Source organism: Streptomyces sp. NPDC004752 (assembly GCF_053601275.1).
The window spans coordinates 1-57,268 of the sequence record NZ_JBSGBN010000051.1 but is presented as its reverse complement, the minus strand read 5'-3'; the positions used below and the strand labels follow the sequence as shown (position 1 = coordinate 57,268).

Here is a 57,268-nt window from a genome sequence, read left to right as displayed (position 1 = left end):
TCGACGCCTGCGCCGAACTGCCCTGCGCGGGTCCGACGAGCCCGTTCGACCGTCACATCGAAGAGCACCGTCAATGGGCGGACGGCCATCCCGCCCCGTCGGCGGCCCTCCACCGGGCCCTGACCTTCTGGACCCGGCTGCACGGCCTGTTGTCCCTGGAACTCGCCGACCACTTCACCGGCATGCGCTTCGACCCCGCGCAACTCTTCGCCGCGGAACTGGACGATCTGCTGGCGCACTGACCCCACGGGCCCCCGGCGGCACCGGCCCCCGGTTCGTGAACTTGGTTGGCCCGCGAATGGACCGACAGGTCCCACGGGTCGGCTCCAGCATGCGGTGGGGCACGCTGCGGCTGAGGTCAGAGTGTCTTTCGCAGGGTTGTGAGCAGCGCCTCGGTCTGGCGCGCCGAGGCGGCCTGCGCGCCGAGGCGGTCCAGGGCCTCACGGTGGGCGACCACGTCCTCGGGCCGGTCGAGGCTGGCGGATCCGGTCAGACCGAAGCGCCAGACGATGTCCGGCAGTTCCCTGGCCTCGAACCGGAACAGATGAAAGGCACCGGCGTGCATCGCGGGATGCGGCCCGTTCTGGAACGGCATGATCTGCACGGTCACATGCGGCAGCCGGTTCACCTCGATCAGGCGGTCGACCTGGTCGCGCATGACGGCCGGCCCGCCCACCGGCCAACGGAAGACCGTCTCGTCCATGATCACCCACAGCCGCGGGGGTGCCTCGCGCGACAGGATCTCCTGTCGGCGCAGACACATCGCGACCTTCCGCTCGTTCGTCTGCTCCGACGCGTGTGGCGCGTCGGAGTGGGCGAGTGACCGGGCGTATTCCGCGGTCTGGAACAGCGGATGGACGAACTGCGCTTCATAGCCGCGGATTTGCTGGGCCGCCTGCTCCAGACTCAAGTACGAGGGCAGCCACTCCGGAAGGACGTCCCGGAACTCGTGCCACCAGCCGTGCCCATTGGCCTGGCGCACCGAAACCAGGAACTCGTCGATCTCCTGCTGGTCCGTCACACCGTAGGTGCGCAGCAGTTTCTCGGTCTCCGCGAGACGCAGCCGGGCCACCTTCGCCGCCTCCATGCGGCGAATCGTCGAGTGGCTCACCCCGATCGCGGCGCCGGCCTCCTCGAAACTCAGGCCGGCCCGGCAGCGCAACTCTTCCAACTGTTTTCCGAGGATCATCCGCAGCACGGAGGGCGCTCCGCCCCAGTCGGTTGCCGAGGTCATGCGATTCCCCTCACCAGGGACGTACTCCAAGAAATTCGATCACTCCATCTCCAGTAAAGCACGCCGTGTCATTTTGAAATGTGCAGATTGCTGGTTGCACAAATGATCCTGCGATGCGACGCTGGTGTGGTCACACATGACCGCCGACGGTCGGACCCGGCGAGAAACATCGCCGGCTTCGCGTCGAACCGACGCGATACCGATCCACCCGACCACGGCGCAGCCAGGCGAAGGGCGTACCGCGATGGCCTTGCTCCCTCTCCCGCATCCGGCCATGGGATGTGCGGCTCATGGGCCGGCCCCCCGTTCCGAGGAGTTCGGTCTGCCGTCCGGAGCGGCCTGCGTCGCGCAGGCCCGCTGTCTGGTCGGCACCCTGCTGGCCGGGTGGGGTCTGGTGGACGAGCCGGCCGACGACGCGATCCTGGTCCTGTCGGAACTCGTCACCAACGCCATCGCCCACTCCGGCGGCAGCCGGATCACCTGCCGGGTGCAGGTGCGCGGTGACCGGGTGCGGATCGAGGTGGAGGACGAGCGGCGCGGCGTGGGCGTTCCGGCGGTGCGCGAACCGGACGAGGACGACCAGGGCGGGCGCGGGCTGCTGCTGGTGAGCAGGCTCAGCGACGCCTGGGGGGTGGGGGAGGCGGCGGACGGCAAGGGCCGTGTCGTCTGGGCGGATCTGGGATGCGACGGGAACGGGGCACGGGGCTGAGCGGCGGCCGGAGCCCGCTCGGCGGCCCGTCGGTGCAACTCCGCCCGGTCCATAGGGCATCGGCCATGAGGAAGGCATCGGCTATGAGGACCGACGTCATCTTCCCGGCGTCGGCCCGGAGATCGCGGGTCGCCTTCGCACACCCGGGTGCGAGCGGTGGGCCGGACGTACGGTCGCGCTGCGCGCCGCGACCGCGCCCGCGATCCGGACGAGGCCGGGGCCGGGGCGGACCGGGCCCGTGCGTTCCTGCATGTGCGGCGGTGTGCCAGACTTCGGTGATCGCCAGTGATCACTGGTCCACCTGAGCGACGGAGTCCGTGATGACAACCGGCACCCCCGGCCCCCGCAAGATCGACACCAGCAAGGCGCACCCCGCGAGGGTCTACGACTGGCTGCTGGGCGGCAAGGACAACTACCCCGTGGACGAGGCGGTGGGGGAGAAGCTGCCGCCCGAGGCCCATGACGCCGCCCGGCAGAACCGTGAGTTCATGCACCGCGCGTCGGCCTGGCTCGCCGAGCAGGGTATCGACCAGTTCCTCGACATAGGCACCGGCATCCCCACGGAACCCAACCTGCACCAGATCGTCCAGCGGATCCTGCCGACTGCGAAGATCGTGTACACGGACAACGACCCGATCGTGCTGGCGCACGCCGAGGCATTGCTGGTCAGCCGTCCCGAGGGCGCCACCGACTACATCGAGGCGGACGTGCGCAGGCCCGAGGAGATCGTCGAACACGCGCGGGGCGTGCTCGACTTCGAGCGGCCCATCGCCATGTCACTGATCGCGCTGATGCATTTCGTCCCGGACGACCAGGACCCGTACGGCATCGTGCGCAATCTGCTCGACGCGCTCCCCTCGGGCAGTTACCTGGTCCTTTCGCATGCCGCCTCGGACCTCTTCGTGGAACAGGCCCGGCAGGTGACCGCCGAGTACGCCAAGGGCGGCATACGGCTCGGTTTCCGCACCCGCGCGGAGGTCGGCCGCTTCTTCGACGGCCTGGACCTCGTGGAGCCGGGCGTGGTGACGGCTCCGGAGTGGTTCAAGTCGACGCCGCCCGCCCCCGAGGGCAGCGGCATCTACACGGCCGTGGCGCGCATCCCCTGACCGGGGCGGCCGACCGAGAGGCGTAGCGAGCGATCAAGCGGGACCTGCGGACCGCCGGGGCATGACACCGGTGGTCCGCAGATCAGGAACGCGGCGCCTTCGCATATCTCAATCCCCGCGCATTCCCCAATCCCCGCGTTCCCCAGTCCCCGCTACCTTCCGACCGCGTACCCCTGCATCATGCGCGGATTCGCGGCCGCCGACAGGACGCCGGTCTCCGGATCCCGGGCCACCGCGCACAGCCGCCCCTCCGACCAGGCGTCACCGACCGTGACCCGGTGTCCGCGGCGTCGCAGCCCGGCCAACACGCGGTCACCGACCCGGGATTCCACGGTGATCGACCCCGGCTCCATGGTGCGTGGATAAAAGGAGGACGGAAAGGCGTCCGTGTGCCAATTCGGAGCGTCGATCGCACCCTGCAAGTCATAACCGCCGCGCACCTTTTCGCGCAGCGCCACGGCCAGGAAGAAATGCAGGCTCCACTGATCCTGTTGATCGCCGCCCGGAGTTCCGAAGGCGAGCACCGGCTCGCCGTCGCGCAGGGCGAGCGAGGGAGTCAGCGTGGTCCGCGGCCGGCGGCCGGGCGTCAGCGAGTTGGGCAGCCCGGGCGTCAGCCAGGTCATCTGCAGCCGGGTGCCCAGCGGGAAGCCCAGGCCCGGCACCACCGGATTGGACTGGAGCCAGCCGCCGCTCGGGGTGGCGGAGATCATGTTGCCCCAGCGGTCGACCACGTCGACATGACAGGTGTCGCCGCGGGTGGCGCCGTCCCGTCCCACGGTCGGCTCGCCCGCGCCCGCGCCCGCGCCCGCGCCCGCACCCGCGCCCGCGCCCGCACCCGCGCCCGCCGGGGTCCGGGGACCGGCGGCAGGCTCCGGCAGGCGAGGCATCCGGCCGTCGGGGCTGCCGGGGCGCAGCTCGTACGACGCTCGGCCGGTGTCGATCAGCGTCCGGCGGGCCGCGTTGTAGCCCGGGGACAGCAGTGTCCGCAGCGGCACGTCCGCCGTGCCCGCGGCGTCGCCGTACCACGCCTCCCGGTCGGCCATCGCCAGCTTGGTGCCTTCGACGAGGGTGTGGATGTACTCCGCCGTGCCGTGCTCCGGCTGACCGGCTCCGCTGCCGAATCCCTCGGGCAGCAGGGCGAGTTGCTGGAGGAGGACCGGACCCTGGCTCCACGGGCCCACCTTGGCCACCGTCCAGCCCTGCCAGTCGTGGGTGACCGGTTCCTCATAGGCGGCGGCGTAGTCGGCCAGGTCGTCACCCGACAGGGTTCCGGCGTGCCGCTCGCCCGAGGTGTCCATGACCGGGCGGGCGGCGAACTCGGCGAGCGACTCGGCGACGAAGCCCTCTCGCCACACCCGGCGCGCCGCCTCGATCTCGGCGTCCCTGCGGCCCGCCCCGGCACCGGCCGCGGCCCCCGCCTCCGCGATCAGCCGCCGCCAGGTCGCGGCGAGCGCGGGATTGCGCAACAGGGCGCCCGCGGCGGGGGACCTGCCGCCGGGCAGGTACAGCTCGGCGGAGGTCGGCCACTCGGTCTCGAACAGCGCGCGGACCGTCTCGACCGTCTCCCCGATGCGCTCCACCGCCGGGTGGCCGTGCTCGGCGTAGCCGATCGCGTACTTCAGGACATCGGCGAGCGACTTGGTCCCGTGGTCGCGCAGCAGCAGCATCCAGGCGTCGAACGCCCCCGGCACCGCGGCGGCGAGCGGCCCGGTGCCGGGTACCAGATCGAGGCCGAGCGAGCGGTAGTGGTCGAGGGTGGCGCCGGCCGGCGCCGGACCCTGCCCGCACAGGACCAACGGCGCGCGGCCCGCCGGTGCGAACACGATGGGCACCTCGCCCCCGGGGCCGTTGAGATGGGGCTCCACCACGTGCAGCACGAAGCCGGCCGCGACGGCGGCGTCGAACGCGTTGCCGTCGTCCTCCAGCACGGCCATGGCGGCGGCGGAGGCCAGCCAGTGGGTGGCGGACACCATGCCGTGTGTGCCCTGGAGCGTGGGGCGGGTGGTGAACATACCGCGAGTAAACCGGGTGGGCCGCGGGGTGTCCAAGACATCCCAGGACACAGGACACCCTCCCGATGGCGACGGCCATGGGCGGCGCGGTGGTTCGCCGCGCGCCGGAGAAGACCGAACGCGCCGGGTTCTCCGACGCCCTCAACCGCGCCGCCGACACTCCTCGGCCTATGGCCAGGAGCCGATCGTGAGCCTCGTCGCCGGGCCGCGGGAGCGGCACCCGAGAGTCACGGTCAGCGTCTCCTGCGCGGGTGCCGCCACCGAGGCGGTGGCGACGATGTCGCACGGGTGATGCACCCCGTACCGCACGCCGAGTACGGCTTCTCCGCCAGGCCGGCCGACGCCCTCGGCTCAGTCGAGGACCGCGACGGCCTCCACCTCGACCAGGTGCTCGGGCACGTCGAGCGCCGCCACGCCCAGCAGCGTGGCGGGCGGTACGGGGGTGACGCCGAGGCGCGCCGCCGCCCGGTCGATCCCCGCCAGCAGCAGCGGCATCTTGTCGGGGGTCCAGTCCACGACGTGCACGGTCAGCTTCGCCACGTCGTCGAAGGAGCCGCCGACCGCGGACAGGGCGGTGCCCACGTTGAGATAGCACTGCTCGACCTGGGCGGTGAGGTCGTCCTTGCCGACCGTGACGCCGTCCGCGTCCCAGGCGACCTGCCCGGCGACGAAGACCAGCTTCGAGCCCGACGCCACCGACACCTGCCGGTAGACGTCGATGTCCGGCAGCCCGCCGGGGTTGACGAGGGTGATGGCCATGCCGGCTGTCTCCTTGCGTCCTCGGAGCCCAAGGGCCCGCTTCCGTCGATCCAAGAGGCTCTCGCTCTCTTGTGGTTACTCGGAAACCGTAGGAGAGTGTTCGCTGACATGGAAGAACGCACTTTTCGGTGACTGGGGAACCTCATGGTGACCAAGCGGCCCACGGGCTCCGTCGACGACGCGGACCTCACCCGCGCCGACTCCCTGGCGCGGGAGATCTTCTCGGACGTCGCCAACAAGTGGGCGTTCCTGATCATCGAGTCCCTCGGTGAACGCACCCTGCGCTTCAGTGAGTTGCGGAACGAGATCGAGGGCATCAGCCACAAGATGCTCACCCAGAACCTGCGCATGCTGGAGCGCAACGGCCTGGTCGAGCGGACCGTACACCCCACCGTGCCGCCACGGGTCGAGTACACCCTCACCGGGCCGGGCCGGGGCCTCAGAGCGACGGTCGACGGCATGTGCGCCTGGACCCACCGGTACCTCGGCCACATCGAGGCATCCCGCGCCCGCTTCGACACCTGACGGCCCCCTCCGCACGGGCCGACCGTGATCGACCGGCGCCCAGCGTGACGGGCACGCACACCAGACAGCCCTCAAGTGGAGGATCACCGGTTTTGAGAGTCGCCAGATGACAGCCGCCCCCCATGTCGTCATCGGTCACGGGTGGCCGCGATGACGCGCCCGCACCGTCTCCCCGCGGCAGGCCCCGGCACCTCCGGCTCGCCCGAGGCGCTGGCCTTCACCGACCTGCACGCACGAGCCCTGGCCCTCGCCGGGGCCGGACGGCGGGCGATGCTGGGGATCGTCGGCGCACCGGGTTCCGGAAAGTCCACGCTGGCCTCCCGCTTGGCCGCCGCGCTCGGCCCGGACACGGCCGTCGTGGTGCCCATGGACGGGTTCCACCTGGCCAACAGCGAACTGGACCGGCTCGGCCGTCGGCAGCGCAAGGGCGCACCGGACACCTTCGACGCCGCGGGGTACGCGGCGCTGCTTCGCCGGCTGCGTGAGCCGACGGCGGAGTGCGTGTACGCCCCGCGGTTCCACCGTGAGTTGGAGGAGGCCGTCGCCGGCGCCGTCCCGGTCCCGGCCGAGACACCGCTGGTCATCACGGAGGGCAACTACCTGCTGCTCGACGACGGCCCCTGGGCGGGCGTCAGGGCGCTGCTCGACGAAGTGTGGTACGTCGCCATCGACGAGGAGACACGGCTGAACCGGCTCATCCAGCGGCATGTGGCGTACGGCAAACCCCTTGCGGAGGCCCGCGCGTGGTCGCTCGGCACCGACCAGCGCAACGCCGACCTCATCGCGGCCACGCTGAGCCGGGCCGACCTGGTCTTCTCGCCGCCGCCAGGCGAACCGGCCTCGAACGGCACCGGCCGGGACACCACCGTCGGGGCACCGCCCCCCGGCACCGGGCCCACGGCTGACTGAGCGTTGACTCGGTCGGCGGGCCGTCGGTACGGAGGACCACTGAACGGAGCGTCGAGCGGCCGGGGTTGTGCCACCGTGGGCCCTCGGCGCCGGCCCGGCCGCACCGCCCGCCCGGCCGGCCACGAGAGGAAGGTCAGCCGAGGCGGGTGCGGTCTTGGCCGGGCACGCGCCACGCGGTACGGTCTCTGCGATATCGACGACGGTACGACGGAAGCCGGTGGGAATCCGGCACGGTCGCGCCACTGTATGCGAGCGCCCCTGGCCGCTCGTGAGTCAGACCCGTGACCGTCGTCCTGTGCACCACCGAGATGGGACGCGAACTCCCAGAGGAGGTCCTGCCATGGCGCAGCATGTCGCCCGGCCGACAGCCACCACCCCCGTAGTTCCCGCCAAGTTGCCGCTGAAGGCGATAGCCCCCTGGGCGGTCTTCTTCGGCGTCCTGATGCTGGTCCTGCTCTACTTCGTCGGCGCCGAGCAGGGCGCCACCTCCGTGTTCAGCGGCACGGACGTCCACGAATGGGTGCACGACGCCCGACACCTGCTCGGCTTCCCCTGCCACTGACGCGAGGGGACACCGCACACCCATGAACTCCGCAACCGTACGCGGCCTTCTCGTCCGGGGCATGCTCGCCGGTCTCACGGCCGGCCTGCTCGCCCTGATCGTGGCCTACTTCCTCGGCGAGCCGAGCGTCGACAAGGCGATCGGCTTGGAGGACGCCCACGCCCACGCCCACGAACACGAGGTGGAGGTCGTCGCCCGCTCCTTGCAGTCCACCGCCGGCCTCGCCACCGGAGTCCTCGTCTACGGGGTCGCCTTCGGCGGCATCGCCGCGCTCGCCTACTGTTTCGCCCTCGGGCGCGTCGGCCGGTTCGGCCCTCGGGCGACCGCGCTGCTGCTGTCCGGCTGCGCGCTGCTCGCCGTGTATGTCGTGCCGTTCCTGAAGTACCCCGCCAACCCGCCGTCGGTCGGCGCAGCCGACACGATCGGCAAGCGGACCGCCCTGTACTTCCTGATGATGCTGCTCAGCGTGCTCCTCACGATCGCCGCCACCCTCCTCGGCAAGCGGCTCGCGTCCCGGCTGGGCACGTGGTACGCCACCGTCGTGGCGGTGGCCGCGTTCGTCGTCGTGATCGGCCTGGCGTACGCGTTCCTGCCGGTCGTCAATGAGGTGCCGACGGGCTTCCCGGCCGCCCTGCTGTGGCGGTTCCGGTTGTCCACCCTGGCCGTCCAGGCCGTCCTGTGGGCCGGATTCGGCCTGCTCTTCGGAGAGTTGGCCGAGCGGCTGCTGAACCCGAAGCCCGGGGCGGCCGCTACGGCGAAGGCGGTTCCGGCCGCGCGCTGAGGATCGCGCCCGCGCCGTGCGCTCGGCCCGCCAGGGCCTCGGAACCGTCCGGGGCCCTCCGGCGTCGGCAGCCGGCACGCAGCGGTGTCAGGCTGAGGCGCGCAGGTGCTGCCGCGCCCACTGCTCGAAGCCGGTGAGCGGGATACCGAGGGCCCGCGCGTATTCCGGGCGAGCCGGCTGACCGGTCTCGTTCATCCGGTCGTGCCCGGTGCCCATGGCGGGCATCCCTGCGGCGGTGGCCTCCTCCAGGGTCATGTCGGGGGCGGTCAGCTCCGTTCCCAGGACGCGGGAGAGCGTCTCGGCGATGTCGCTCATCGTCAGGTAGTCGCTGGCCAGTTCCAGTTCCACGCCGTCGAACCGCTCGGGTGCGGCGACGGCGGCGGCCGCCGCCCTGCCGATGTCGTCGACCGCCACGAGCGACAGCCACGTGCCCGGCTTCAGCAGGCTGACCAGACCGCCCTCGACGCCCCGGGGGAACAGGAACGCCTCGGAGGGCAGGAAGTTCTCCATGAAGAAGCCCGGCTTGATGAGCGTCCAGTGCTCGAAGCCCGCCGTACGGACGCGGTCCTGGATCCCGGCCTTCGTGGAGTAGTAGGGCTCCATCGCGGCCCAGCGGCCCTCCGCCCAGCCGGGGCTCTGCGTGTGCTGCCCGGCGCCCGACACGGACGTGTGTATGAACTGCGGCACGCCGGCGGCCAGCGCGCCCTCGATCAGATGGACGGCCTGCGCGAACTCGCCCTCGAAACCACGTCCGTTCAGGTCGGGCATCTGCACCGAGAAGACGGCGCGGGCCCCTTCGGCGGCCCGGATCACGGAGTCGCGGTCGTCGAGGTCACCGGTGACCAGCTCGGCGCCGAGCGCTTCGACGGCCTTCGCCCGGCCGGTTGCGGGGTCGCGGACCAGCGCGCGGACGGGAACGCCCGCCGCGAGCAGGGCCCGGGCGGTGGCGCCGCCCTGCCGGCCGGTGGCGCCGGCGACCAGGACGGGTGCGGGATCTGTAGGCACGATGCTTCTCCCATGCTGCCCATGAGTTAAACGGCGGGGCCCGCCGTTTCTTCTCGGCTAAGATACGGAGGGCCCCGCCACTTAGCAAACTCCGAGGTGACACCATGCCCGTCCAGCGTGCGGACGCCCGGCGCAACTACGCGCGCATCCTCGTGGTGGCCGAGGAGGAGGTTGCCGCGCACGGCGCCGACGCGTCCCTGGAGCAGATCGCCCGTACGGCCGGAGTCGGCTCGGCCACCGTCCGCCGGCACTTCCCCAATCGCAGCGCCCTCTTGCAGGCGGTCTTCCGGGAACGGATCGAGCACCTGTGCGCCCGCGCCCGTGACCTGGCCGGTGCCGTCGACAGCCGGGCCGCGCTGCTGGAGTGGCTGGCCGCCCTCACCGCGTACGCCGCATCCGCCCGGGGGATGGCGGCCGTACTCACCCAGGAGCCGGCGGGCGACTCGGACGCGGGGCACGTCGACGCCTGCTCGGCCAGGCTTACCGAGGCCGTCGACCCGCTGCTGCGCCGCGCCGCCCGAGACGGTGCCGTGGCACCGGGCGTGACCGTCGCCGACCTGGTCACGCTGGTCACCGGGATTGCCCTGGCCACGGAGCACCATCCGGACCCCGTCGGCGAGGCGGACCGGCTGCTGGCGCTGACCGTGGCGGGAGTCAGCCCGCAGCGGTGACGACAGGGGAAGCGGAAGCCATGGCGGACTGGAACCTGCGGGCGGCGTCGGTGTCGGACGTCGAGGCGGCGGCGGAGTTGCGCGCGGTCGTGCTGCGGGCGGACCTGGAACGGCTCGGACGCTACGACGCGCGGCGGGTACGGCAGCGGCTGCGCGACGCGTTCGACCCGGGGCACACCTGGGTCATCGAGGCGGGCGGCGCGTTCGCCGGCTGCGTGGCGCTGCGACCGGCCGCGGACGCCCACTGGCTTGAGCACTTCTACCTGGCCCCGCGCCTTCAGGGCCTCGGCATCGGCTCGGGCGTGCTGCGTGAACTCCTTGAGCGGTGCGACCGCGACGGTCTCCCGGCCCGGCTGAACGTCCTTCAGGGCAGCCCGGCCCGGCGGCTGTACGAGCGGCACGGGTTCACCGTCGAGACCGAGGACCCGGTGGACGTGTACATGGTGCGCAAGCCGCGCTGAGCAGGTCCGATGAAGCACGCTGCGGTTCGACAGCACCCCGAAGGGGCGCGGGGCTGTATCGATATGCCGCGGCATTTCCAGCGGAGCGCTCAGTCGGTGTCCGGCGCGGTCGGCGGGTGGCCAAGCCGCAGGTTCCAGCGGTCGGCCCGTCCGGTCAGTTCGGTCACCGTCAGCGGGGGCACGTCGAGGCGCCAGAACGCCGTTGCCGGCAGGCCCAGCGCATGGACGACGGCCGCCCGCACGACCTCCGGCTCGACCACGGCGAGCGTACGGCCGTCCGTGCCCGCCGCGGCGGCCAGCCAGCGCCCGATCCGTCCGCACAGGTCCCGGACCGACTCGCCCCCGTGCGGCGCGGCGTCCGGGTCGCCGAGCCATCGGCCCACCGCCTCCGGCGCGGCGGCGGCCACCTCGTCCAAGGAACGGCCTCGCCAGTGCCCCATGTCGAGACCGGCCAACTCCGGTGCCACCTGGCCCCTCAGACCGAGCGCCACGGCCGTCTCCCGGCAGCGCACGCTCGGCGAGGTGAGCACACATGCCGCCCGGGGCAGCGAGCCGGCTGCCGCACGGGCCCGTCGCGCGCCGCCGTCGTCGATCGAACCGCCGTCGTCGAAGCGGGACTGCCGCAGCGACGCGCTCATGGCGGGAGAGAGAAGGAACACCCGGCTGGTCACGACATCGCTCCTGCCGCTGAGAAGGGGGCCGCCGCTTTCGTGCGCCCGCGAACGTAGCATCCGTACGAAGCCGCACGGTGCGGCGGCAGGCGACGGCGACTGCCGCGAGCGGGACAGTCGGCCGTCGTCGGCCCACGGACCGTGTCGGTGGTCGTCGCGGTCGGTGCCGGTCAGCGGGCGGCGAGGAGTTCGAGCGTGTCGATCACCCGGTTCGAGAAACCCCATTCGTTGTCGTACCAGGCGACCACCTTGATGTGTCGGCCGTCGACGCGGGTGAGCGCCGAGTCGAAGATCGACGAGGCCGGGTTGCCCGTGATGTCGGACGAGACGAGCGCGTCGTCCGAGTATTCGAGGATGCCGGCCAGCGGCCCCTGCGCCGCGGCCCGGTACGCCGCCAGCACGTCGTCGCGCGTCACATCCCGGGCGACGGTCGTGTTGAGTTCGACGATCGAGCCCACCGGCACCGGCACCCGGATCGAGTCGCCCGACAGCCTGCCGTCGAGGTTCGGCAGCACGAGACCGATCGCCTTGGCCGCGCCCGTCGTGGTCGGCACGATGTTCACGGCCGCGGCGCGGGCCCGGCGGGCGTCGCGGTGCGGGCCGTCCTGGAGATTCTGTTCCTGCGTGTAGGCGTGCACGGTCGTCATGAAACCGTGTTCGATGCCGGCGAGTTCGTCGAGCACCGCGGCCAGCGGCGCGAGCGCGTTGGTCGTGCACGAGGCGTTCGAGACGATGGTGTGCGCGGCCGGATCGTATGCGTCGGTGTTCACGCCGAACGCGAGCGTCACGTCCGCGCCGTCCGACGGCGCACTGACGAGTACCTTCCTCGCACCCGCGGCGAGATGCGCGCCTGCGGCCTTCGCCGAGGTGAAGCGGCCGGTCGCCTCCAGCACGATGTCCACGCCGAGTTCCGCCCAGGGCAGTCGCTCGGGCTCGCGTTCCGCGAGCACCCGGAGGCGTCGGCCGTCGACGACGAGGGTGTCCCCGTCGACGGTCACGGGCCGGCCGAGCCGGCCCGCCGTCGTGTCGTAGGCGAGCAGCCGCGCGAGGGCCGCGGGTTCCGTGAGGTCGTTGACGGCGACGACGTCGAGATCGCTGTCGCGCTCCAGCAGCGCGCGCAGCACATTGCGTCCGATACGACCGAATCCGTTGACGGCGATGCGAGTCATGAATGGTGTCCCTTCGGTTCGCCATCAGCCTCGCGTGCGGCGTCCGCCGTCGGCAGCGGCGTGAGTGCCATGGTTCGCAAGGATCACGCCATACGGCGGCGAGGCCGGCGGGGCTATGCGCCCCGGGTGAAGGTGCGCCGGTACTCGCTCGGCGTGGTGCCGAGGATGCGCTGGAAGTGCAGCCGCAGATTGGCGCCGGTGCCCAGACCGACGTCGGCGGCGATCCGCTCGACGCTCCGCTGCGAACGTTCGAGAAGTTCACGGGCCAGGTCGACGCGGGCGCGCATGACCCACTGCATCGGTGTGTATCCGGTGTCCTCGACGAAGCGCCGCGAGAAGGTGCGCGGCGACACCGCCGCATGCCGGGCGAGCACATCGAGGGTCAGGGGCTCGCCCAGGCGGTGCAGTGCCCACTCACGGGTCGCGGCGAACCGCTCGCCGAGCGGCTCGGGCACGCTGCGCGGCACATACTGCGCCTGACCGCCGCTGCGATAGGGGGCCGTGACCAGCCGCCGGGCCGCGTGATGGGACGCGGCCACCCCGAGGTCGCGGCGCAGGATGTGCAGGCACAGATCGATGCCGGAGGCGGCGCCCGCCGACGTCAGCACCTCACCCTCGTCGACGAACAGCACATTCTCGTCGACCCGGACCAGCGGATGCCGCGCCGCCAGCGCCCGCGTGTAGTGCCAGTGCGTCGTGGCGCGTTTGCCGTCGAGCAGACCGGTGGCGGCGAGCGCGAAGGCGCCGGTGGAGATCGCGGCGAGCCGCGCCCCCCGGTCATGGGCGGCGATCAGCGCGTCGACGACGGCCCGCGGTGGGTCGTCCCGGTCCGGGAACCGGTAGCCGGGGACGAACACGATGTCCGCCCACGCGAGCGCGTCGAGACCGTGGGCGACGTGGTACGACAGGCCGTCACCGCCGGACACCAGCCCGGGCACGGCGCCACACACCCGCACCTCGTACGGCATGCTCGCGCGGGTCGTGAACACCTGCGCGGGAATGCCCACGTCGAGCGGTTTCGCACCGTCGAGCACCACGACGGCGACGCGCTGCAAACGGGAGGGCGACACCCGCACAGGGTACGCGGAGAAGCGGCGGCGGCCTCGGCACGGCGGTCGCGCGACGCCGGGCCCTGGACCCGAGCCCGCACCGGCGCCGGAGATCCGGTGGACATCGCGGTGGGGGAGCGCGAATGCCGGCGAAATGCAGGAGGAGACGAGCGGAACGCAGCAGCAGAGGATCTGGGACGCCGACACCGCTCAGCGGTACGACACCCCCGGCATCGGCATGTTCGCGCCCCAGGTGCTGGCGCCGACCGTGGCACGGCTCGCGGAACTCGCGGGCGACGGCGCGGCCCTTGAGTTCGCCATCGGGACCGGCCGGGTGGCGGTCCCGCTCGCGGCGCGCGGAGTCCCCGTCACCGGTATCGAGCTGTCACCGCCGATGGTGGAGAAACTGCGGACCAAGGCGGACGAGGCGACGATCCCGGTGATCATCGGCGATATGGCGACCACCGCCGCCCCCGGTGACTACACCCTCGTCTACCTCGTCTACAACACGATCTCCAATCTGCTCACACAGGCCGAGCAGGTCGAGTGCTTTCGCAACGCCGCCCGCCATCTCGGGCCCGGTGGCCGGTTCGTGATCGAGCTGTGGGTACCGGAGCTGCGCAAGCTGCCGCCGGGCCAGTCGGCCACCGTCTGGCACTCGGAAGCCGGATACATCGGTCTGGACACCTACGACGTCCTGCACCAGCGGGTCGTGTCCCATCACATCCACTTCGACGAGACCGATCAGGCGCGGCTGTACCGCGGCCCCCACCGTTACATCTGGCCGGCCGAACTCGACCTCATGGCCCAACTCGCCGGGTTCGAGCCCGAGTCCCGGCACGCGGACTGGACCGGTGCCGAGTTCACCGCCGACTCGCGTTCCCATGTGTCCGTCTACCGCCTCCCGCCGACGTAGGCCGCGGGCCTCGACCTTCCGAGGTCAGGTGGCGGGCCGGAGCCGGCGGACCCGGTGCTGGGTGCGCCCGGTCCGGCGGGGGAGCCGGACCCGGTCGGCCGGATCGCCGTCGCCCGGCGGGCGTTCACCGCAGTACGCGACGTACAGCCGTACCGAGTCGTACAACCGGTAGCGGTGCTGTCCGTTCCTGCCGAACTCGCTGACATGGACGACCTGGCGGCTCAGCAACTCGTCGAGCAGGTCCACCGCGAGCTGCCGGGACGGCGCCGCACGTCCGACCACGTCGTCGACGCCGAAGTCACCGCGCACCGCGCCGAGCCGACGCAGCGAGGCCGCGATCGGGACGGGTAGGACCCGGTGGCAGGCCGCCACGCTCGCCTGCAACGACAGATCCCCGACCCGCAGGAACGGCATGCGGTCCCGCTCGTCCACCAGACGGTCCGCCAGGTCGCGCAGCGACCGATGCGGGCGCGCCGACAGCCACAGCCCGGCGAGGTGCAGGGCCAGGGGCAGCCGCCCGCAGCAGCGCACGATGCTCATCGCGGCCGACGGCTCCGCGCGGGTACGCGCAGTCCCCGCCAGGTCCGCCAGCATCTCCTGGGCGTCCCGAGGGGCGAGCGCGCCGATCCGCTGCGTCAACTGCCCGGCAAGCGCGGAGAGTTCACATCGCGCGGCGACCAGGACCGCGCTGCGCGCGTCGTCCACCAGCAGTGGCCGCACCTGCGCCTCGCTGTCCACGTTGTCGAGGACCACCAGGACGTGTCTGCGGCTGAGTGCGTCCCGCAGTCGGGCACTCGCCTCCTCCGGGTTCTGTGCGGCGGGCGCCCCGCCGAGCGAGCGGAGTATGCGGCGCACGAGCATGTCGGGGGTGAACGGGGCGGCGGAGGCCGGATGCAGATCGACGAAGATCTGCCCGTCCGGGAACCGGTCGCGTACGCCGTGCGCGACCTGGAGGATCAGGGACGTCTTGCCCGCGCCCGGCGGTCCGACGACGATGGCGGGTCGTCCGGGGCCGCGGGCCTGCCGCGACGCGAGGTGGGTGCGGAGCGCGGTGACGATCCGTTCCCGCCCGACAAGGCGGTGACGGGGAGCCGCGGGCAGTTCCGCGGGCAGCGACCGCGGGGCCCGCTCGGGGCGAGGCTCGGCGTGGTTGCCGGCGCGCGCCCCACGCACAAGCCGCGTCACCTCGGCGGGTGCCAGACCGAGGGCCTCGGCGAGCAGGAGCACGGACTGCTTTCGGGGCCGTGCGGTGTGACCGGTTTCGAGGTTGCGGATGGCCCGCACACTGAGCCCGGACTTCTCCGCGAGGTCCTCCTGGGTGAGACAGGCCGCCTCGCGTGCCTGGACCAGCGCCGCCGCAAGCACGTCCACCGTGGATGTATCGCTCACTTCACGCCCCTTTCGTCGTTCGGTGCTGCCCCGACGTCCGGGCGCCGGGGCGGTGGTGAGCCCGCGGGGAGCCGACAGTGTGGCGCTCGCCGCGAGGGGAGATGCGTCGGTTTTCGGGGCCGGGCCGGGCACGGCCGTCGCCGGCGCGAGGCCGGTGAGGGGGAAGGGTGAGGGGGAGAGGGGGAGGGGGAGGGGGGAGAGGGGAGAAGTCGGCGGCGTCCGCGCACCTGTGGGGCCGGGGGAACCGAGGGGGAGACGGGGTGTTGCGCGGCGCGGCGGCCGGGGCGGTGAGCGGCGCCGGGCCCTGCCGGGCCGGGGGTTCAGTCCGCCGGGCGCATCAGCGTCACCGTGAACGTGCAGCGGGAGCCGCGGTACACCGAGCGGACCCATGCCATCGCTGTGCCGTGCGCGTCGCGGGAACGGCAGGACAGGAGCGGCATCGGCAGGCCCACCTCGGTGGCGAGCAGCACGGCCTCGCGGGGCGTCGCGAGTGAGGTCCCGATGACCTCCTCGGCCTTTGCCGGGCGTACCCCGTACGCCTCGGTGAGCGCCGGGTACAGCGACCGGTGCGTGGCCAGGGACCGGAGTAGGTGGCCGTAGGCGGCCAGGGGCCGGTGCGATCGGGGAGAGCGCCGGGCGGACAGCTCGGGTCGGGCGGCGAACGTCCGCTTGCCCCGGGCGCGGTCCGGCCGGCCGTCGCCCACGTGTTCCCGTGACGCCTGTCGGCTCTCGCCCATGCGTTCCTGTGATGCCTGTCGGCCGTCGCCCACGCGTTCCCGCGACGCCTGCCGGACCGTAGTACACGAGGTGTCGAGCCGTACGGCGCGCAATCGCTCGGCGGGGGTCCGGGAGCCGGGGGTCAGCGCATCCGTCATCGCGCGGACCTGTTGCTTGACCTGGTAGTACTTCGGGACGCGCGGCGTGCGGCCGGGCGCGGCCCGGCCGTGCGGGGTGCTGCTGACATGGGTGGTCATGGCCTGCCTTCCCGGCTCGGTCGCCGGACCCCGTTATAGCCCTCAACCGGGCTGTGGTCTAGTCCAGATGGGGAATGCGGTCCGCGGTCGTGTCCGGTGCGACGTTCTTCGTCAAAGGGGCGAGATCGACCCTCTGGCGACCTTGACGCTGCATAAAAGTCTAGGCCAAGCTCCCTCGTACAGGTCTACACCACTAGCCCGTCGGGTCCCGTCCGTGCGCGGTCTCGGCATGCGCCGAGCACCGCCGGGCGCGGTCGGCGGTGGTCCCCGAGGGAGGAGGAGATGTCGCGTGGTCCGGCCGCCGTGGTGGTGTGCCCCGCCGCCCCGGGCTGCCCGACGTGTCCTTGTCCGCCCTCCTCTGCTTCTTCTTCCGCCTCCGGATCACGCGGCGCTGCGCGGCCTGGCCGACGGCGCCGTGAAGGGATGACACCTTCGATGACCACTGTTGACACCGGCAAAGAGACCCTCACCCGCGACGCACTCGCGGTCCTGCAGCCGGGGTTCGCCGGCACCGCCGCACCGGACTGGGTGCGCCGCCGGGTCGGTGAAGGGCTTGCCTCCGTGGCCCTGTTCGGCCGCAATATGGTCAGTCGGCAGCAAGTCGCGGACCTGACCGGCCAGTTGAGGGCGGAACGGCACGATCTGCTGGTGGCCATCGACGAGGAGAGCGGGGACGTCACCCGCCTCGACGTGCACACCGGTTCCGCGTTCCCCGGCAATCACGCGCTCGGCGCCGTCGACGACCCGGACCTCACCCGGCGCGTCGCCCGCGAATTGGGGCGGCGGCTCGCCGACTGCGGTGTCAACCTCAACTGGGCGCCGTCCGCGGACGTCAACGCCAACCCCGACAACCCGGTGATCGGGGTGCGCGCCTTCGGTGCGGACACCGACCTGGTGGCACGGCACACGGCGGCGTACGTCCGGGGCATGCAGTCCAGCGGTGTCGCCGCGTGCACCAAACACTTCCCCGGGCACGGCGACACCAATGTGGACTCCCACCACTCCGTGCCCCGCATCGACGCCGACGAGGACACGCTGCGCAGGCGCGAACTGGCGCCGTTCCGCGCCGCCATCGAGGCCGGCACACAGGCCGTCATGAGCGCGCACATCCTCGTCCCGGCACTCGACCCGGATCGCCCCGGGACCCTGTCCCGCCGCATCCTCACCGAACTGCTGCGCGGTGAACTCGGCTACGACGGTCTGATCGTCACCGACGGCATGGAGATGCGGGCCATCGCCGGGGCCTACGGCCTGGCGCACGGGGTGGTCATGGCGATCGCGGCCGGTGCGGACGCGATCTGTGTGGGCGGCGGGCTGTGCGACGAGGGTACGGTGCTGAAGCTGCGGGACGCCCTTGTTGCCGCTGTCCGCCACGGCGAACTCCCCGAGGAACGGCTCGCCGACGCCGCGGCCCGGGTGCGGCGGCTGGCCCACTGGACCACCACGACGCGGCGGACCGCGCGGGCGCAGGCGGCACCGGACGAGCAGATCGGACTCGTGGCGGCCCGTCGCGCGCTCCGTGTGCGGCGCGGATCGGCGGCGTCGCCGGTCGACGGGCCCGTGTACGTCGCGACGTTCAACCCCGTGCCGAACATCGCCGTCGGGGCCGTGACCCCGTGGGGAGTCGCCGGCGAACTGGAGCGACTGCTGCCAGGCACCACGAGCGGCTCCTTCAACGGGGCGGACGCGGGCACCGCGGCCCTGGCGGCGGCGGGCGACCGCCGCATCGTCGTGGTGGTTCGCGACGAGCACCGGCACCCGTGGATGGGCGCGGGCCTGGACGTGCTGCTCGCCGCGCGCCCGGACACGATCGTGGTCGAGATGGGCCTGCCGCAGTCCGCTCCGCGGGGCGCCGTACACATCGCCACACACGGAGCCGCCCGGGTCTGCGGCCTGGCCGCGGCGGAGAGCATCGTCACGGCCTGACCCCGGGACCCGCGTGTCCGTGCAGCGAGGGCCCCCGCGGCGCAGGTGCGCCGTGGGGGCCCTCGGCGTGCCCGCACCCACCCCCGCCCCCTGCGCACCGGCCATGGCTCCACGAGCCTCAACCACCGGCAGTTCGCAGGCACTTGGCGGGCAGCTTCGGTCGGAGCACGTTGACACCACAAGTGGTCTAGTCCAAGTTGAAGGAACCTCAGTTCGATCATCGTGGCGATCGGCGATCGGCGATCGGCGATCCGTGATCCGTGATCCGCGATCCAGCCACTCGGCCGCTGAAGGACTCGATCCCTGGAGTGATTGCATGCCGACGCATGCCCCGTATCTGTACCGCGCCGCCTCGCAGCGCCCCTACTTCAGTGCGGACGGCGAGACCTACCTCGCGCAGACACCGCTGCGACGCCTCGACAAGTCCCGTCCGCTGCGCGTGCTGTCCGAGGAGGACTTCGCCTTCTGGCAGACGTACGGCTACGTCGTCGTCCGGGACGCCATCTCGCCCGGTGCCGCCAAGAGCCTGCTCGGATTCGCCTGGGAGTTCCAGGGTCTGGACCCCGACCGGCCCGAAACCTGGTACGAGGAGCGCGAGTTCCGCTCGGAGCTGGACCGCGACCTGCATGTCTACGGCTTCGTGGAGGCGTATCACCACCAGCTCATCTGGGACAGCCGGCAGACCCGGCGCGTCTACGACGCCTTCGTCGACGTATGGGACTGCGAGGAGCTGTGGGTCACGCTCGACCGGCTCAACCTCAATCCGCCCAACCGGGGCACTCGTTCCCGGTCCCGCATCGCACCCACCGACGAGGGCTTCGACATCGAGCTGCACTGGGACGTCGACACCACGCTCGGTGTGCTGCCGCAGCGGGTACAGGGCATCATCGCCCTGACCGACAGCCGGCCCGAGCTGGGCGGTTTCCAGTGCGCACCCGAACTGTTCCGCCGGTTCGAGCAGTGGCGGGCCGCCCAGCCCGCGGGCCGCGACCCGATCAGGCCCGCGATCGACGGCTCCGAGTTCCCGGTGGTCCGGCCCGATCTCCAGGCCGGTGACCTGCTGATCTTCAACGGTCTGCTGGCGCACGGAGTGGCACCCAACGGCTCCGACCACGATGTCCGGGCCGTTCAGTACCTGTCGATGATGCCCGCGCTGGCGGAACACGAGACGCTGCGCCACTCCCGCGTCGAGTCATGGCGGACGCTGAGCACCCCGGACTGGAACACGACGCTGCTCGGCGACGCGACCAGGCCCGAGGCGCTCCGGTACGGCCCGGCCACCCTCGACGACCTGGGCCGCAGGCTGCTGGGACAGGAACCCTGGAACGGACGGGCGTGCGCCGCGTGAACCACGGGCGGGGCCCCGACCGGATCTGTCTGGCCCTCCCCACGAACCGGGCGTGCACCGCCACCATCGCCGCCATCGGCGAGGAGGCGGCGTACGCGGCCCGCCACTTCGGTGTCGAGGTGCGCCTGCTGATCCTCGACTCCTGCGACGACGCCACCCGGTCGGCGCACGCCCGCGCCGTCGCGGAACTTCCGTCCGTACCCGGCGTGATCGCCCACCACCTCGACGAGGCGGAGCAGCGGACCTTCCTGCGCGGCGTGATCCAGCGATCCGGCATCGCAGAACCCGACACGATGCTCCGGCTCCTGCTGCCCGGTGACGTCTCCTACGGGGCCTGCACGAACCGCGCCTTCCTGATCGCCGCCGCGCTCGGCTGCCGGTCCGTGCACCGCAGGGACTCGGACAGCGCCTATCAGATCCTGCACGGCGCCCCGGTCTTCCCGATCCATCACGAACTGCGGTCGCTGGGCAAGCCGGCCGCCGAGGCGTCCGCGGGTGTGACCGAAACGCTTCTCGACCCCGCCCACGTCAGACGGCCGGTGTCCCTGGTGGGTTCCTCGTTCATCGGTGAACTGTCCGTGGACATCGGCGAGATCGCCCGCATCGACGGGGGCGTCTACCACGACGTGGTGAGCCTGTGGGCGCCCGTCGACTGGCCGGACGAGAACAAGCGGCAGCTGGTCGAGGAGTCGTTCACCGGCGCCGGCTCCGCCCGGTTCACCGAGGACCACTCGACGCTCACCGTCGTCGACCCCATGCGGGTGGACATGTGCAACATCAGCTTCGACCACGAGGTGTACGAGCGCGTACCGCTGCCCCCGGCGACCAGCACCATCGGCAGCGACTACTTCCTCATCCACCTGGTCCACGACGCCGCGCTCCCCGGCGTGCTGCACAACCGCACCATCGAGAACTTCTACACCCCGGAACGGCGCACCGACGCCGGGTTCACCGCCTACCAGACGCGGTTCGTGAAGTTCCTGCTGTCCATGCTCTACTTCAACCACGTCTACGCCCGGATGGCGGTCGCGGGCGACGCGCTGCTCGACCGGCACGGACACGTCCGGGCCGACACCGTCGTGGAGTTGCTGCGCGAGAGCACCGGTCAGGGCCGCGCCGAGAACGTGTGGCGGCTGGACCGCGTCGACACCTCGTACCGCAAACTCGGCGGCCGCTACGAGGCGTTCGCCGGACTGCTGGCCACCCGCCGAGAGCGGCTCCTCGACCAGGCCGAGCGGGACATCGAGGAGTTCGCCCTGCTGACCGACGTCTGGGCACGGCTGGTGCACGCGGCCGGGACCCATGGGTTCGGGAGCGCGGGCGGGTGAGCGTGGACCTGCCCGCGCGGCTGTCGGCGGCCCTCGCCTCCGCCACATCGGACCGTATCGTCTTCGACCTCACCGGGATCGAGGGCCGGTACGCGCGGCTGCTGGGTGAACTGCCGCAGGCCGCCGTGTGCTTCGCGGTGAAGGCGTGCCCCGTCGACGAGGTGCTGGCCTGCCTCGCGGCGCGGGGCGCCGGTTTCGACGCGGCGAGCCCCGCCGAGATCGCGCAGGCCCTGCGCACCGGTGTGCCCGCCGACCGGATCCACTACGGAAACACCGTGAAGTCCGACGCGGACATCGCCGAGGCACATCGGCTCGGGGTCCGCACCTTCGCCACCGACAGCGTGCAGGATGTCGCGGCGATCGCCACCCACGCCCCGGGCGCCCGGGTGTTCTGCCGGCTCGCCACCAGCGGCGACGGCGCCCTGTGGGGCCTCGGCCGGAAGTTCGGCTGCACCCGGGACGACGCGGTGCGGGTGCTGGCCGCGGCGGCGGCGACCGGCCTGACACCGGCGGGACTGTCGGTGCACGTCGGCTCGCAGCAGATGACCGAGGGCGCCTGGCGGCAGGCGTGCGACTCGCTGTGCGACACGATCGCCGCGCTGGACGCGCGGGGCATCCTGCTCGACCACGTCAACCTGGGCGGTGGCCTGCCCGCCCTCGGCTACCTCGACCGGCGGGGCCGCCCGCTCGAACCACCGCTGGACAAGATGTTCGCCGTCATCCGCGACGGCATGGAGCGGCTGCGTCACATCAGCCCCGCACCCCTCGACTTCGTCATGGAGCCGGGCCGTCATCTGGTGGCCGACCACGGCGCCGTCAGGGCACATGTGTACCGGCTGACCACCCGTGAGCAGCCCGGCGGGGACCTGGCGCACTGGCTGTATCTGAGCTGCGGCAAGTTCAACGGACTCTACGAGCTGGATCAGCTCCGCTACCGGCTCGTCTTCCCCGGCCACCGGGACGGGGACAGCGTGTCGGCGGTGGTCGCGGGACCCACCTGCGACAGCGACGACGCCTATGGCCCCGGGCACCACGGGACGCGCGTACCGGCCGGCGTCGCCTCGGGCGACCCCGTCTGGATCCTGTCCGCCGGCGCCTACGCCACCAGCTACACGACCCGGGGATTCAACGGATTCCGCCCGCTGCCGTACACCTGCACGCGGGACGGACACACCGGGCCCGTCAAGACCGTGGAGGGGACATGCTGATGGGCCGTCCGCCGCGCATCCGTGTCATCGCCGACGCCGACTGGCCGGATGTCGCCGCCCTGGAGGCCGACGCCTACGCGGGCAGTTCGCTCACAGAGGGCCGGGCCGCCCTGGAGTCCCGGGGGCGGGCCTCGCCCGGCACCTGCTTCGTCCTCGACCTGGACGACCGGATCGCGGGCTATGTGCTCGCCCTGCCCTACCCGATGTTCCGCTGCCCGGACCTGACCCGGCCCACGGACCTGACCCATCACTCGCGCAACCTCCATCTGCACGACCTCGTCGTCGCCGGGCCGCTGCGCGGCAGGGGCCTGGGGCGCCGGCTGCTGTGCCATCTCACGGCCGTCGCCGCCGCGCGGAGGTACGAGCGGATCTCCCTCGTCGCGATCGACGCAAGGGAGGGCTTCTGGCGGGCCCAGGGCTACCGGACGCGGCACGACGTCCACGTGCCCTCCGGCTACGGCCCGCACGCCGTCTACATGTCGACCGGGGTGCCCGCGCGCCGGTCCCTCGAAGAGGAGGAAGCGGGTTGATGAACGGGTTCCGCGTGCGTGACGGGCTCCGCGTGCACGACAGGTCCCGCGTGCGTGACGGGTTCCGCGTGCGTGACGGGTTCCGCGTGCGCGACAGGTTCCGCGTGCGTGACGAGTCGCGCCGCGCCAAGGGGGCCATCGCCGCGCTGTTCTGCTTTCTCGGATTCCAGTACGCCACCTGGGCCTCGCGTCTGCCCACGCTGAGGACCGGGCTCGGACTGTCCGAGACGGAACTGGGGGTGCTGCTGATGGCCTGCGGTGCCGGGGCCGCGGCCTCCTTTCCACTGGTCGCGTTCCTCATGCGGCGGCTCGGCTCCCGGCGGCTGGCCCTCGCGTCGGCACTCGTCCTCGCCGCGTTGCTGGCGCTCCTGTCCGTGGCGCCGAACTACCCGGTCGCCCTGCTGATCATCTGCGGTGACGGCGTCGCGGTCGGCGCGCTGAACGTCGCCATGAACGCGCAGGGCGCCGAGCTGGAGACGAGGTTCAGGCGCACCGCCATGTCCCAGCTGCACGCCACGTTCAGCGCCGGGCTGCTCGGCGCCGCACTGCTGGCCTCCGGGGTGAACCTGGTGACGACGGCCGTCACGGCGCACTTCGCCGTGGCCGTCGTCCTGCTGATGCTGCTGCTGGCCTACGCGCGGCCGGGGCTGCTCACCGAGGCGGGGCGGCAGCCAGCTGAGGCGGCACGGAAGGACACCGGCCCGCAGGCACCCGAGGCGGCGAGGAAGCGCCGCTCGGCGCTGACCCTGCCGTCGCGCACGACGCTGTGGATGGGGTGTGCCATGGCGTTCGGCACCGTGACCGAGGGCGCCATGAACGACTGGTCCGCGCTCTATATGAAGGACATCGCCAAGGCGTCGGAGACGGTGGCGCCGCTGGGCATCGCCGTCGTCTCGGTGATGATGCTGGTGGCCCGGGTCCTCGCCGACCGCTGGCGCACCCGCTGGGGCGACGGACGTGTCGTGCGCGTCGGCAGCGCGGTGGCCGGCCTCGGTCTCGCGCTCGCCCTCCTGGCCGGCGGGGTGGTGCCCACGCTGGCCGGCTTCGCCTGCGTGGGCCTCGGCGCGGCGGCCGTCACCCCGTGCGTGTATGTGGCCGCGGCGGCGAAGGGGGCCGACGCCCTGGCGCTGGTGGCCGCGCTGGGCACCACCGGGCTGCTGGTCGGCCCGGCCCTGATCGGCTTCATCGCGGGCGCGGCCGGCCTGGTCGCGGGCATGGCCGCGGTGGCGGCCTCGGCGCTGATCGTCTGCCTGTCGGCGACGCGGATCCGCTGGGCCTCCCCCGTCCCGGCGGTCGCCGACGGACCGCCGGGCGGGGCGAATGTCCCGGCGGTTGCCGACGGACCGCCGGGCGGGGCGAACCGCAGCACGGCGGCCTCCCGGCCCGCGGCGCCCGATTCGTTCAGGAGGACGGCCCGGCGGCCCACTGGCCAGGGCTAAGAGCTCCGGTGAAGTCCGCTGCGCGGTTCGACAGCGCCCTGAAGGGGCGCGGGGAACTGCGTGACCAGCCACGACGGCGCCGCAGACGACCGACAACACATCACGACACCTCCAGCGGAGCGCTCAGGCGGGCCGCAGCCGATCGACGGTCCGCTCCAGGCCGGGCAGGGCACGCTGCCCCACCAGGGCCAGCGCGATCGCCGCCGTGACGCCGAGCCAGGCGACGGGCCCGAGCGGGGTGCAACCGAAGAAGCGGCTGACGCCGGGGGTCTGCACCAGCGCGACGAGTACGGCGGCGGAGCCCAGGGAGGTGAAGCGGACCAGGCGGCTGTCGCGGCGGTCCAGCAGGGTCTGGGCGAGCTGGGCGCCGACCACGGCGCACAGCGCCATCGTGCTGGAGCGGCGGACCGTACCGGGCGTCCAGCGGCCGATCAGCCAGGCCGTGACGGCGCCCAGGCACGTGGTGAGCGCACGATGGCGGATCTGCGCGAGCAACGGCGCGCCGAGCACGGCCGACGCCTCTTCGGGGGAGTCCGCGGACGTCCCCTCCGGCGGCTCTCCACTCTCCTTCTGCGTGACCGCGACCGCCATCGCCGGGAACAGGTCCGTGAACAGGTTCACCAGCAGCATCTGGCGGGTGGACAGCGGTGCCTTCCCCGACAGCAGCGTGCCGAGCAGCCCGAACCCGACCTCCCCCGCGTTGCCGCCGATCAGAATGGCGATCGCGTCGGCGACGCTGCGCCACAGGGCGCGGCCCTCCCGCACCGCGTCGATCAGGACCGTCAGATCGTCGTCGGTCAGGACCAGATCGGCGGCGTTGCGCGCGGCCGACGAACCCCGGGCGTTGATGCCGACGCCGACGTCGGCCGCGCGGATCGCCGCCGCGTCGTTCGCGCCGTCCCCGACCATGCCCACCACACGGCCCGCGTCCCGCAGCGCCTCGACGACCTTGAGCTTCTGCTCGGGGGCGACCCGCGCCACCACGGTCGTGTCGCGCAGCATACGGGCCCGGACCGAACGGTCCGCCGCCGCCAGCTCGCTCCCGGTGATGACGGCCGTGTCCTCGGGCCAGCCCAGCGCGAGGGCGATCGACTGCGCGGTCTGCGGGTGGTCGCCGGTGAGCATCACCGGTCGTACGCCCGCCGCGCGCAGGCCGCGCACAAGGGTCTGGGACGTCTCGCGCGGGGTGTCCGCCAGCCCGAGCAGGCCGGTGAACTCCAGGCCCTTCAGGTCCTGTTCGAGTACATCCTCGGGGTCCTCGGCCGCGCTCAGCCGCCGCTGGGCCACCGCCAGGATCCGCAGCCCGTCCCGGGCGAGGGTCCGGGCCGCCTCGGAGACCCGCCGGGGAAGCCCGGTGCAGGCGGGCAGGACGGTTTCGGGGGCGCCCTTGACCACCAGCAGGCTCGGGCCGTCGTCCCCGGCACGGCCGACCGCGGCGGCGTATCCCCGGGCGGCCTCGAACGACAGCCCCTCCGACTGCACCCAGTCCGGGTCGGGTCCGGTCGCATCCAGCACCGCCTCGTCGGTGGCGTGCACCGGTCGGTCCGCGCCGCCGTTCAGACGGGGGCAGGCCCGCGCGGCGACGCGCAGCGTATCGGCCGCGGCCGGGTCGTCCACCGGGTGGACCGTGCCGCGCCGGTCGGTCGCCTTCGCCAGCCGCAGCCGGTTCTCGGTGAGGGTGCCGGTCTTGTCGAAGCAGATGGTGTCCATGCGGCCGAGCGCCTCCAGGGCCCGTGTCGTCCGCACGAGGACTCCACCGCGGCTCAGCCGCCGGGCCGCCGCCAACTGCGCCACCGTGGCCACCAGCGGCAGGCCCTCGGGCACGGCCGCCACCGCGACGGCGACCCCGCCGCTGACCGCTTCCCGGACGGATGTGCCCCTCAGCAGCGCGAGACCGGTGATCGCGGCTCCGCCCGCGAACGTCAACGGCAGTGCCCTGCCGGTGAGTTCCCGCAGCCTGCCCTGCACGCCGGCGGCCGGCGGGGTACGGGCGGCGAGCCGCACGGCGCGGGATGCCTCGGTGCGGTCGCCGGTGTCCACGACGACGGCGCGGGCGTGCCCGACCGTCACGGTCGTACCCTCGAACACCATGGAGCGCCGGTCGGCGACCGCGGCGTGCGGGGTCGGCTCGATCTGCTTCTCCACCGGCAGGGACTCCCCGGTCAGCGCCGACTCGTCGACCTCCAGGCCGTCCTCCCACAGCAGCCGGGCGTCGGCGGGCACGACGTCGTCGGTCTGCAACTCGATGACGTCGCCCGGTGTCAGATCGGCGGCGTCCACGGTGTGCGGCTCGGCCCGCAGGCTCGGGGCGACGCGCGCGGTCCGCTTCTGCTGGGCGAGCAGCCCGGACACGGCACGCTCGGCGCGCAGCCGCTGGATGCCGCCGACCAGCGCGTTGATGTCGAGGGCGCCGAGGACGAGCAGCGCGTCCACGACGGAACCGAGGATCGCGGAGGCGGCCGAGCCGACGGCCAGCACGGGGGTCAGCGGGTCGTCCAGTTCGTCGCGTACGGCCTTGGCGAGGCGCACCGTCCACCACACGGGGGTGAGGACGGCGGTGTGCCACGCGGTCTGAGCCGCTCGGTGGGCCTGGACCGATGCCTGCTCCAACGCGCCGTGGCGTGCGGCGGGTTCGTGCTCCAGCCGGTCCAGGGCCTCATCCGCCTCCAACTCGTGCCAGTGCACCCGGGGCCGCGGGCTCGGCGGGTCGGCCGCGGCGACGCCGAGCGCCGCGCGGGCGGCGGTCAGCAGGGCGGTGGCCGCCGCGATGTCGACGGGGGCGTGCCGCAGTCCGGGCAGCGCGGCGCGCCGTCCCCGGCCGCCCTTCGACCCGCCGATGGCCACCAGCAGCCCCGACAGCGCGGCGCCCGACCGTGCCAGGGTCTGTGCCCGGCCGCCGACGCGACGGGCCGCCGGTATCGCGCTCAACACCCGCCATATGTCGGAGAGTCCGTGCAGGGCGAGCACGTCCGCGCCCCAGACGACGGCGCCGCCCGCGTCGGTGAGGGCGCAGGCGATGTCCCCGGCGAGCAGCCCGTCCAGCACGACTTGGTCGTCGCGGGAGCGGATCCGGGCGACGGTGATGACGGCGCCCGCGTCGTCGCCGAGCCCGTGGACCACGTCGTCCAGCGGTCGCCGCGCGTCCACGACCTGGTCGGCGAGGCCGGTGAAGTCCTCCAGCGCGGGGTCGTCCACGAGGACGACGTGCAGTTTGGCCCGGCGCGCCGCGTCCAGCACGGGTTCCGCCCACGGGTCGGCCTCGCCTTGTCCGGTGCGCAGCGCGCTGGGATGCAGGACGAGTGTGCCCGCCATCTCCAGTTGCCGCAGCCGCTCCGGCTCTCGGGTGAGGACGCCCGATCGGGCGAGTGCGGCACCGAGCAGGGCGTGGAACGCCGCCGGGCCGTAGCGCGCGGCCTTGGGCGACCCCGAGAGCACCGCCTCGGCCGCCTCGGTGGTGTCGTGTTTGACGAGCAGTGTCGCGGCCGCCCCGAGCACGCTGCCGAGCGAGGCGTGGGTGGCGTACTCCTGGGCGGGCGAGGCGCGCAGTGCGGGGCGCTCTGAGCCGTGGTCCGCGATGCCGATGCGGTCGGGTGCGCTGAGCCTGTCGTGATAGGTGTCGAAGAAGGCCACCCGGGACACGGTGTCCGCGAGTTGGCAGGCCCGCAGCGCTCCGTCGAGCAGCAGCGAGGCGGGCGTCTGCCCGGCTCCGTGGGCGATGGCGTTCGCGCAGGTAAGTGTCATGTCCATGCCGAAGTGGCCGATGCGGGACCGCAGCAGTGCGCGAAAACGCGGATTTTCCCGCAGCAGTGTCACAACGGCGGTCACCGCGCGGGGCGACGGCGGCAGGCGCAGAAAGTACGCCGCGATCGCCGCGCCCGTGCCCACCGCGTCGGCCGCGAGCAGGGCCGCCGCCGCCCGTACCCCGGCCGGGTCGGCCGGATGCGTGGTCTCCTCGGGGCCGCCGTCGGCGGGGGCGAGTCCGCAGCGGTCCGCCAGGCGCAGCGCGTGGTCGATGACATCGTCACCGACCACGTCCTCGGTCCCGGCCACCACCAGGCGTTCCAGACCTTCGTCCCAGTAGGCGAAGAGCACATCCGGGTGTTCGCTCACCTCCTCGGCCAGCCGACGGGCCAGATGGCGTGTCCGCTCGGCCGGTGTCTCCGGGTCCGCGGGGCGCAGCGCCAGATGGGCCCGCGCGCCGGCGCGCCACTGTGCCGCTGAGCCGGGCAGGGCGGTGCGCACGACCCGGGCCAACCGGACCGCGCCGTCCATGCCGCGCACCCCGGCCCGAGCCGTCCCGGCGATCGCCCCGGCGGCGATTCCGGCCGCCGGCGCGGCCGCCCGCGCCAGCAGTCGGGGCGCCGCGGGCAGCACCCGGACGGTGTCCGAGGGAACGGTCAGCAACCCCAGCACCATGACGCATCACTCTCCCTGGGCGTGGCTCAGCGGGTGGTGCGCCCTTGCCTCGTCGTCGTACGGCTGCTCGTACCGCTCCTCGTCGTACGGGTGCCGGTACCGGTCTTCGTCGTACGGGCGCTGGTACCGCTCTTCGTCGTACGGGTACTCGTGCCGCCCTTGGCGGCCGTGCCCCGCCGGGCCGCGGGCGCGGTCTTCTTCCGTGCCGGCGACGATGTCGATGCAGATGACGCCGACGACGCCGTCGCCGACTTCCTGCGGCCGGTGCTCGCGCGTTTCGACGCGGTGGCGGGGGCCTTCTCGCGCGCTTCGACACGGTGGGCCTTCACCGACGCGACCGAGCCCGCGCCCGCCGCGGGCGCCTTCCCCTCGGTCTGCCCGGCGCGTGCCTGGGTGAGCCAGACCACCGCCGCTCCGGTGAGGGCGACGGGCCATTCGACCACACCGACCGCCCCGAGCACCCCGGCACCGGTGTAGACGACCAGCCGCCGTCCGCGGGGCGACACGGCTTCGACCTTGTCCAGTATTCCCTCGCCGGCCCTGCTCAGCGCCTCGGCGCCGGGCACTCTGCGCACCGCCGAGGCCGCGGCGCGCAGGGGCGCGACAGGACGCGAGGACGACTTCTGCTCGGCCATGACCGCTCCTTGCCTACGGTGGTGTATCGCTTGCGTCTCCCCGAGTGCCCCGAAATGCGCGGCCGTCCCACCCCGGACGAAGGTCGTTTTCACCGGGTGCGAACGGGGATACTGGCCGGGTGATCCATCCGCTCGAAGAGCCGCGGGCCGTCCCCGACGAACTGCGCGGCTACCTGGAGGAACTCGTCCGGCGCACCAGCACGGTGTGCGGACCCCGGCTGGTGAGCGTCGTCGGCGTCGGCTCCCTGGCGCTCGGCGACTACCGGCACGGGCGCAGCGACATCGACATCACCGTCGTGGTCGACCCGGCACTGCCGCGGTCGGCGCTGCACGACCTGGCCGAGACCCTCGCCCACCCGCGACTGTTCTGCCCCGCGGCCGGGCTGGAACTGGTGGTCTATGCGGCGGATTTTGCCGCCCGGCCGTCCGGCGCGGCGGGGTATCTGCTGAACCTCAACACCGGCGCGCAACTGCCGAACCGAGCCGACTTCGACGCCACGGGCTCTCCCGCGTTCTGGTACGTCATCGACCGCTCCGTCGCCCACCAGCGCGGGATCTCGCTGTTCGGCCGCCCCGCACGGGAGGCGATCACCGCGCCGCGGCACCCGGAGCTGCTCACCGCGATCCGCGCCTCCCTGCGTGAGCACAGCGCCGGTGCGGGCCACCTCGCGGACAACCGCGTCCTCAACGGCTGTCGCTCGGTGGTGTTCTGCCGTACGGGCCGCTGGTCGGCCAAGCGCGCGGCGGCACACGAGATCGCCACGGCCGAGGCGGACTTCCGGCCGCTGGTCGAGGCCGCGGTACGCAGTTTCGAGCGCCCGCGCGCATCCGCGGAGCCCCTTCCCGACGCGGCGGTGCGGGCCTTCCTGGGCTGGGCACGCGAACGCGTCGAAGAGACTGACCGGACGTCCGAGAGCTGACGTCCGAGAGCTGACGCCCGGAAGCTGACGTCCGGGAACCGAACCGGGAGCTGACGTCCGAGAGCTGACACCCGGGAGCTGAGGGGCATGCCTCAGCTGGACTGAGGGCGACCGCGGTCGACCGTCGGCCGTGGTGTGCGGCGCCGGGCCCATCGCGGCGTCCAGACGTCGGTCCCGGGGTGCTCCGGGCACAGGGTGGCGAGGTGGTCGCGGAGCGTGGCGAGGGCAGGGTGCCGGTTGCGGGTGTGCCACAGCAGCGAGTGCGGGTAGACCGGCGTGGGCCGGTGCAGCGGGACGCGCCGCAGGTCGTAGCCGACGGGCCAGACGAGAGGTGTCCGCTCGCTGAGGAAGGTCGCCAGCGTCGTGGAGGCCGCGATGGTGTCGAGGAGGGCCTCGACGCCGAAGTCGGGTCCGACCGTGTCGACGGTGAAGCCGAAGTCGGCGGCCAGCTCGTCGTAGTAGGCGGTCCACTCGGTTCCGGGGGCGTTGCCGGGCATCCAGATGCGCTGCCCCGCCAGCTCGGCGGGGGTCAGGGCGGTGGCGGTCGCGAAGTCGTGGCGGGGGCCGGTGAACAGCTGGAGCGGTTCGTCGAAGACCGGTGTGGCCTCGATGTCGTCGGGCAGCTTCCGCCCCGGCATGGCGACGGCGCGGAAGGTGGCGTCGATGGCGCCGGACTGGAGTGCGGCGACGGCGGCGTCCGCGTCGAAGAGGGTCACGACGTCGAGGGCGATCTCGGGGTGCGCCCGGTGGAAGTCGCGCAGCACGCCCGCCAGCGAGAGCCGGCGGCCGATGACATCGACACGCAGCGCACGCCGGCCGGGACACACGGCGGCGACGGCCCGGTCCTGGGCCTGTAGGAGTTCGCGGGCGTGCGGCAGGAACACCTGCCCGTCGATGGTGAGCCGGGCTCCGTGCGTCGTCCGGGTGAACAGCCGCACCCCGAGGTCCTTCTCCAGCGCCGCGATGCGCTTGGAGACGGCCTGCTGAGTGAGGGAGAGGTCGACGGCCGCCCGCTGGAACTGACCTGATTCCGCGACCGCGACGAAGGTGCGCACAGCGTTGAGATCCACACCGCCCACCCTAATGACACAACGATGGGTTGTGCCACGCCGGTGGATGGTTGTTTGATTCGCCACCCCGACGCTGGCTTTGATGGGGATTAAGAGGGCAGTCCTCGCCGTCGACCCTTGACCAGGAGGTTAGGGATCGCCGTCAGTCATACAACTGATGGTTGTTCCCTGTTCCTGTACCTGCCTTTCTCCCTGCCCCCTGCCCCTGCCCCTGTCCCTTGTCGCTACGGAGCTGACTGACCCGTGCCGGATTCCTTCGTTCATCTGCACAACCACACCGAGTACTCGATGCTGGACGGCGCGCAGAAGCTGAGGCCCATGTTCGGCGAGGTGAGCCGGCAGGGGATGCCCGCGATCGCCATGAGCGACCACGGGAACATGTTCGGCGCCCATGAGTTCGCGCAGGTCGCGAAGGACTTCGACGACATCAGGCCGATCATCGGCATCGAGGCGTATGTGGCGCCCTCGTCCCGCTTCAGCCGGAAGCAGGAGTTCTGGGGCCCGGCGGGCGGCGCGCCGTCAGTGACGGCGGGGAAGGGTCGAAGGACGTCTCCGGCGGCGGTCGCTTCACCCACATGACCATGTGGGCGCGGACCGCACAGGGCCTGCGGAACCTGTTCTGGCTCAGCACCCAGGCCAGCTACGAGGGCCAGTTCCCGGCCGGGAAGCCGCGCATGGACCGGGAGCTGATCGCCGGCCGGCCGGAGGGCATCATCGCCACCACCGGCTGCCCCTCCGGGGAGATCCAGACCCGGCTGCGACTCGGCCAGTACGACGAGGCGAGGGCCGCAGCCGCGGCCTACCGGGAGATCTTCGGCCCGGAGAACTACTTCCTGGAGCTGATGGACCACGGACTGGCCGTCGAGCGCGACGTCCGCGACGGGCTGCTGCGCCTCGCCGCGGAACTGGACCTTCCGCTCCTCGCCACCAACGACGCCCACTACGTCACCGAGGACCAGGCCGACGCCCACGACAACCTGCTGTGCATCGGCGTCGGCAAGAACAAGGACGATCCCAGGCGCTTTCGTTTCAACGGCTCCGGCTACTACCTGAAGTCGGCCGCCGAGATGCGCGCCCTGTTCGCGGAACTGCCCCAGGCATGCGACAACACACTGCTGATCGCCGAGCGCGTCGAGTCCTACGACGAGGTCTTCGACCACGTCGACGAGATGCCGCGGTTCCCCGACGTGCCCCCCGGCGAGACCCAGGAGTCCTGGCTGCGCAAGGAGGTGCACAAAGGACTGGTCATGCGCTACGGAGATCCGGTCCCGCAACAGGTCCTGGACCGGTTCGAGACCGAGATGGCGGTCATCGGACCGATGGGCTTCAGCTCGTACTTCCTCGTCGTGGCTGACATCTGCCGCCACGCCCGGGACAACAAGATCCCCCTCGGCCCCGGCCGCGGCTCGGCCACCGGCTCGATCGTCGCCTACGCCACCCGCATCACCGAACTGTGCCCGCTGGAACACGGGTTGCTCTTCGAACGGTTCCTGAACCCCGAGCGCATCAACCCGCCGGACGTCGACCTCGACTTCGACGACCGCCGACGCGACCGGATGGTCCGTTACGTCATCGACAAGTACGGCGACGCGTACACGGCCCTGGTCAACACCTTCGGCAAGATCAAGGCGAAGAACGCGATCAAGGACTCCTCACGCATCCTGGGCTATCCGTTCTCCCACGGCGAGCGGATCACCAAGGCGCTCCCGCCGGACCAGAACGGCAAACCGGCCCCGCTGGACGCGCTCTTCGACCCGGACCACCCGCGGTTCGCGGAGGCCGGCCAGATCCGCGGGCTGTACGAGAGCGAACCCGACGTGCGCCGGGTGATCGACACCGCCCGTGGAGTGGAGGGCCTGACCCGGGGCACCGGCGTGCACGCCGCCGCGGTGATCCTCTCCAAGACGGAGCTGACCGACCGGATCCCGCTCCATCTGCGCACCGCGGACGGCGCACGGATCACCGGGTTCGACTATCCGTCGTGCGAGGCCATGGGCCTGATCAAGATGGACTTCCTGGGGCTGCGCAACCTGGGCGTCATCGACCAGGCCATCGAGAACATCCGTGAGAACCGGGGCGTCGGCCTGGCCACCGTCGACCCGCTGGACGGCGATCCCGCCACCGTCGTCATCCCCCTGGACGACGCCAGGACCTATCGGCTGCTCGCCGAGGCCAACACCCTCGGCGTCTTCCAACTCGACGGCGGCGGCATGCGCGCCCTGCTGAAACTGATGGCGCCCACCCGGTTCGAGGACATCGCCGCGGCCAACGCGCTCTACCGGCCCGGCCCCATGGCTGCCAACGCGCACACCAACTACGCGCTGCGCCAGAACGGCAGGCAGGAGCCCACCCCCATCCACCCGGAACTGCAGGACGCCCTGGAGCCGATCCTCGGCTCCACCCACCATCTACTCGTCTACCAGGAACAGATCATGGCCATCGCCCGGCAACTGGCCGGATACACCCTGGGCGGCGCGGACATGCTGCGCCGCGCGATGGGCAAGAAGAAACCGGAGGTCCTGGCCGCCGAGTGGGAGAAGTTCCACGGCGGTATGCGGGCGAACGGCTACTCCGACGAGGCGGTCAAGGCGCTGTGGGACGTCATGCTGCCGTTCTCCGGCTACGCCTTCAACAAGTCCCACACCGCCGGCTACGGCCTCGTCTCCTACTGGACCGCCTACCTCAAGGCGAACTACCCGGCCGAGTACATGGCCGCCCTGCTCACCTCGGTCGGCGACGACAAGGACAAGGCCGCCGTCTACCTCGCCGACGCGCGCAGGAACGGCGTCCGTGTCCTGCAACCCGATGTGAACGCGTCCGTCGCGGAGTTCACCGCCGTCGGCGACGATGTGCGCTTCGGCCTGCGTTCCGTGCGCAACGTCGGCGACGGCGTCATCGAGGCTGTCATCGACGCCCGCCGCCGCAAGGGCGGCTTCCGCTCCTTCGCCGACTTCCTGCACAAGGTCGAGCTGCCCGCGCTGAACAAGCGGGCCGTGGAATCGCTGATCAAGGCCGGCGCCTTCGACAGCCTCGGTCATTCCCGCAAGGGCCTGACCGCCGTCCATGAGGACGCCGTCGACGCGATCAGCCCGGTGAAGAAGGCGGCGAGCTTCGGACAGGACGACCTCTTCGCCGGGCTCGGCGACACGGCGGGCGACGGCCCGGCCTTCGGCCTGGATCTGCCCGTCGACGACGCGGAGTGGCCCCGTCGACAACTGCTGTCGACCGAGCGGGAGATGCTGGGCCTCTACGTCTCCGCCCATCCGCTGGACGGCGCCGAGCACATCCTGGCCGGGGCGCGGGACTGCACCATCGGCGAACTGCTCGCCTCCGGCCGCACCACGGGGGAGGTGCGGCTGGCGGGGCTCATCACCGGGATCCAGCGCAAGGTCACCAAGCAGGGCAACGCATGGGCCGTCGTGCAGCTCATGGACCGGGACGCCGCCGTCGAGGTCCTGTTCTTCCCGGCGTCCTACCGGTTGGTCGAGCACGCGCTCGTCGAGGACGACGTCATCTCCGTGACGGGCCGGATCGAGGACCGCGACGGCACCCTGAACATCTTCGGCAGGGAACTCGGCGTGCTGGACGTGTCCCCGGCCGAGCACGGCGGCAGACCTCCGGTGCGCCTCGCCCTGCCCGCCCACCGGATCACCGCCTCCTGCGTGCACGAGCTGAAGCGGATCCTCGCCGAGCACCCCGGTGACACCCCCGTCCACCTCAGTGTGCGCGGCCTGCGCCGGACCACCGTCTACGCCCTGCCCGCCAAGGTGAACGCCGCCACCCTCGCCTCCGACGTGAAAGGCACCTTCGGAGCCGAAGCCTGGACCGGTGTCGCATGACGCCGCCGGGCGAGGGGCCGACGGCGGTCGAACTGCGGATCGCGCGGACCCCGCCCTGCACCCGCTGTGCAACCCCCGTGGCCCTCGTGGTGCGCTACCCGCACTCCTGGCGCAACCGTGCCGGGGAACGGGTCGGCGGGTTCAAGGAGATGGCGCTGTGCGCATCCTGCGACCGGGGCGACCCCGCGGCGCGTGCACTCCTGCCGCTGCTCGCCCCGCACGGCGAGGCGAGCGAAGTCCGCGTCGACGAGGCGTTCGGCAGGCTCCTGCTGGACTGGCTGGACGCCGTGCGGACCCGCGTACCGAACCGTTCGGACCTCGGCGCGCAGGAGGCCCGGTGGCGGACCGGTACCTTGTAGCGGCGCCGGTCACTCCGGGCGGGTTCGGCGCACGGGCACCGGGGGCGGCACGGCACAACCGGGCCCACCGCAGGACGACGCGCGGGCGCCCGTCCGCTCGCCCTCGACGCCGAAGACGACGGAGGAGTTGCTCGCGGCGAAGACGAGGAGCATGCGCTGGGCGGCGGGAACCAGGCGCTGGGCGGTGGCGTCGAGCGCGTCGGCCGTGGCGCTCCAGCTGACGGACACGGACCCGGCGGGGGTGGTACGGAGTGCGGCGGTGCTCACGGTGGACCGCGGGAAGGGTCAGATGGCGATGTCGTGGGAGGCCAGGTCGGCCAGTGCCCACTCCTCGACCTCGGTGAGATGGAGCGCGGCGGCCTCCTGGGCCGCGCCGACGTCACGGGCCGCCATGGCGTCCAGGATCTCCAGGTGTCGCCGGGTGGCTCCCGCGAAGCGGTGCGGGCCGGCCGCGCCGAGGACGCGCAGCCAGTAGACGAAGGGTTCGACCGAGTCGTGGGCCGCGATCAGCCGGCTGTTGCCGGTGCTGGCCATGATCGCGCGGTGGATGCGGGTGTCGCTGGCGAAGAACGGTTCGTAGTCGCCCTGTTCGGCCGCGCGGATGGCGGCAACGGCCTCGTCGCGCAGGTCGGCGATCTGCGCCAGCGGCATGGCCCCGGCGGCCACTCCGGTGGCGAGCCACTCCAGCCCCTTGCGCAGTTGGCAGACCTCGTGCACGTCGTTGCGGGTCGGCCGGGTGACGAACGTGCCGGAGCGCGGACGGGTCTCGACGAGCCGGTCGTGCTCCAGACGTTGCAGGGTGTCGCGCACCGGGGTGCGGGAGACGCCGAACTCGGTCGCCATGGCCTGCGGGTCGAGCCGGGCCCCCGGGGCGTAGACACCCGTGGTGATCCGCTCGCACAGGATCGAGTAGAGCTGCTCGGAGAGCGATTCCACGACAAGGGGGGTGGTGCCGCGGCGGCTGTGGACGGACGGGGTGGCCATGATCGCCCTTCTTCTCCAACGGTTGCTGCGGCGCCGGTTCCCGGGCAGGGTCCGGCGCTGTGGATACAGCATCTGATCGATCAGATTAGCCGCTCGCGGGGCGGTCCTTCACCTCGCCGGTGCCCTCTTCCAGGCGATCCTCGCCGTGCCGTTCTTCCTGCTGCTCCGGACCGGCCAGTTCTGGACTTACGTGTTGGGTATGACCCTCGGACTCGGTATCGGGCACGGCGCCATGTACGGCGCTCAAGGTGCCCTCTTCTCCCACCTCTACCCGGTCATCGTCCGCTACCCGGGGCTGTCGGTGCTCCGGCAGATCGGAGCCACCCTCGGCGGCGGTCTCGCCCCGCTGATCGGCACCGCCCGGCCGGCCGCGGCCGGCGGACACCGGGCCCGGCCGATCGACCACTGCGTCGGCGTCGGTGTCGGCGTCACCGTGGTCCTGGCCCTGGCCCCGGCCGCCGCCCGGCCCGCGGTCGGCGAGGCGTCCGCCACCGCGACCGGCGCACCGGCCCCGCACCTCCCGAAAGGACCCAGCTGTCTTGAACCCTCCCCCAGCTGAAGCAGGGGGATTCCTGGCTCAGGAAGCCCCACAGACCAGCGGCCTGAAAGGTCTTACTCCCTCAACACCAGCCGGGACGGAACCTGCCCGGTTTGTTGAGCAAAGCTCGGAAGTACCGTCTTGGTTCTCGATCGGCACGGTGTGCGCGCTTGGTTCTCGCAACGAACGACATGCACCTTATCCGATCGTGTGGCGGTCTTTCGCCCTGAAGGCGAAACCCCTTTCCCTGCCCTGCTCCGCAGTGGTTCGATTCCTCCCCGGCCTGAAGGCGGGGGCATCCTCGAAGGAGACCAGGTGAACAGCCTGTTCCTGCCCGAACAGCACCCCGTGGAGCAGGCCCTGCGCGGCCTGGCCCTGGCCCACCCGCATCTGCTGCACCTCACCGAGGACCCGCTGTACGTCACCACCCTCGACCGGCACCCCGGCCGGCGCGTGGGCCTCGTCTCCGGCGGCGGATCCGGCCACGAGCCCCTGCACACCGGATTCGTCGGGCGCGGCATGCTGGACGCCGCCGCCCCCGGCCGGATCTTCGCCTCGCCGCACAACCGCCAGGTCTACGAGGCGTCCCGGGCCGTCGCCGGCCCGGACGGTGTGCTGCACGTGGTGAAGAACTACACCGGGGACCGCATCAACTTCGGCATCGCCGCCGAACGCCTGCGCGCCGACGGCATCCCGGTGCGCCGCGTCCTCGTCGACGACGACCTCGCGACCGAGAGCACCGAGACCGCCACCGGTCGCCGCGGCACCGGCGCCACCGTCATCGTGGAGAAGCTCCTCGGCGGCGCCGCCGACTCAGGTCTCGGACTGGACGAACTCGCGGGCCTCGGCGCCGAGTTCGCCGCGGCCTCACGCAGCCTCGCGGTCGCCGCACGCGCCCAGACCTCGCCCTCCCGGGGCGGCGAGGCGTTCGCGCTGCCCGACGGAACGCTCGAATACGGGGTCGGCATCCACGGCGAGCGCGCCGCCGCCACCCTGGAACACCCGGGCTTCGAACCGCTCGTCGACCGCATGACCCAGCAGATCCTCGACACGCTGCCCCCGGCCGCCGGCTGCGTCCTCCTCCTGGTCAACGGCCTCGGCGCGACCACGCTGCTGGAGCTGCACGCCGTCCACGCCCGGGTGTCCGAGTTGCTGGACAAGCGCGGCCTGAGCGTGGCCGGCCGGCTCGTCGGGACCTTTGTCCCGGCCCTGGACATGAGCGGCTTCTCCCTCACCCTGACCGCCCTGCGCGAGGACTGGACCGCCTTCTGGCACGCACCGGCCCGCACCCCCGCCCTCCCCGCACTGGAGCCGACCCGTTGACCATCGACCGGCATCTCGTCCTGCGCACCTACGCGCAGGCGGCCCGCACCGCACACGACACCCTCACCGCCCTCGACCAGCTCTCCGGCGACGGCGACTTCGGCGACAACCTCCGCGAAGGACTCGACCGGGTCGTCTCGGCACTTGAGGCCCGGCCCGCCGCACCGCCGTTCGCCGTGGCCGCGGAGGTCTTCCTGAACGAGGTCGGCGGCACCAGCGGCCCCCTGCTCGGACTGCTGTTCCAGGAGATCGCGGGCGCCCTCGCCGCCCGGGACGACCGCGCGGCCTGGGCCGCCGGGGTCCGCGAGGGGCTCGCCGCGATCCAGCGGGTCGGGGAGGCGGAGCCCGGCGACCGCACGATGGTGGACGCCCTGGTCCCGGCCCGGGACGCCCTGGAGGCGGGGGCGGACCTGCGCGACGTCGCCCTCGCCGCCCTCGCGGGGGCCCGGGCCACGGCCCTGCTGCGGGCCCGGCGCGGACGCGCCTCCTACGTCGGTGAGCGGGCCGTCGGTTCCCCCGACCCCGGCGCCCTGGGGGTCGCCCTGCTGTTCTGGTCCCTGGCCCGGGCGCAGGGCCGGTCACCGGGCGAACTGACGGACTTCCTCGGGGACGCACAGGAGCCGGGGCAAGGACCGGCAGCCGGTCAGGGGACACCCGCGTTCCAGGGCTGATCCCGTACGCCGAAGCCGCCCCGCCCGAAGCGTGTGGGGCGGCCGTGCGGTGGGGGCGTGCGCATCCGCCCCCGTGACACGGCACGACCGCTGGGGCCGCCGCCGGAGTCCCGCCGTCCGCGGGATGCCGTTGCGGCGGCCCGCCGGTACCCTATTCATTGGGTGATGAATTACCGCTCTCCGGAAGGCGGGGCTGTCATGGAACGGACCACATGTTGTGTCATCGGCGGTGGTCCCGCGGGCATGGTGCTCGCCCTGCTGCTGGCCCGGGCCGGTGTCGAGGTGACGGTCCTGGAGAAGCACGACGACTTCCTGCGCGACTTCCGCGGCGACACCGTGCACCCCTCGACGCTGGCCCTGCTGGACGACCTGGGGCTGGCCGAGAAGTTCGCCCGGCTGCCTCAACGCCGGGTGCACACCGTCCAGATGCCCGTCGGGGCCGGCCGGTCGCAGGTCACGATCGCCGACCTCGCGGTGTTGCGCGGCCCCTACAACTATGTGGCGATGGTGCCCCAGTGGGACCTGCTCGACCTCCTCGCCGACGAGGCCCGGCGCGAGCCCTGCTTCCAGCTGCGGATGGGTACCGAGGCCACCTCCTTCCTGGTCGAACACGGCCGGGTGACCGGCGTGCGCTACCGCACCGGCGACGGCCGCCACGGAGAACTGCGCGCCCTCCTCACCGTCGCCTGCGACGGCCGCGGATCCCTCGCCCGCAACCGGCCGGAGCTGGGACTGCGCCGCTACCGCTGCCCGATGGACGCCTGGTGGTTCCGGCTGCCGCGGCACGCAGAAGACCCGCGCGGACTCGTCGGTCACGCGGGCGACCGTTTCCTGACCGCGATGATCGACCGCGGGGACTACTGGCAGTGCGCCGCCCTGATCCCCAAGGGCTCCGACGCCCGCCGCCGCGCCGCCGGGCTCGACCGCTTCCGCGCCGAGTACGCCGCCGCCGTCCCCTGGATCGCGGACCGCGTCGACCGGCTGCGCTCCTGGGACGAGGTCAAGCTCCTCGACGTCCGCCTGGACCGGCTGCGCCGCTGGCACCGCCCCGGACTGCTGTGCATCGGCGACGCCGCGCACGCGATGTCCCCGGTCTTCGGCATCGGCATCAACCTCGCCGTCGAGGACGCGGTGGCCGCCGCCCGCCATCTCGTCGGGCCGCTGCGCCGCGGCACCGTCGGCCTGCACGATGTGCGCGGCATCCAGCGCCGCCGCCGTCCCACCACCGTCGCCACCCAGGGACTGCAACGTGTGGCCCATGCCCGCCTCATCGCTCCCGCCCTACAGGGGCGCCCGCCCCTGGGCGACGTGCGCAGGGCGCGGCACCTGGCCGGCCTGCTCGCCTCGTCCCGGCTGCTGCGCCGGCTGCCCGCGTACTTCATCGGATACGGGGCGCTGCGCGAACGGCCACCGCGAAGCGCCGTCCGATAGCCCCGCGCGGGACCGCCGACCGGGCGCGGCCGACGCCTTGGCGAAGCCGGGCACGCCCCGGAGCAGGCGGTGCCGTGCCGGCGGGCCGGGACCGCGGTGAACAGCCGCTGCCCGGACGGCCCGGCGGTGGCCAGGGCACCGGCACCGCGGTCAGGCGGTCGCCCGCCGCGGTTGCCGCACGGTGAGCCGCCCGGCGCGCGCGAGCGCCGCGATCGAAGCGGCGCACCCGAGCCCCGTCGCGGCCAGGGCGCCCCAAGTGAGCCAGAGGACGCCGTGCCGTACGGCGAAGTCCCACAGCGCCCCGGTGGCGAGGTTGCCGAGGGTGATGCCCAGGCCGGAGACGGTGTTGTAGAGGCCGTAGTGGGTGGCGACCAGCCGGTCCCCGGACAGTGAGACGACGGTGTCCATCTCGAAGGGATAGACCACCGCGCTGCCCGCCGCCAGCAGCACCACCGCGGTCAGCAGAGCGGCGACGACCACCGCGCCGGCGTGGTGCGGGACGAGCGCCGGCGGCACGAAGGCCAGCCCCATCGCCGTGAGCCCGCGCACCAGTGCCTCCTGGGCGCTCCAGCGTCGCCTGGCCCAGCCGGTGAGCCGGAGCTGACCCAGGATCGCTACGGCCGCCGACACCACGAACAGGCCGCTGGTGACCGCCGTACCGTCCGCGCCCAGGGCGTCGGCGGCGGCCAGCGGGAGGGCGAGATAGACCTGGAACGTCAGGACGTACGACCCGATCATGGCGGTGGCGAACAGCAGGAACGGCCGGTTGGCCACCACCCCGCGCCACTGGGCGAGCACCCCCTCCCGCCTGGCGCCGGTGTCGGCCGCCGCGTCGTGCCGGGCCGGCAGCGCGCGCCACTGCAGCAGGGTCAGTACGGCGAAGACGCCCGCCGCCGTCGTGCCGACCACCCTGAAGTCGGCGGCCAGCAGGCCGAGTCCGACGAGCGGGCCGAGCAACATGCCCGCCTGGTAGTGGACGTTGAAGAGGGCGAAGGCGTCCACGCGGCGCTCGCCCGCCTCGACGGCGAGGTAGGCGCGCACGGCGGGGTTGAACAGGGCGCCCGCGAAACCCGTCGCGGCGGAGGCGGCGACCAGCGCGGGCAGGTTGTCGACCCAGCCGAGCAGCCCGAAACCGAGCGTGCGCAGCAGACAGCCCGCCATGATCGGGGCCTTGTAGCCGTAGCGGTCGGCGAGGGTGCCGCCGATGAGGAACATGCCCTGCTGGGAGAAGTTCCGCACGCCCAGCACCAGTCCGACCGCCCAGGCGGCGAGACCGAGCGCACCCGAGAGATGGACGGCCAGGTAGGGCATGAGCATGTAGAAGGCGAGGTTGATGGCGAACTGATTGGCCATCAACAGCCGTACGGCGGGCGGGAAAGAGCGGGTCTGCCGCCAGAGGTTCCTCATCGCACGGCCCCCGGGAACCGGGTAACGGCACCCGAGAACCGGGGAACCCGGTCACCCGCGAGCGGGTCGGTGACCCGGGTGCAGCGCGTCCAGCGGGTGACGGCCCGCTCGCCGGGGTCGTGGATCTCGTCCGGCTCGTCGGCGGGCGGGTGCCCGAGCAGATCGTGCCGCCGGCAGTAGGCGTCGTCGAAGACGGTGCCTACGTAGCGCTGCGGCCCGTCGGGGAAGACGGCGGCGATGCGGTCATCGGCGGGCAGGATGCGGGCCAGCCGGCGGGCGACCAGCGCGACCGCACCCACGCTCCAGCCGCCGGTGGCGTAGTGGTGCCGCGCCAGTTGACGGGCGGCCCACACCGCCTCGGGCGCGGCCACCCAGTGCACCTCGTCGAAGAGGTCGTAGGCGACGTTGCGCGGGTAGATGCTGCTGCCCAGACCGCGCATCAGACGGGGTGCCGCGGGCTGGCCGAAGATGGTGGAACCGGTGGTGTCCACGCCGACCACGCGCAGCCGGGGGAAGAAGCCGCGCAGGACGGATGCGATGCCCGCGGAGTGGCCGCCGGTGCCGACGGAGACCACCAGGGCGTCGATACGGCCGAGCCCGGCGACCAGTTCGCGGGCGAGCGGGGCGTAGGCGGCCACGTTGTCCGGGTTGTGGTACTGGTCCGGACACCAGGCGTCGGGGACGGCGGCGAGGATCTCGGCGACGCGGTCGCGGCGGGCCTGCTGCCAGCCGCCTTCCGGATGCGGGTCGGTGACCAGGTCGACCTCGGCGCCGTAGGCGGTGAGCAGGCCCGTCATCAGGGGCTCCATGCCGGGGTCGGAGACCACGGTGACCGGGTGGCCGTACACGGCGCCGGCCAGGGCCAGACCGAGACCGAGGGTGCCGGAGGTCGACTCGACGACGCGGGCACCGGGCAGCAGCCGACCGCGCTCACGGGCGGCACGGACCATGTACAGGGCGGTGCGGTCCTTGATGCCGCCGGGGTTGTGCCCTTCGAGCTTGGCCCAGAAGCCGCGTCCGGCGGCGGTGAAGGGTGCGCCGATCCACAGGACGGGGGTGTCGCCGACGAGTCCGGCGGGGGTGTGCAGCGGATCTCTGGCGTCGGCCGGCAACCGGGCGGGGGCGTGCACGGCGGGTGCGTGCGGGGTGGGCGCGTGCCGGGCGGGGGAGCGCTGGACGGAGGAAGGCTGGACGGCGGAAGGCTGGACAGGGGAATGCGGGACGGGGGAATGCGGGACGGGGGAATGCGGCAGCGAAGTGCCGTCGTGCTGGTTCATGGCGTGCTTCTCCCGCGGCCGAGGAGTACGAGCACGTGGTCGGCCGCCGTGGTCGAAGGAGTGGGGGACTGATCGGTCGGCGCACATCGCGGCGGCAGGCCCGAAGCCTCCGCTCGTCGTGCGGCTCAGCGGCCGATCAGGACCTCCACACGCCCAGGCGGGCCCTCGACCGGCCGGCCGTGTCCGTACCGGGAGCCGGACCCGCGGGCGGGCCCGTCCTCGGGGCCGGGAGCTTGTCGTCTGCCGCGGTGGGCGGTGTGGTGCCGTCCGCGGCGGGGACGGGTGAGGCGATGTCCCGGGGCGGCAGAACCGTCGGCTCGTCCCCGTCTTCGCAGTGCGCCAGATCGTCCCCGGAGGGCGGCGCGGGTTGCGTGACCGGAACGGCGGAAGGCGGCGACACCCGGCCGTAGGCCGCCCCGGCCAGCAGGGGAGTGTCGGCCGGGGCGGGTCCCGCGAACGTCGGACCGTGGGCACAGCCGAGCAGGTGGACCAGTACGGCGAGCAGCAGCACCAGTGCCGCTCCGGCCGGTGTCACGGGCCGGAGCTCGCGACGTACCGACCGAGCCACCATGGGCACACACGGTAGTCGACCATGTGCGGAAAGTTCCGGCGGGGCGTGCCGGGGCGCACTCGCGCTCTCGACGCGTCGGCCGGAGGCCGTACCGGCATCGTCGATCTGCCCGAAGGTCCGCCGGGCGGCGGGCCGCGGCGCGAGGATCCGGAAGTCCGTCGGACGGCGGGCCGTGGCCGGGGGGATCCGGAAGTCCGCGGGCGAGGGGCCGTGGGGTGGGGACGGCGACATGCATGCGATCGCCGCATCGGGTGAACACGCACCGGTGTTCGTCCGTATCTCCCCTCGACCGTCCGTCCACCGCGCGGACCGCGCAGGCCCGACAACGGAGCGAGCGACGTGCCCCAGCAGCAACCGCGATCACACCCCGGCCGCACCTTCACTCCCGCCCGTGTGGTCCGCGGAGCCGCCTTCGCCGGAAGTCTGGCCCTCCTGCCCCTGTCCGCGGCCTGCGGCGGGGGCGAGGGCGACGCGGCCCGCGAGAGCAGGGCGTCGAAGAGCCCCGCGATCTCCGCCGTGCAGGCCCAGGTCGTGGCGCCCGCGAAGGTCGAGGTCATCGCGCGTCTGACGAACTGCAAGGCCAAGATCCGGATCGAGGCGGACGAGCTGCGGCAGGGCGTCTGCCACACCGAGCGGGCCGACTACCTCATCACCACCTTCCCCGAGGAGCGGTTCCAGCGGACCTGGCTGGACACCGCCGCCATGTACCAGGGCGACTTCCTGGTGGGATCGCGCTGGGTGATCAGCGCCGAGCCGGAGTCGCTCGAACGGTTCAGGTCCACGACCGGCGGCACGATCGTCCACATGTCCGGGATGGGCCCGAGCCCGGCGCCGAGTTCCTCCTGACACGGTCTGCCTTCGGATACGGCCTGCCTCCTGGTGCGCCTACGGCGCGACTACGGCCGGGCGGGCCGAAACGCGCTGACGACGTACAGCGCCTCGTCGTCGACCGCGTTCTCCGCCCAGTCCAGCGCGATGCGTGTCGGGTGCCCGTCGGCCGCGTAGTCCGCCTCGGCCCTCGCGGCGTTCTCTCGCCGTGCCCCGTCGAGTTCCGCGAGGAGGTCGCCGAGCGTGGGGAGGGCGGCGGGTGACTGCTCCGCCACGCGCCGACCGCTCTCGTCGAGTCCGACCGCGTTCACCACCTCGCCGTCGCGAACGGTCACCCGGAAGGTGCCGATCAGCGCCCGTTCCCCCGCGCTCGACGTCAGCGTGTACGAGTACGCGGCAGGCTCCTCCCAGCTGGTTCCGCCCGACCCGGCGGCCTTCGTCCCGGCCGGATCCCACGCCCGGCCGGTGCGTGCGCCGCGGGGCGTCGCGATCACCCCGTCGCATACGGCGGAGCCGCGTTTCCGTGTTCACCGGTCCGGGCGGCGGCTGGTCGGCGTGGCGGACGGGCCATGCCGTCGCCAGCTCCCGGACCATTTCGATGCGGCAGGAATTTATGCAGGTCAGCGGCGGGTTAACGGACATGACAACGGTCACCGGTGCAGCCTTTGGTGTTTGCCTCGGGCATGCGTTTCACTGCGAGTCGGGCATCCGTCGCGAGCGGGGAGGCACACGAGATGAGCGCACACGACCACGGCGCGGAACACGACCACGGAGCGATCGGGCACGCGGGCCACTCGCACGGCGTGGCGGCGGACGCCGACCGCCGCTGGCTGGCCATCGCGCTGACGCTGATCACGGTGTTCATGGCCGCCGAGGTCGTGGTCGGCATCGTTGCGAGTTCGCTGGCGCTGATCTCGGACGCGGCACACATGCTCACCGACGCGGTCTCCATCGTGCTCGCCCTCGTTGCCATGCGGCTCGCCGCCCGGCCGGCCCGCGGCGGATACACCTACGGCCTGAAGCGGGCCGAGATCCTCTCCGCCCAGGCCAACGGGCTGACCCTGCTGCTGCTCGGTGCCTGGCTGGCCTACGAGGCGGTACGTCGGCTGATCGCGCCACCGGAGGTGGCGGGCGGTCCGATGCTGGTCACAGCGCTCGCCGGGATCGCGGTGAACGTGGTCGCGACCTGGTGTCTCTCCAAGGCCAACCGGGCCTCGCTCAATGTCGAGGGCGCCTACCAGCACATCCTGAACGACCTGTTCGCCTTCATCGGTACGGCGGTCGCCGCCCTGATCGTGGTGTTCACCGGCTTCGCGCGGGCCGACGCCATCGCCACGCTCGTCGTCGTCGCCCTGATGGCGAAGGCCGGGTACGGGCTGCTGCGCGAGTCCGGCCGGATCTTCCTGGAGGCCGCCCCCGCCGACGTCGACCCGGACCTGCTGGGCGACACACTCGTCGGCCGGCCGACCGTCGTCGAGGTCCACGACCTGCACGTCTGGCAGATCACCTCGGGCCAGCCGGCACTGTCCGCGCACGTCCTGGTCGCCCCGGACGGCGACTGCCACGCTGTCCGACGGGACCTGGAGGCACTCCTGCGGCACGACTACGGCATCACCCACACCACCCTCCAGGTCGACCATGTCGCCGAGTCCGTCCTCCAGGTCACCCGTCCCGGTGAGCAGACCGAAGGTCCCGGCCACTGCGAGGAACCCCACGGCCCCGCCCACCGCGACGAACCCCACCCCCACTGACCCGCCCCGCACCGCCCGGCCGTGGGCGGGGGCCCGGCCGAGGTCGTAGCCGTGCCGTGCCGGTGCCGTGTCAGGGGTCCGTCAGCGTTGGGCCGTCGCCCGTCAGCATCGCGTCATGGGGCGTCGGAGAGCCGAGGGGGAGGGCCTAACGTCGACACCACGCCCCGGCCCGCCTCCCCGCGTCCGGGGCGGTCAAGCAGCTCCATGTCAGCACACGGATCCTCTCGGAGGCATCCCATGACAGAACTCCTCGGCGACGACCCCGAGCCCGCTGATCGGCCCCCGGCCGGACCACTGTTGGTCCCGGTCCGGCCGGGGCCGTGGGGACAGGCGATATGTGTCTTCCGCACTCCTCCGGGCGGCCGTACGGCCGTCGGATTCACCTCGGTGCGGCGCCTGACCGCGACGCTCGGCCGCGAGCAGGCGTGGATCGTACTGGCCGAGCCCGCGCTGCGTGCGCTGCTCGCCCCGCTCGGCGTCACCCTCGTCACGGTGGATCCGCAGCTCTCCGCGCCGCCACCCGCTTCGGTCGTCCCCGTCACCCCGGCGCCCATGACCGCTGCGCCGAAGGCCGGTTGCGAGGCGGTGACACCATGAGCGTCGTCAAGGAGCCCGTGCCCACCGCGACGGCCGCCCGCCGGTGGTCGCCGTGCGCGCGGGCCGCGGGCCGTGCACCGCTCCTGCTCCGGCGCGAAGTTCCTGGACGACATCCGTGGCCGGGACGTGGGGCGGTGACCGGGCCGGGCGGACGACCGACCGCCGCGCCCCGCGGTTCCCGCGTCACGGCAGCCGCGGGAGCCGGGCGGTGATGGCCTCGTCGAGCTCCGCCATGGTGCGCCGGAAGGCGTGTTCGAGGTCCACGTCATAGCGGTACGCGAGGATCAGCACCGACCACAGGCAGTCGGCGAGTTCGTGCTCCAGCGCGGCCCGACCGCCCGGAGCCTCGCGCGCACCCTCCTCGGCCATGACGAGTTTGGCCAGGTCACCGACGTCTCCCATGAAGCCGAGCATGAACTCGTTGCGCGACCAGACCCGCCCGCGTTCATGGCGGTTCAGCTCGTCGTAGCGGTCATGGATCCGTACGGCCAGGTCCTGCATCCGGGTGAGGTCCACGGGGTCTGTCCTTCCGTCCGGGGAGCGGAGGCACACGGCACCGACTCTCGCCGAGGATCCCGCGGACGTCCAGTCCGGCCCCGGCCACAACTCTCGGCCCCAACCCCGGCCGGGAACGGTCTTCTTCGCACACCCGGCTCGACGATGGCACCCACGCCCGCGGTGGCCCGGATGGCGGCGATCTCGGCGGCCATGGCCGGCCAAGTGCCCTGGAGGTTCCCGGAGTAGACGTGATCGAAGTGGGGCGGCGGGCCCGGGGCCCGGGCAGCGGGCGGCGGATACCCGCGGATACCCGTCGAACAACCGGACCAGCGCGCTGACTTGATGCCTTGACGTGCCGGTCACCGGATCCGGCGACAGCGGGACCTGTGTGGTAAACACCGAGCATGCCGACCGAAACGTTTGATTACCAAGTAGAGGCCCGTCAGCTGCTCCAGCTGATGATCCACTCGGTCTACTCGCACAAGGACGTCTTCCTTCGCGAACTCGTCTCCAACGCCTCCGACGCGCTGGACAAGCTGCGCCTCGCGGCGCTGCGCGACGACGTGCCCGACGCCGACACCTCCGACCCGCACATCGAGATCGAGGTCGACAAGGACGCCCGTACGCTCACCGTGCGGGACAACGGCATCGGGATGTCGTACGACGAGGTGGGCCGGCTCATCGGCACCATCGCCAACTCGGGAACCGCCGAGTTCCTCCGGGAGTTGCGGGAGGCCAAGGACGCGGGCGGCGCCGAGGGGCTCATCGGCCAGTTCGGCGTCGGTTTCTACTCCGGCTTCATGGCGGCCGACGAGATGACCCTGGTGACCCGCAGGGCCGGCGAGACCCAGGGCACCCGCTGGAGCTCCCGAGGCGAGGGCACGTACACCCTGGAGACCGTCGACGAGGCGCCGCAGGGCACCGCCGTCACGCTCCACCTCAAGCCGGCCGACCCCGAGAACCAGCTCCACGACTACACCGCTCCCTGGAAGATCAGGGAGATCGTGAAGCGCTACTCCGACTTCATCACCTGGCCCATCCGGATGGTCCCGGAGAAGGGCGAGGGCGACGACTCCACGCCCGAGCCCGAGACGCTGAACTCGATGAAGGCCCTGTGGGCGCGCTCGCGCGACGAGGTCACCGACGACGAGTACCACGAGCTGTACAAGCACATCAGCCACGACTGGCGCGCCCCGCTGGAGACCGTCCGGCTCCAGGCCGAGGGCACCTTCGAGTACCAGGCGCTGCTCTTCCTGCCGGAGCACGCCCCGCACGACCTGTTCACCCAGGGCCACCAGCGCGGCCTCCAGCTCTATGTCAAGCGCGTCCTGATCATGGACGACTGCGAGGCGCTGCTGCCGCCCTACCTGCGGTTCGTCAAGGGCGTGGTGGATGCCCAGGACCTCTCGCTCAACGTCTCCCGCGAGATCCTCCAGCAGGACCGGCACATCCGGATGATCCAGCGGCGGCTGACGAAGAAGGTCCTGTCCTCGGTCAAGGACATGAAGGCGAACGACGCGGAGCGGTACGCCACCTTCTGGCGGGAGTTCGGGGCGGTACTCAAGGAGGGACTGATCACCGACACCGACAACCGGGAAGCCATCTGCGCCGTCGCGACCTTCACCAGCACCCACGGTGACGACCGGCCCACCACGCTCCAGGAGTACGTGGAGCGGATGAAGGACGGCCAGGACGACATCTACTTCATCACCGGCGAGTCCCGGCAGAGCGTCGAGAACTCCCCCCACATGGAGGCGTTCCACGCCAAGGGCATCGAGGTCCTGCTGCTCACCGACCCCGTCGACGAGGTGTGGGTCGACGCCGTCGGCGAGTTCCAGGGCAAGCGGCTGCGCTCCGTCGCCAAGGGCGAGATCGACCTCGGGACCGACGGCGAGGAGAAGGGCGCCGGGGAGAAGGAGAAGCAGAGCGAGGAGTACGCCGGACTGCTCGGCTGGATGCAGGACCAGCTGGGCGAGGAGGTCAAGGACGTACGTCTGTCGTCGCGGCTCACGGTCTCCCCGGCCTGTGTCGTCTCCGACGCGGGCGACCTCACACCGGCGCTGGAGAACATGTACCGCGCGATGGGGCAGGAGGTGCCCGCGGCCAAGCGGATCCTCGAACTCAACCCCGACCACCTGCTGGTGAAGGGCCTCAACCAGGCGTACAAGGCGCGCGAGGACCGCTCGGGTCTGGTGGAGAGCGCCGAACTGCTCTACGGGCTGGCGGTGCTCGCCGAGGGCGGGCGGCCCAAGGAGCCGGGCCGCTTCGTGAGGCTGGTCGCGGACGCGCTGGAGCGCACGCTGTAGCGAGCACGGGCGGACGCGGAGCCCGCACTCCGCGTCCGCTCCCGGTGGGAGTGTTCCCAGGTGGTCAGGACGCCCGGATGCCCGCCTCTTCCGTCGTACGCCTACCGTCCCGCCGACTAGGACGCCGTCGAGGACATCTGCGTCCGCACCGCATACGTCGGCCGGGGTAGCCGTCCGCCTTGCACACGTGGGCCGGGACAGCCGTCCGCACCCCGCGGACCCCGCGGTCTTCCCCGCCGCCTTCGCGGCCCCCCTACGTCCACCCGGAACCGGAGTCGGCCTTTGTGCTCGACGACGCACTTCGACCTGCTGCCGACCTGGCGAGGCCGCGGCCGCGGTCACGGCCGTGCGCTGATGAAGGTCCTCCTCCGGTGTGCCGGACCCGGGCCCGGTCAGGTGTCCCGGTCAGGTGTCCCGGTCAGGTATCCCGGCCGGACGACAGAAGTGCCGGGGCCGCATCAGGACCGGGGGTCCAGGCAGTGCCCCAAAGGGGCGCGGGGCTGTGTCGATATGCGGCTCCGCCGCCTGGGCGCGCCCAGCCACGACGCTGCCGCGGGCAATGGACGGCCCGTCCGGGCCACAACACCGCCGCGGGGGACGGCGCGTCCGTCCGACTACAACACCCCGCACACAAACCAACGCCCCCTTCACGCCCCACCCAGCGGAGCGCCTAGCATCGGTCGATGCCCCGACCGTCCCGCCCGGCGGAGAGTGAGTCCCACCGTGTCCCCATCGCGTGCCGAGTTCCGCAGCCACCCGGACCGTCCCCTCTTCGGCCTGGTCGCCGACCCGGACCGGCCCGAGGGTGAAGCGGGGAGAACACTCCTCCTCGTCCGCCGCTTCGACACCCCCTTCCTGCTGACCGCGTCCCTCTCCACCGGCGCCGGATCCAGTGAACTGACCCTCGACCGGGGCACGTCGGGCAAGGGCCGGATCGCCGAATTCCGTCGGCTGTCCGGTCGGGCCGTCCTCGTCCTGCGCGACAAGCACCGGCTCACCACCGCAGGCCCGGCCGCCGTCCGCGCGGGCGCCGACTCCTTCGCCCGGTCCGTGATCTGGAGCGCCCCCGTCCTGCGCGAGGACACCGACGGCGCCCTCATCGACCCCACCGGCCTCGCCCCGTGCGGCCCGCCGCCGCGAGGCCGCCCACACCCTGACCGCATTCCTCACCGACCCCGCCGCCGCCCACCTCGACCCGCTGCCCCGAGTACCGCCCGCAGAACCCCTGTGACCGCCGACTCCACACAGCCGCTAACTCGCTGACGAGCCGTCACATTGCTGAAGCGCTGCGCCGGGTTCGAGGTGACCGTCGTCGACAGGAGGAACACCGGCCCTGGCACACGCCCCTACCGCGCCAGCGCGGCCATGGCGATGCGCTCGGCGACCGGGTTCCGCGACGTGCCCTTGGCATCGGTGGAGTTGACCGAGTAGACCAGCGTGCGGCTCAGGTCCCGGGTGGCCGCGACCGCCGTGCTGTACCCGTAGCGGGCACCGGACTTGAGCCAGTAGACCGTGTGGTCGTACTCGAACCGCTGGAGCCCCGCGCTGTAGATGGCGTCGTCGATCCCCGGCGGGAGCGTGAACATCTCCCGCAACTGCGGCTCCGGCACGATCCGTCCCCGGAAGACCGCCGTGATCAGCCGCTCCAGGTCGGCGGTGGTGGAGATCATGTCGCCCGCCGCCCAGCGGTCCGACTGGTTCCAGTCCGTGACATCGACGAAACGCGTGCTCCCGTCGGAGCGCTTGACCACCTGATAGCCGCGGTTGTGCGGACCGTGGACGCGCGGGTCGGTGCCCGGGAAGTATGTGTGGCGCGTCCCGGCCGGGCGCAGCACCAGGCGGGTGGCCGCGGAGGCGTAGGAACGTCCGGTGACCTTCTCGATCAGCATGCCGAGGATCGTGTAGTTGATGTTGAGGTAATGCTGCCGCTCGCCCGGGGCGAATTCCGGGCCCTTCGCCACCGCGGACGCCACCACCTGGGCCGGGGGCAGGGTGTCGAAGCGGTGCGCGTACTGGTCCTCGAAGGCGTCGCCCCAGCCGTCGCCCGCCTGGATGCCGCTGGTGTGGTTCAGCAACTGGCGTACGGAGATCGGCTCGAAGTCCGGGGTGAGCAGTAACGGCAGGTAGTGCTGGATCGGCGCGTCCAGCTCGACCCCGCCCTGTGCCGCGAGCCGCAGCACGGTCGCCGCCGTCACGGCCTTCGTCGTCGAACCGGCCCGGAAAAGGGCGTTGGGGTCTGCCGCCCGTCCACTGGCCAGATCGTGTACGCCCGCGCTGCCCCGCCACCTGCCGTCGGTGCCGCCGACCCGGACCAGCGCGGCGGTCGCGTCGATACCTGGCAGACCGGCGAGCGCGGCCCTCAGCGCCGCGGCATCGGGCGCCGCCGTCGCGTGTGAGGCGGTGGCGGGCGCGGCGAAGGCGGGGGCCGCCAGTGGGCCCGCTGTCACGGCAAGCGCGAGGGAGACGGCGAGGACGGTGCGGCGGCTACACGGTTGCATACAGGGCTCCTTGAGAAGACCGGCGTCCAGGTGGTGGCGCCATCCTCCGGTGCCGCACCGCCCGCTGAATCGTCGGCGAGGAGGGCATCCGACCCCGGCACCCCCCGGATGAAATCCCCTCACACAACGGCGAGTTGCCGGGGATTCGCACCTAGGGGGACAGCCGTCACCGGACTGGGCCCGGCAGAGGTCCTGCTCGTCGGGCCCGTTCTCGTCGGGCCCCTCCTCGTGCATGAGCACTCAGGCGCCCCCACGGCACTGACCGACCCCCTGCCCTTGCCGCTCTGCAGGCCCCGAGGCGCCGACCCGGACCGCAGCCCGCCTGACGGCCGCCGCCGTACCCGGTCCGTACCCGGTCCGTACCCGGTCCGTACCCGGTCCGTACCCGGTCCGCACCCGGTCCGCGGACGGCGGGTCCCGGCGCCGTCGAACGCCGTGATCCCCCCGCGTGTCGCGCGGCTCGGCGGCCTGGGTCGGGAAGACCATTCCGCTGTTCGTCCACAGGTCCACCACCGGTGTTCACCCGGAGTGCCCAGGATTCGCCATGGGCATGTCCGTTGTGGTTCACGGTGTGCCCTTCACTTTTGGAGCGATCAGGAAGGACGGCTGCCGATGCGGCCAACACTGCGGCCAACACTGGGGCGAAGACGAAAGGGTGGCGGATCCGGCGGGCAGCGGCTTGCGGGCGCCGCTCTGACCGCGCTCGTCCTGGTGGGCGGAAACCTGACGGTGGCGTACGCCGACACCGACACGGACCGGCGCGCCACGGACAAGAAGAACTCGTCGAGCCAGAACGCGACGACCCTGCCCACCCTCACCCCCGGCGAGGGGTCGTACCTGGAGGGCACCCGGAAGGTAGCGGCCACGCCGACCCTGGCCGGCGACTCCGTGACCCGGCTCGCCGTCGACGGGAAGGCGATCGACGCCGAGAAGACCGTCGGGGTGTCCCGGCTGAGCTTCGATGTCGGCTCGAACTCGACGGAGTCCCGCTACCACAACTACGTGCTGGTCAACGGCGAGTACCGGGCGGACATCGGCGACCTCGTCAACGAGCGCGGCACCATCGAGATCCCGAACGAGCACCTCGTCAAGGGCGAGAACAAGATTCAGATCTTCGCCGGCACCGTCGAGACCTCGTGCGGCACCAACCACGACGACTTCGTGCTGTCCGACATCCAGCTGACCCTGCTCGGCGAGGTCGCGGACGGCGAGGAGAACGAGTACACGTACTCCTTCGGCGACGGCAACTGCGGCTCCAACAGCTCGCTGCTGAAGGAGGCGACGCTCAGCTTCTTCGTCCTCGGCGACCCGCAGGGCACCACCGGCCTGCACAGCGACCTGGACACCACGAAACTCGCCAACGGCGAGCACACCCTCACCGCGACCACCGCCTCGCGCAAGACGGTGACCAACAAGGTGACCGTCAACAACGCCCCGGCGGGCGCCCCCCGGCTGCTGCCCAAGGACGGCACCCTGGTCAAGGGTGGACAGCCGGTGTTCGCCGACTTCCCGGCGGGCGCCGACGGAGCGGTGTCCGCGCTGACCGTGGACGGCGAAAAGCCTGTCACCACACCCCAGTTGGGCAACGGCGCGGCCACGTTCTCCTTCGACGTCGGCGCCAACTCGCTCGACGACAAGTACGACAACCACCTGCTGGTCAACGGCAAGCGGATCGATCTGGGCGGCACCTGGGTCAGTCAGCGGGTGGACATCGCGATCCCCGCGCGGTTCCTGGTTCCCGGAGACAACACCATCAAGGTCGTCACCGGCCCGTACAAGGAGAGCTGCGGCAACAACCGCGACGACTTCGACATCTCCGACCTGCGCCTCGCCCTGGACGGTGCCACCGTCACCGGCAAGGACATCGCGGCGTCCTACGCGATGGGCGACGGCAGTTGCGGCAGCGCCGCCGACCGCCTGCCCGAGGCCGAACTCCACTACACGATCGCCGCCCCGGCCGTATCCGTCACCGACACGCTCGGCTCCGGCAACGCCACCCTCGGCTTCACCGTGGGCGGCAACTCGATCGAGGCCCGCTACCAGAACCACATCCTGGTGAACGGTCAGCGGCTCGTGCTGGACGCCGACCATGTCAGCCGGCACGTCGACCTGACCTTCCCCAACGAGTGGCTGGTGCCCGGCTGGAACACCATCGACGTCGTCACCGGCACCTACGCCACCTCCTGCGGCGCAAACCGGGACGACTTCGCGCTGTCCGGCATCACGCTGACGCCCCTCGGCGGCACCGCCGAGGGCCGCATGGTCAAGGGCTCCTACAGCTTCGGCGACGGCAACTGCGGTGACAACGTCAACCCGCTGACCGAGGTCGACCTGGAGTTCTTCGTGGACGGCCCGGCCAAGGGCGTCCGCGCCGACCTCGACACCGCGAAGATCGAGGACGGGCAGCACACCCTGGCCGCCACCTCGAAGTCCGGCAAGACCGCCACCCGCGTCCTGGTCACCGACAACTCGGCGCCCGAGATCGCGAGCAGCACCCCCAAGGCCGACCAGAAGATCACCGCGTCGGTCGTACTCGGCGTGCAGATGAAGGACTTCTCGGGCGTGGTGAACGGCCCGGACATCAAACTGGACGGCAAGGCGGTCAAGGCCGGCGCCGCGATCGGACCCGGCCTGTCCGCGGGAGCGCACACGCTCTCCGTGACCGCCACCGACTCCCTCGGCAACACCGGCACCCGCGAGGTGGCGTTCACCTCCACCGGAATCCCGGACACCCCCGCACAGCTGACCCCCGCCTCCGGCACCACCGACGCCGACCGGAACGTCACGCTGTCCGCGAAGGTGGCCGAGCCCGACGGCGGCGAGGTGACCGCCACGTTCTCCGAGGCCGAGATCCTCACCCCGGGCCGGGTGTACCAGGGCACGGCCACCGCCGTCCCGACGACGCTGAAGGTCAAGGGCGAGAAGAGGATCAAGGCCGCCGGTCTCGCGCCCGCCGACGGCAGGACGCTCGCCGCGCCCTCCTCCTCCGATGTCACCTTCCAGCGGTTCGACGTCCGGGTGAAGGGCCACGTCGACCAGCCGGTGCTGCGCTGGGAGGGCGTCATCGACCCCGAGCGCCTCGCCTCGCTGCGGGTGTGGAACAACGGCACCGACCAGTGGGACGTCGTGAGCAGCGCCCGCGGCGCCGCCCAGGGCAACACGGTGCTCACCGCCGTACTGGACCGCGCCTACGTCGACCACCAGCAGGTCCACGTCATGGTGACGGGCGAGGACCCGTTCGCCGACGACATCGACGCCGGTGACCCGAACGCGTTCGCCGACCCCGGCTCGTACGACTTCTCGATCGTCCACTACACCGACACGCAGTACCTGTCCGAAGGCGCGGTGGAGCAGGAGACGCCCGAGGAGCGCGCGGTCTGGGAGAAGGCGTACGGGGACGTCGCCCGCTGGATCGTCGACAACAAGGACAAGCGGAAGATCGCCTATGTCGCGCACACCGGCGACATCATCGAGAACAACATCCGTAAGCCCGCCGACGAGGCCACGCAGAAGCAGGTCGTCGGCGAGCTGGAGGTGTCCTCCGAGCAGCAGAAGATCCTGGACGACGCGGGCATCCCGAACGGTGTGATCGCGGGCAACCACGACAACCAGTCGGGAACCGAGAACGGTCCGGACGCCATCTACAACAAGTACTACGGCCCCGACCGCTACCAGGCGCTCTCGCAGGGCTGGGAGCATGCCAGTTACGGCGGACCCTGGCGGGCCGGCGACAACCAGAACCACTACGACCTGTTCTCGGCCGGCGGCCAGGACTTCGTCGTGGTCGGCCTGTCGTACGGTGTGACGCGGGAGGAGGCCGAATGGGCCGACTCGATCTTCAAGCGCTTCCCCGACCGCAACGGCATCCTGCTCTCGCACGACTACCTCGCACCCAGCTCCCACCCCGACGGTCGCGGGGCCCCGTTCTCCGCGCCCGACGGCTCGATGCTGTTCAAGACGGTGGTCCAGGACAACCCCAATGTGTTCCTGATCCTGGCGGGCCACGAGCACGGCGTGGGCACCAACGTGAAGCCGAAGGTCGGCGAGATCAGCCATGATGTGGTCGAGCTGCTCGCGGACTACCAGTTCTACACGGTGTCCGCGGACCGGCTCGGGCTCACCGAGATCGGCGGCTACCAGCCCGACAGCAGGCTCCAGTTCGGCGCGAGCTTCTTCCGGTTGCTCCAGTTCGACGTGGCCCGCTCCGAGCTGACCGTCGACACGTACTCACCGCTGCTCGACGAGTTCGGCGCCACCGAGTACGACACCGACCACCGCTACGACGGCACCGAGGACAACATGGTGCTGCCGGTCGACCTCAACTCCCGCAAGACGACCTTCGAGACCGACTCGGTCGCGCTGTACGACCCGGTCGGCGTCGTCGGGCGAACGAAGGTCAAGTCCGGTGAGGTCGCCTCGGTGACCTGGAAGAACCTCAAGCCCGGTTCCACCCACGCGTGGTTCGTCACGGCCCGCTCCGGCGGCGGCGGTGTCACCGCCTCCGAGCCGAGCGTCTTCGTCACCAAGGACGCCCGGGGCCGACCCGGCACATGGAACGCGGACACGCCCTACCACGAGTGGTTCGCGCCGTCCGAGGGCCGACGCTGACCGGCTGACCGCCGGCCGTGCCCGGCGGTGGTCGTCCGCCGCCCCGGACCCGCGCGGTCC

At 72.2% G+C, this 57,268-nt stretch carries 48 protein-coding genes and 2 pseudogenes (1 of these 50 cut by a window edge); 29 read left to right on the top strand and 21 right to left on the bottom strand.

Features of this window, described 5'->3' with window-relative positions; genetic code table 11:
* Positions 1-242, top strand: partial view of a TetR/AcrR family transcriptional regulator gene (locus ACWEKM_RS22065; protein WP_451622885.1) — the final stretch only. Its footprint begins 412 nt before the window's first position; only the last 242 of its 654 coding nucleotides appear in the window; its start codon lies off the left edge, out of view; it ends in the stop codon at positions 240-242.
* A gap of 116 nt (positions 243-358) precedes the next feature.
* Here the strand turns inward: ACWEKM_RS22065 and ACWEKM_RS22060 are convergent, their stop codons facing one another.
* The gene (locus ACWEKM_RS22060; RefSeq protein WP_451622884.1) at positions 359-1,234 is read right to left on the bottom strand and encodes a helix-turn-helix domain-containing protein; all 876 of its coding nucleotides are present in this window, start codon (positions 1,232-1,234) and stop codon (positions 359-361) included.
* A 244-nt stretch (positions 1,235-1,478) separates the two neighbouring features.
* On the opposite strand from ACWEKM_RS22060, the gene ACWEKM_RS22055 reads away from it, so the two are divergent.
* Positions 1,479-1,943, top strand: a complete 465-nt coding sequence (locus ACWEKM_RS22055) for an ATP-binding protein (RefSeq protein WP_451622883.1) — start codon at positions 1,479-1,481, stop codon at positions 1,941-1,943.
* 320 nt (positions 1,944-2,263) lie between these two features.
* Positions 2,264-3,049, top strand: coding sequence for an SAM-dependent methyltransferase (locus ACWEKM_RS22050; protein ID WP_451622882.1), 786 nt, complete (start codon positions 2,264-2,266; stop codon positions 3,047-3,049).
* Between the two features lie 152 nt (positions 3,050-3,201).
* On the opposite strand, the gene ACWEKM_RS22045 is transcribed toward ACWEKM_RS22050, so the two are convergent.
* Positions 3,202-5,061, bottom strand: coding sequence for a gamma-glutamyltransferase family protein (locus ACWEKM_RS22045; protein WP_451622881.1), 1,860 nt, complete (start codon positions 5,059-5,061; stop codon positions 3,202-3,204).
* Positions 5,062-5,412: 351 nt separating this feature from the next.
* Positions 5,413-5,820 (bottom strand): RidA family protein, encoded by a 408-nt coding sequence (locus ACWEKM_RS22040; protein ID WP_451622880.1) that lies wholly within the window; start codon positions 5,818-5,820, stop codon positions 5,413-5,415.
* 144 nt (positions 5,821-5,964) lie between these two features.
* Here ACWEKM_RS22040 and ACWEKM_RS22035 point away from each other — a divergent pair, with 144 nt between their 5' ends.
* From ACWEKM_RS22035 to ACWEKM_RS22020, 4 genes are all read left to right on the top strand, one after another.
* A complete protein-coding gene (locus tag ACWEKM_RS22035) occupies positions 5,965-6,345 on the top strand; it encodes a winged helix-turn-helix transcriptional regulator (RefSeq protein WP_451622879.1) in 381 nt (126 codons plus the stop codon).
* A 150-nt stretch (positions 6,346-6,495) separates the two neighbouring features.
* Complete coding sequence (locus ACWEKM_RS22030; RefSeq protein WP_451622878.1) at positions 6,496-7,254, top strand: nucleoside/nucleotide kinase family protein; 759 nt, start codon at positions 6,496-6,498, stop codon at positions 7,252-7,254.
* A gap of 340 nt (positions 7,255-7,594) precedes the next feature.
* Positions 7,595-7,816 (top strand): CbtB domain-containing protein, encoded by a 222-nt coding sequence (locus ACWEKM_RS22025; protein ID WP_451622877.1) that lies wholly within the window; start codon positions 7,595-7,597, stop codon positions 7,814-7,816.
* Positions 7,817-7,838: 22 nt separating this feature from the next.
* Positions 7,839-8,597 (top strand): CbtA family protein, encoded by a 759-nt coding sequence (locus ACWEKM_RS22020; RefSeq protein ID WP_451622876.1) that lies wholly within the window; start codon positions 7,839-7,841, stop codon positions 8,595-8,597.
* Between the two features lie 87 nt (positions 8,598-8,684).
* Here ACWEKM_RS22020 and ACWEKM_RS22015 read toward each other — a convergent pair whose 3' ends face one another.
* Positions 8,685-9,602, bottom strand: a complete 918-nt coding sequence (locus ACWEKM_RS22015) for an NmrA family NAD(P)-binding protein (protein ID WP_451622875.1) — start codon at positions 9,600-9,602, stop codon at positions 8,685-8,687.
* A gap of 104 nt (positions 9,603-9,706) precedes the next feature.
* On the opposite strand from ACWEKM_RS22015, the gene ACWEKM_RS22010 reads away from it, so the two are divergent.
* Both ACWEKM_RS22010 and ACWEKM_RS22005 read left to right on the top strand, forming a co-directional pair.
* On the top strand, positions 9,707-10,273 hold the full coding sequence (locus ACWEKM_RS22010; protein WP_451622874.1) for a TetR/AcrR family transcriptional regulator: 567 nt from the start codon (positions 9,707-9,709) through the stop codon (positions 10,271-10,273).
* Positions 10,274-10,293: 20 nt separating this feature from the next.
* Complete coding sequence (locus ACWEKM_RS22005) at positions 10,294-10,734, top strand: GNAT family N-acetyltransferase (protein ID WP_451622873.1); 441 nt, start codon at positions 10,294-10,296, stop codon at positions 10,732-10,734.
* A gap of 89 nt (positions 10,735-10,823) precedes the next feature.
* Here the strand turns inward: ACWEKM_RS22005 and ACWEKM_RS22000 are convergent, their stop codons facing one another.
* The 3 genes from ACWEKM_RS22000 to ACWEKM_RS21990 form a co-directional block, all read right to left on the bottom strand.
* A complete protein-coding gene (locus ACWEKM_RS22000; RefSeq protein ID WP_451622872.1) occupies positions 10,824-11,405 on the bottom strand; it encodes a histidine phosphatase family protein in 582 nt (193 codons plus the stop codon).
* A 170-nt stretch (positions 11,406-11,575) separates the two neighbouring features.
* Positions 11,576-12,574, bottom strand: a complete 999-nt coding sequence (gene gap, locus ACWEKM_RS21995) for a type I glyceraldehyde-3-phosphate dehydrogenase (protein ID WP_451622871.1) — start codon at positions 12,572-12,574, stop codon at positions 11,576-11,578.
* 113 nt (positions 12,575-12,687) lie between these two features.
* The gene (locus tag ACWEKM_RS21990) at positions 12,688-13,644 is read right to left on the bottom strand and encodes a GlxA family transcriptional regulator (protein ID WP_451622870.1); all 957 of its coding nucleotides are present in this window, start codon (positions 13,642-13,644) and stop codon (positions 12,688-12,690) included.
* Between the two features lie 133 nt (positions 13,645-13,777).
* On the opposite strand from ACWEKM_RS21990, the gene ACWEKM_RS21985 reads away from it, so the two are divergent.
* A complete protein-coding gene (locus ACWEKM_RS21985) occupies positions 13,778-14,539 on the top strand; it encodes a class I SAM-dependent DNA methyltransferase (protein WP_451622869.1) in 762 nt (253 codons plus the stop codon).
* Positions 14,540-14,563: 24 nt separating this feature from the next.
* On the opposite strand, the gene ACWEKM_RS21980 is transcribed toward ACWEKM_RS21985, so the two are convergent.
* Together ACWEKM_RS21980 and ACWEKM_RS21975 are read right to left on the bottom strand one after the other, a co-directional pair.
* Positions 14,564-15,928 (bottom strand): AAA family ATPase, encoded by a 1,365-nt coding sequence (locus ACWEKM_RS21980; protein ID WP_451622868.1) that lies wholly within the window; start codon positions 15,926-15,928, stop codon positions 14,564-14,566.
* 320 nt (positions 15,929-16,248) lie between these two features.
* On the bottom strand, positions 16,249-16,902 hold the full coding sequence (locus ACWEKM_RS21975) for a UTRA domain-containing protein (RefSeq protein WP_451622867.1): 654 nt from the start codon (positions 16,900-16,902) through the stop codon (positions 16,249-16,251).
* Positions 16,903-17,337: 435 nt separating this feature from the next.
* Here ACWEKM_RS21975 and ACWEKM_RS21970 point away from each other — a divergent pair, with 435 nt between their 5' ends.
* The 6 genes from ACWEKM_RS21970 (at position 17,338) to ACWEKM_RS21945 (ending at position 24,681) form a co-directional block, all read left to right on the top strand.
* On the top strand, positions 17,338-18,828 hold the full coding sequence (locus tag ACWEKM_RS21970) for a glycoside hydrolase family 3 protein (protein WP_451622866.1): 1,491 nt from the start codon (positions 17,338-17,340) through the stop codon (positions 18,826-18,828).
* Positions 18,829-19,144: 316 nt separating this feature from the next.
* Positions 19,145-20,176 (top strand): phytanoyl-CoA dioxygenase family protein, encoded by a 1,032-nt coding sequence (locus tag ACWEKM_RS21965; protein ID WP_451622865.1) that lies wholly within the window; start codon positions 19,145-19,147, stop codon positions 20,174-20,176.
* A complete protein-coding gene (locus tag ACWEKM_RS21960; RefSeq protein WP_451622892.1) occupies positions 20,173-21,504 on the top strand; it encodes a DUF6271 family protein in 1,332 nt (443 codons plus the stop codon). Before ACWEKM_RS21965 ends, ACWEKM_RS21960 begins: the two co-directional genes overlap by 4 nt.
* On the top strand, positions 21,501-22,712 hold the full coding sequence (locus ACWEKM_RS21955) for a type III PLP-dependent enzyme (protein ID WP_451622864.1): 1,212 nt from the start codon (positions 21,501-21,503) through the stop codon (positions 22,710-22,712). The genes ACWEKM_RS21960 and ACWEKM_RS21955 overlap by 4 nt, the downstream gene beginning before the upstream one ends.
* A complete protein-coding gene (locus ACWEKM_RS21950; protein ID WP_451622863.1) occupies positions 22,706-23,242 on the top strand; it encodes a GNAT family N-acetyltransferase in 537 nt (178 codons plus the stop codon). Before ACWEKM_RS21955 ends, ACWEKM_RS21950 begins: the two co-directional genes overlap by 7 nt.
* Before the next feature lie 104 nt (positions 23,243-23,346).
* A complete protein-coding gene (locus ACWEKM_RS21945; protein ID WP_451622862.1) occupies positions 23,347-24,681 on the top strand; it encodes an MFS transporter in 1,335 nt (444 codons plus the stop codon).
* 123 nt (positions 24,682-24,804) lie between these two features.
* Here ACWEKM_RS21945 and ACWEKM_RS21940 read toward each other — a convergent pair whose 3' ends face one another.
* The gene (locus ACWEKM_RS21940) at positions 24,805-29,097 is read right to left on the bottom strand and encodes an HAD-IC family P-type ATPase (RefSeq protein ID WP_451622861.1); all 4,293 of its coding nucleotides are present in this window, start codon (positions 29,095-29,097) and stop codon (positions 24,805-24,807) included.
* A 26-nt stretch (positions 29,098-29,123) separates the two neighbouring features.
* On the bottom strand, positions 29,124-29,732 hold the full coding sequence (locus ACWEKM_RS21935; RefSeq protein ID WP_451622860.1) for a hypothetical protein: 609 nt from the start codon (positions 29,730-29,732) through the stop codon (positions 29,124-29,126).
* Positions 29,733-29,851: 119 nt separating this feature from the next.
* Here ACWEKM_RS21935 and ACWEKM_RS21930 point away from each other — a divergent pair, with 119 nt between their 5' ends.
* Positions 29,852-30,652 (top strand): aminoglycoside adenylyltransferase domain-containing protein, encoded by an 801-nt coding sequence (locus tag ACWEKM_RS21930; protein WP_451622859.1) that lies wholly within the window; start codon positions 29,852-29,854, stop codon positions 30,650-30,652.
* Between the two features lie 92 nt (positions 30,653-30,744).
* Here ACWEKM_RS21930 and ACWEKM_RS21925 read toward each other — a convergent pair whose 3' ends face one another.
* Positions 30,745-31,722 (bottom strand): LysR family transcriptional regulator, encoded by a 978-nt coding sequence (locus ACWEKM_RS21925; protein ID WP_451622858.1) that lies wholly within the window; start codon positions 31,720-31,722, stop codon positions 30,745-30,747.
* Positions 31,723-31,965: 243 nt separating this feature from the next.
* Between ACWEKM_RS21925 and dnaE the strand changes: the two are divergent.
* Together dnaE and ACWEKM_RS21915 are read left to right on the top strand one after the other, a co-directional pair.
* Positions 31,966-35,561, top strand: a pseudogene (gene dnaE, locus ACWEKM_RS21920) (DNA polymerase III subunit alpha).
* Positions 35,558-35,920: a DUF6300 family protein gene (locus tag ACWEKM_RS21915; protein WP_451622857.1), complete on the top strand. Its 363-nt coding sequence runs from the start codon at positions 35,558-35,560 to the stop codon at positions 35,918-35,920. Before dnaE ends, ACWEKM_RS21915 begins: the two are co-directional and overlap by 4 nt.
* A 9-nt stretch (positions 35,921-35,929) precedes the next feature.
* On the opposite strand, the gene ACWEKM_RS21910 is transcribed toward ACWEKM_RS21915, so the two are convergent.
* Complete coding sequence (locus tag ACWEKM_RS21910; protein WP_451622856.1) at positions 35,930-36,187, bottom strand: hypothetical protein; 258 nt, start codon at positions 36,185-36,187, stop codon at positions 35,930-35,932.
* An 18-nt stretch (positions 36,188-36,205) separates the two neighbouring features.
* Positions 36,206-36,904: a GntR family transcriptional regulator gene (locus ACWEKM_RS21905; RefSeq protein WP_451622855.1), complete on the bottom strand. Its 699-nt coding sequence runs from the start codon at positions 36,902-36,904 to the stop codon at positions 36,206-36,208.
* A 145-nt stretch (positions 36,905-37,049) separates the two neighbouring features.
* On the opposite strand from ACWEKM_RS21905, the gene ACWEKM_RS21900 reads away from it, so the two are divergent.
* The 4 genes from ACWEKM_RS21900 to ACWEKM_RS21885 all read left to right on the top strand — a co-directional run bounded on the left by ACWEKM_RS21900 (position 37,050) and on the right by ACWEKM_RS21885 (position 40,867).
* Positions 37,050-37,463, top strand: coding sequence for a hypothetical protein (locus tag ACWEKM_RS21900; protein ID WP_451622854.1), 414 nt, complete (start codon positions 37,050-37,052; stop codon positions 37,461-37,463).
* A gap of 294 nt (positions 37,464-37,757) precedes the next feature.
* Positions 37,758-38,765 carry a dihydroxyacetone kinase subunit DhaK gene (locus ACWEKM_RS21895; RefSeq protein ID WP_451622853.1) on the top strand — a complete coding sequence of 336 codons (1,008 nt, stop codon included), beginning with the start codon at positions 37,758-37,760 and terminating at the stop codon, positions 38,763-38,765.
* The gene (locus tag ACWEKM_RS21890; RefSeq protein WP_451622852.1) at positions 38,762-39,436 is read left to right on the top strand and encodes a DAK2 domain-containing protein; all 675 of its coding nucleotides are present in this window, start codon (positions 38,762-38,764) and stop codon (positions 39,434-39,436) included. The genes ACWEKM_RS21895 and ACWEKM_RS21890 overlap by 4 nt, the downstream gene beginning before the upstream one ends.
* Positions 39,437-39,634: 198 nt before the next feature.
* Entirely contained in the window at positions 39,635-40,867 is a 1,233-nt protein-coding gene (locus tag ACWEKM_RS21885; protein WP_451622851.1) for an FAD-dependent oxidoreductase, read from the top strand.
* A gap of 150 nt (positions 40,868-41,017) precedes the next feature.
* On the opposite strand, the gene ACWEKM_RS21880 is transcribed toward ACWEKM_RS21885, so the two are convergent.
* From ACWEKM_RS21880 to ACWEKM_RS21870, 3 genes are all read right to left on the bottom strand, one after another.
* Positions 41,018-42,274, bottom strand: coding sequence for an MFS transporter (locus ACWEKM_RS21880; RefSeq protein ID WP_451622850.1), 1,257 nt, complete (start codon positions 42,272-42,274; stop codon positions 41,018-41,020).
* The gene (locus tag ACWEKM_RS21875; RefSeq protein WP_451622849.1) at positions 42,271-43,551 is read right to left on the bottom strand and encodes a PLP-dependent cysteine synthase family protein; all 1,281 of its coding nucleotides are present in this window, start codon (positions 43,549-43,551) and stop codon (positions 42,271-42,273) included. The genes ACWEKM_RS21880 and ACWEKM_RS21875 overlap by 4 nt, the downstream gene beginning before the upstream one ends.
* A gap of 136 nt (positions 43,552-43,687) precedes the next feature.
* Positions 43,688-44,086 (bottom strand): hypothetical protein, encoded by a 399-nt coding sequence (locus ACWEKM_RS21870; RefSeq protein WP_451622848.1) that lies wholly within the window; start codon positions 44,084-44,086, stop codon positions 43,688-43,690.
* A 375-nt stretch (positions 44,087-44,461) separates the two neighbouring features.
* Here ACWEKM_RS21870 and ACWEKM_RS21865 point away from each other — a divergent pair, with 375 nt between their 5' ends.
* A complete protein-coding gene (locus tag ACWEKM_RS21865) occupies positions 44,462-44,968 on the top strand; it encodes a hypothetical protein (RefSeq protein WP_451622847.1) in 507 nt (168 codons plus the stop codon).
* 50 nt (positions 44,969-45,018) lie between these two features.
* Here the strand turns inward: ACWEKM_RS21865 and ACWEKM_RS21860 are convergent, their stop codons facing one another.
* Positions 45,019-45,444, bottom strand: coding sequence for a DUF6174 domain-containing protein (locus ACWEKM_RS21860; protein ID WP_451622846.1), 426 nt, complete (start codon positions 45,442-45,444; stop codon positions 45,019-45,021).
* Positions 45,445-45,684: 240 nt separating this feature from the next.
* Between ACWEKM_RS21860 and ACWEKM_RS21855 the strand changes: the two genes are divergently transcribed.
* Together ACWEKM_RS21855 and ACWEKM_RS21850 are read left to right on the top strand one after the other, a co-directional pair.
* Positions 45,685-46,701 carry a cation diffusion facilitator family transporter gene (locus tag ACWEKM_RS21855; RefSeq protein WP_451622845.1) on the top strand — a complete coding sequence of 339 codons (1,017 nt, stop codon included), beginning with the start codon at positions 45,685-45,687 and terminating at the stop codon, positions 46,699-46,701.
* A gap of 237 nt (positions 46,702-46,938) precedes the next feature.
* A complete protein-coding gene (locus tag ACWEKM_RS21850) occupies positions 46,939-47,298 on the top strand; it encodes an SAV_915 family protein (RefSeq protein ID WP_451622844.1) in 360 nt (119 codons plus the stop codon).
* 183 nt (positions 47,299-47,481) lie between these two features.
* Here ACWEKM_RS21850 and ACWEKM_RS21845 read toward each other — a convergent pair whose 3' ends face one another.
* Complete coding sequence (locus tag ACWEKM_RS21845; protein ID WP_451622843.1) at positions 47,482-47,814, bottom strand: MazG nucleotide pyrophosphohydrolase domain-containing protein; 333 nt, start codon at positions 47,812-47,814, stop codon at positions 47,482-47,484.
* A gap of 140 nt (positions 47,815-47,954) precedes the next feature.
* Positions 47,955-48,065, bottom strand: a pseudogene (locus tag ACWEKM_RS21840) (short-chain dehydrogenase); the annotation flags it as partial.
* A gap of 135 nt (positions 48,066-48,200) precedes the next feature.
* Between ACWEKM_RS21840 and htpG the strand changes: the two are divergent.
* Both htpG and ACWEKM_RS21830 read left to right on the top strand, forming a co-directional pair.
* Entirely contained in the window at positions 48,201-50,102 is a 1,902-nt protein-coding gene (htpG, locus tag ACWEKM_RS21835) for a molecular chaperone HtpG (RefSeq protein ID WP_451622842.1), read from the top strand.
* 723 nt (positions 50,103-50,825) lie between these two features.
* On the top strand, positions 50,826-51,365 hold the full coding sequence (locus ACWEKM_RS21830) for a hypothetical protein (protein ID WP_451622841.1): 540 nt from the start codon (positions 50,826-50,828) through the stop codon (positions 51,363-51,365).
* A gap of 83 nt (positions 51,366-51,448) precedes the next feature.
* Here the strand turns inward: ACWEKM_RS21830 and ACWEKM_RS21825 are convergent, their stop codons facing one another.
* Positions 51,449-52,600, bottom strand: a complete 1,152-nt coding sequence (locus ACWEKM_RS21825) for a serine hydrolase domain-containing protein (protein WP_451622840.1) — start codon at positions 52,598-52,600, stop codon at positions 51,449-51,451.
* Between the two features lie 612 nt (positions 52,601-53,212).
* Between ACWEKM_RS21825 and ACWEKM_RS21820 the strand changes: the two genes are divergently transcribed.
* Complete coding sequence (locus ACWEKM_RS21820) at positions 53,213-57,208, top strand: metallophosphoesterase (RefSeq protein WP_451622839.1); 3,996 nt, start codon at positions 53,213-53,215, stop codon at positions 57,206-57,208.
* The last annotated feature ends 60 nt before the right edge of the window (positions 57,209-57,268 follow it).

Excerpts from the sequence above, each read along its gene's own strand:
- ACWEKM_RS22060 (WP_451622884.1), bottom strand. The coding sequence starts at position 1,234 with ATGACCTCGGCAACCGACTGGGGCGGAGCGCCCTCCGTGCTGCGGATG.
- ACWEKM_RS22055 (WP_451622883.1), top strand. The coding sequence starts at position 1,479 with ATGGCCTTGCTCCCTCTCCCGCATCCGGCCATGGGATGTGCGGCTCAT.
- ACWEKM_RS22050 (WP_451622882.1), top strand. The coding sequence starts at position 2,264 with ATGACAACCGGCACCCCCGGCCCCCGCAAGATCGACACCAGCAAGGCG.
- ACWEKM_RS22045 (WP_451622881.1), bottom strand. The coding sequence starts at position 5,061 with ATGTTCACCACCCGCCCCACGCTCCAGGGCACACACGGCATGGTGTCC.
- ACWEKM_RS22040 (WP_451622880.1), bottom strand. The coding sequence starts at position 5,820 with ATGGCCATCACCCTCGTCAACCCCGGCGGGCTGCCGGACATCGACGTC.
- ACWEKM_RS22035 (WP_451622879.1), top strand. The coding sequence starts at position 5,965 with ATGGTGACCAAGCGGCCCACGGGCTCCGTCGACGACGCGGACCTCACC.
- ACWEKM_RS22030 (WP_451622878.1), top strand. The coding sequence starts at position 6,496 with ATGACGCGCCCGCACCGTCTCCCCGCGGCAGGCCCCGGCACCTCCGGC.
- ACWEKM_RS22025 (WP_451622877.1), top strand. The coding sequence starts at position 7,595 with ATGGCGCAGCATGTCGCCCGGCCGACAGCCACCACCCCCGTAGTTCCC.
- ACWEKM_RS22020 (WP_451622876.1), top strand. The coding sequence starts at position 7,839 with ATGAACTCCGCAACCGTACGCGGCCTTCTCGTCCGGGGCATGCTCGCC.
- ACWEKM_RS22010 (WP_451622874.1), top strand. The coding sequence starts at position 9,707 with ATGCCCGTCCAGCGTGCGGACGCCCGGCGCAACTACGCGCGCATCCTC.
- ACWEKM_RS22005 (WP_451622873.1), top strand. The coding sequence starts at position 10,294 with ATGGCGGACTGGAACCTGCGGGCGGCGTCGGTGTCGGACGTCGAGGCG.
- gap (WP_451622871.1), bottom strand. The coding sequence starts at position 12,574 with ATGACTCGCATCGCCGTCAACGGATTCGGTCGTATCGGACGCAATGTG.
- ACWEKM_RS21985 (WP_451622869.1), top strand. The coding sequence starts at position 13,778 with ATGCAGGAGGAGACGAGCGGAACGCAGCAGCAGAGGATCTGGGACGCC.
- ACWEKM_RS21975 (WP_451622867.1), bottom strand. The coding sequence starts at position 16,902 with ATGACCACCCATGTCAGCAGCACCCCGCACGGCCGGGCCGCGCCCGGC.
- ACWEKM_RS21970 (WP_451622866.1), top strand. The coding sequence starts at position 17,338 with ATGACCACTGTTGACACCGGCAAAGAGACCCTCACCCGCGACGCACTC.
- ACWEKM_RS21965 (WP_451622865.1), top strand. The coding sequence starts at position 19,145 with ATGCCGACGCATGCCCCGTATCTGTACCGCGCCGCCTCGCAGCGCCCC.
- ACWEKM_RS21950 (WP_451622863.1), top strand. The coding sequence starts at position 22,706 with ATGCTGATGGGCCGTCCGCCGCGCATCCGTGTCATCGCCGACGCCGAC.
- ACWEKM_RS21940 (WP_451622861.1), bottom strand. The coding sequence starts at position 29,097 with ATGGTGCTGGGGTTGCTGACCGTTCCCTCGGACACCGTCCGGGTGCTG.
- ACWEKM_RS21935 (WP_451622860.1), bottom strand. The coding sequence starts at position 29,732 with ATGGCCGAGCAGAAGTCGTCCTCGCGTCCTGTCGCGCCCCTGCGCGCC.
- ACWEKM_RS21915 (WP_451622857.1), top strand. The coding sequence starts at position 35,558 with ATGACGCCGCCGGGCGAGGGGCCGACGGCGGTCGAACTGCGGATCGCG.
- ACWEKM_RS21905 (WP_451622855.1), bottom strand. The coding sequence starts at position 36,904 with ATGGCCACCCCGTCCGTCCACAGCCGCCGCGGCACCACCCCCCTTGTC.
- ACWEKM_RS21885 (WP_451622851.1), top strand. The coding sequence starts at position 39,635 with ATGGAACGGACCACATGTTGTGTCATCGGCGGTGGTCCCGCGGGCATG.
- ACWEKM_RS21880 (WP_451622850.1), bottom strand. The coding sequence starts at position 42,274 with ATGAGGAACCTCTGGCGGCAGACCCGCTCTTTCCCGCCCGCCGTACGG.
- ACWEKM_RS21875 (WP_451622849.1), bottom strand. The coding sequence starts at position 43,551 with ATGAACCAGCACGACGGCACTTCGCTGCCGCATTCCCCCGTCCCGCAT.
- ACWEKM_RS21855 (WP_451622845.1), top strand. The coding sequence starts at position 45,685 with ATGAGCGCACACGACCACGGCGCGGAACACGACCACGGAGCGATCGGG.
- ACWEKM_RS21850 (WP_451622844.1), top strand. The coding sequence starts at position 46,939 with ATGACAGAACTCCTCGGCGACGACCCCGAGCCCGCTGATCGGCCCCCG.
- htpG (WP_451622842.1), top strand. The coding sequence starts at position 48,201 with ATGCCGACCGAAACGTTTGATTACCAAGTAGAGGCCCGTCAGCTGCTC.
- ACWEKM_RS21825 (WP_451622840.1), bottom strand. The coding sequence starts at position 52,600 with ATGCAACCGTGTAGCCGCCGCACCGTCCTCGCCGTCTCCCTCGCGCTT.
- ACWEKM_RS21820 (WP_451622839.1), top strand. The coding sequence starts at position 53,213 with ATGCGGCCAACACTGCGGCCAACACTGGGGCGAAGACGAAAGGGTGGC.